Source organism: Corynebacterium silvaticum (genome assembly GCF_004382825.2).
Taxonomy (GTDB): Bacteria; Actinomycetota; Actinomycetes; order Mycobacteriales; family Mycobacteriaceae; genus Corynebacterium; species Corynebacterium silvaticum.
Map to the genome: position 1 here is coordinate 287586 of NZ_SDQO02000002.1, position 55477 is coordinate 343062.

66 protein-coding genes, 4 tRNA genes, 1 other RNA gene and 2 pseudogenes (1 of these 73 running past the window's edge) are annotated in these 55477 nt (G+C 54.1%); 60 read left to right on the forward strand and 13 right to left on the reverse strand.

The window, feature by feature from the left end; all coding sequences use genetic code 11:
- Positions 1-142 precede the first annotated feature (142 nt).
- From ET810_RS05490 to ET810_RS05500, 3 genes are all read left to right on the forward strand, one after another.
- Positions 143-946 carry a VOC family protein gene (locus ET810_RS05490; protein ID WP_087453183.1) on the forward strand — a complete coding sequence of 268 codons (804 nt, stop codon included), beginning with the start codon at positions 143-145 and terminating at the stop codon, positions 944-946.
- 109 nt (positions 947-1055) lie between these two features.
- Positions 1056-1128 (forward strand) — tRNA-Arg (locus ET810_RS05495).
- A gap of 236 nt (positions 1129-1364) precedes the next feature.
- On the forward strand, positions 1365-1739 hold the full coding sequence (locus ET810_RS05500; protein ID WP_225870182.1) for a helix-turn-helix domain-containing protein: 375 nt from the start codon (positions 1365-1367) through the stop codon (positions 1737-1739).
- A gap of 438 nt (positions 1740-2177) precedes the next feature.
- On the opposite strand, the gene ET810_RS05505 is transcribed toward ET810_RS05500, so the two are convergent.
- The 6 genes from ET810_RS05505 to ET810_RS05525 form a co-directional block, all read right to left on the reverse strand.
- Positions 2178-2996 carry a tyrosine-type recombinase/integrase gene (locus ET810_RS05505; protein ID WP_225870181.1) on the reverse strand — a complete coding sequence of 273 codons (819 nt, stop codon included), beginning with the start codon at positions 2994-2996 and terminating at the stop codon, positions 2178-2180.
- On the reverse strand, positions 2993-3403 hold the full coding sequence (locus ET810_RS12570; protein ID WP_225870180.1) for a hypothetical protein: 411 nt from the start codon (positions 3401-3403) through the stop codon (positions 2993-2995). The genes ET810_RS05505 and ET810_RS12570 overlap by 4 nt, the downstream gene beginning before the upstream one ends.
- Positions 3404-3524: 121 nt before the next feature.
- Entirely contained in the window at positions 3525-3755 is a 231-nt protein-coding gene (locus tag ET810_RS05510) for a hypothetical protein (protein WP_087453186.1), read from the reverse strand.
- 2 nt (positions 3756-3757) lie between these two features.
- Complete coding sequence (locus ET810_RS05515) at positions 3758-4027, reverse strand: hypothetical protein (protein ID WP_087453187.1); 270 nt, start codon at positions 4025-4027, stop codon at positions 3758-3760.
- A gap of 94 nt (positions 4028-4121) precedes the next feature.
- On the reverse strand, positions 4122-4529 hold the full coding sequence (locus ET810_RS05520; RefSeq protein ID WP_134316077.1) for an ImmA/IrrE family metallo-endopeptidase: 408 nt from the start codon (positions 4527-4529) through the stop codon (positions 4122-4124).
- Between the two features lie 9 nt (positions 4530-4538).
- Positions 4539-5030 (reverse strand): hypothetical protein, encoded by a 492-nt coding sequence (locus ET810_RS05525; RefSeq protein WP_087453189.1) that lies wholly within the window; start codon positions 5028-5030, stop codon positions 4539-4541.
- A 119-nt stretch (positions 5031-5149) separates the two neighbouring features.
- Between ET810_RS05525 and ET810_RS05530 the strand changes: the two genes are divergently transcribed.
- The 37 genes and pseudogenes from ET810_RS05530 to ET810_RS05685 all read left to right on the forward strand — a co-directional run bounded on the left by ET810_RS05530 (position 5150) and on the right by ET810_RS05685 (position 31086).
- Positions 5150-5389 carry a helix-turn-helix transcriptional regulator gene (locus ET810_RS05530; RefSeq protein ID WP_225870179.1) on the forward strand — a complete coding sequence of 80 codons (240 nt, stop codon included), beginning with the start codon at positions 5150-5152 and terminating at the stop codon, positions 5387-5389.
- A 47-nt stretch (positions 5390-5436) separates the two neighbouring features.
- Positions 5437-5904: a hypothetical protein gene (locus ET810_RS11960; protein ID WP_171483361.1), complete on the forward strand. Its 468-nt coding sequence runs from the start codon at positions 5437-5439 to the stop codon at positions 5902-5904.
- Between the two features lie 69 nt (positions 5905-5973).
- A complete protein-coding gene (locus tag ET810_RS05540; protein WP_134316075.1) occupies positions 5974-6198 on the forward strand; it encodes a hypothetical protein in 225 nt (74 codons plus the stop codon).
- Positions 6199-6247: 49 nt separating this feature from the next.
- Positions 6248-6979 carry a hypothetical protein gene (locus tag ET810_RS05545; protein ID WP_134316074.1) on the forward strand — a complete coding sequence of 244 codons (732 nt, stop codon included), beginning with the start codon at positions 6248-6250 and terminating at the stop codon, positions 6977-6979.
- 76 nt (positions 6980-7055) lie between these two features.
- On the forward strand, positions 7056-7265 hold the full coding sequence (locus ET810_RS05550) for a helix-turn-helix domain-containing protein (RefSeq protein WP_087453193.1): 210 nt from the start codon (positions 7056-7058) through the stop codon (positions 7263-7265).
- Positions 7262-7489 carry a hypothetical protein gene (locus ET810_RS05555; protein ID WP_087453194.1) on the forward strand — a complete coding sequence of 76 codons (228 nt, stop codon included), beginning with the start codon at positions 7262-7264 and terminating at the stop codon, positions 7487-7489. The genes ET810_RS05550 and ET810_RS05555 overlap by 4 nt, the downstream gene beginning before the upstream one ends.
- Before the next feature lie 90 nt (positions 7490-7579).
- Complete coding sequence (locus tag ET810_RS05560) at positions 7580-8518, forward strand: phage antirepressor (RefSeq protein WP_225870178.1); 939 nt, start codon at positions 7580-7582, stop codon at positions 8516-8518.
- 80 nt (positions 8519-8598) lie between these two features.
- On the forward strand, positions 8599-9357 hold the full coding sequence (locus ET810_RS05565; RefSeq protein WP_134316073.1) for a hypothetical protein: 759 nt from the start codon (positions 8599-8601) through the stop codon (positions 9355-9357).
- A gap of 440 nt (positions 9358-9797) precedes the next feature.
- Positions 9798-10829, forward strand: coding sequence for an HNH endonuclease (locus tag ET810_RS05570; RefSeq protein WP_225870177.1), 1032 nt, complete (start codon positions 9798-9800; stop codon positions 10827-10829).
- Complete coding sequence (locus ET810_RS05575) at positions 10826-11317, forward strand: hypothetical protein (RefSeq protein ID WP_225870176.1); 492 nt, start codon at positions 10826-10828, stop codon at positions 11315-11317. The genes ET810_RS05570 and ET810_RS05575 overlap by 4 nt, the downstream gene beginning before the upstream one ends.
- 192 nt (positions 11318-11509) lie before the next feature.
- Positions 11510-11659: a hypothetical protein gene (locus ET810_RS11965; protein WP_166741021.1), complete on the forward strand. Its 150-nt coding sequence runs from the start codon at positions 11510-11512 to the stop codon at positions 11657-11659.
- Positions 11660-11941: 282 nt separating this feature from the next.
- Complete coding sequence (locus ET810_RS05585) at positions 11942-12421, forward strand: hypothetical protein (RefSeq protein WP_134316072.1); 480 nt, start codon at positions 11942-11944, stop codon at positions 12419-12421.
- 208 nt (positions 12422-12629) lie between these two features.
- Positions 12630-13475 (forward strand): terminase, encoded by an 846-nt coding sequence (locus ET810_RS05590; protein ID WP_225870175.1) that lies wholly within the window; start codon positions 12630-12632, stop codon positions 13473-13475.
- Entirely contained in the window at positions 13450-14061 is a 612-nt protein-coding gene (locus ET810_RS05595; protein WP_134316071.1) for a terminase, read from the forward strand. The genes ET810_RS05590 and ET810_RS05595 overlap by 26 nt, the downstream gene beginning before the upstream one ends.
- Entirely contained in the window at positions 14061-15005 is a 945-nt protein-coding gene (locus ET810_RS05600) for a phage portal protein (protein ID WP_225870470.1), read from the forward strand. The genes ET810_RS05595 and ET810_RS05600 overlap by 1 nt, the downstream gene beginning before the upstream one ends.
- Complete coding sequence (locus ET810_RS12575; protein WP_225870471.1) at positions 14957-15388, forward strand: hypothetical protein; 432 nt, start codon at positions 14957-14959, stop codon at positions 15386-15388. The genes ET810_RS05600 and ET810_RS12575 overlap by 49 nt, the downstream gene beginning before the upstream one ends.
- A gap of 138 nt (positions 15389-15526) precedes the next feature.
- Positions 15527-17158: a hypothetical protein gene (locus ET810_RS05605; protein ID WP_134317667.1), complete on the forward strand. Its 1632-nt coding sequence runs from the start codon at positions 15527-15529 to the stop codon at positions 17156-17158.
- On the forward strand, positions 17155-17457 hold the full coding sequence (locus ET810_RS05610) for a hypothetical protein (RefSeq protein WP_134316069.1): 303 nt from the start codon (positions 17155-17157) through the stop codon (positions 17455-17457). Before ET810_RS05605 ends, ET810_RS05610 begins: the two co-directional genes overlap by 4 nt.
- Positions 17458-17533: 76 nt before the next feature.
- Entirely contained in the window at positions 17534-18142 is a 609-nt protein-coding gene (locus ET810_RS05615) for a hypothetical protein (RefSeq protein ID WP_134316068.1), read from the forward strand.
- An 11-nt stretch (positions 18143-18153) separates the two neighbouring features.
- Complete coding sequence (locus ET810_RS05620; RefSeq protein ID WP_087453207.1) at positions 18154-19143, forward strand: major capsid protein; 990 nt, start codon at positions 18154-18156, stop codon at positions 19141-19143.
- An 11-nt stretch (positions 19144-19154) separates the two neighbouring features.
- Entirely contained in the window at positions 19155-19454 is a 300-nt protein-coding gene (locus ET810_RS05625) for a hypothetical protein (protein ID WP_087453208.1), read from the forward strand.
- Positions 19455-19466: 12 nt separating this feature from the next.
- Positions 19467-19877 (forward strand): hypothetical protein, encoded by a 411-nt coding sequence (locus tag ET810_RS05630; RefSeq protein WP_134316067.1) that lies wholly within the window; start codon positions 19467-19469, stop codon positions 19875-19877.
- Complete coding sequence (locus tag ET810_RS05635; RefSeq protein WP_225870174.1) at positions 19874-20242, forward strand: hypothetical protein; 369 nt, start codon at positions 19874-19876, stop codon at positions 20240-20242. The genes ET810_RS05630 and ET810_RS05635 overlap by 4 nt, the downstream gene beginning before the upstream one ends.
- A 41-nt stretch (positions 20243-20283) precedes the next feature.
- The gene (locus ET810_RS05640; protein WP_225870173.1) at positions 20284-20559 is read left to right on the forward strand and encodes a hypothetical protein; all 276 of its coding nucleotides are present in this window, start codon (positions 20284-20286) and stop codon (positions 20557-20559) included.
- A complete protein-coding gene (locus ET810_RS05645; RefSeq protein WP_134316066.1) occupies positions 20556-21011 on the forward strand; it encodes a hypothetical protein in 456 nt (151 codons plus the stop codon). The genes ET810_RS05640 and ET810_RS05645 overlap by 4 nt, the downstream gene beginning before the upstream one ends.
- A gap of 18 nt (positions 21012-21029) precedes the next feature.
- Complete coding sequence (locus ET810_RS12580) at positions 21030-21182, forward strand: hypothetical protein (protein WP_225870172.1); 153 nt, start codon at positions 21030-21032, stop codon at positions 21180-21182.
- 29 nt (positions 21183-21211) lie between these two features.
- Positions 21212-21871, forward strand: coding sequence for a hypothetical protein (locus ET810_RS05650; protein ID WP_225870171.1), 660 nt, complete (start codon positions 21212-21214; stop codon positions 21869-21871).
- Positions 21872-21963: 92 nt separating this feature from the next.
- On the forward strand, positions 21964-22317 hold the full coding sequence (locus ET810_RS05655; protein WP_087453214.1) for a hypothetical protein: 354 nt from the start codon (positions 21964-21966) through the stop codon (positions 22315-22317).
- A 107-nt stretch (positions 22318-22424) separates the two neighbouring features.
- A complete protein-coding gene (locus ET810_RS05660) occupies positions 22425-22766 on the forward strand; it encodes a hypothetical protein (RefSeq protein ID WP_134316132.1) in 342 nt (113 codons plus the stop codon).
- Between the two features lie 28 nt (positions 22767-22794).
- Positions 22795-26647: pseudogene (locus ET810_RS13405) on the forward strand (phage tail tape measure protein); the annotation flags it as partial.
- A 1015-nt stretch (positions 26648-27662) separates the two neighbouring features.
- Complete coding sequence (locus ET810_RS13410; protein WP_166741017.1) at positions 27663-28481, forward strand: hypothetical protein; 819 nt, start codon at positions 27663-27665, stop codon at positions 28479-28481.
- Positions 28469-28858, forward strand: a complete 390-nt coding sequence (locus ET810_RS13415; protein ID WP_166741016.1) for a hypothetical protein — start codon at positions 28469-28471, stop codon at positions 28856-28858. The genes ET810_RS13410 and ET810_RS13415 overlap by 13 nt, the downstream gene beginning before the upstream one ends.
- A 39-nt stretch (positions 28859-28897) precedes the next feature.
- Positions 28898-29731, forward strand: a complete 834-nt coding sequence (locus ET810_RS12590; protein ID WP_241657935.1) for a hypothetical protein — start codon at positions 28898-28900, stop codon at positions 29729-29731.
- Between the two features lie 35 nt (positions 29732-29766).
- On the forward strand, positions 29767-29931 hold the full coding sequence (locus ET810_RS12000; RefSeq protein WP_166741455.1) for a hypothetical protein: 165 nt from the start codon (positions 29767-29769) through the stop codon (positions 29929-29931).
- Positions 29932-29934: 3 nt separating this feature from the next.
- A complete protein-coding gene (locus ET810_RS05675; RefSeq protein WP_142778468.1) occupies positions 29935-30309 on the forward strand; it encodes a hypothetical protein in 375 nt (124 codons plus the stop codon).
- The gene (locus tag ET810_RS05680; RefSeq protein ID WP_134316408.1) at positions 30299-30754 is read left to right on the forward strand and encodes a hypothetical protein; all 456 of its coding nucleotides are present in this window, start codon (positions 30299-30301) and stop codon (positions 30752-30754) included. The genes ET810_RS05675 and ET810_RS05680 overlap by 11 nt, the downstream gene beginning before the upstream one ends.
- Positions 30751-31086: a hypothetical protein gene (locus ET810_RS05685; protein ID WP_134316407.1), complete on the forward strand. Its 336-nt coding sequence runs from the start codon at positions 30751-30753 to the stop codon at positions 31084-31086. The genes ET810_RS05680 and ET810_RS05685 overlap by 4 nt, the downstream gene beginning before the upstream one ends.
- Positions 31087-31145: 59 nt before the next feature.
- Here the strand turns inward: ET810_RS05685 and ET810_RS05690 are convergent, their stop codons facing one another.
- Entirely contained in the window at positions 31146-31700 is a 555-nt protein-coding gene (locus ET810_RS05690) for a hypothetical protein (protein ID WP_134316405.1), read from the reverse strand.
- 465 nt (positions 31701-32165) lie between these two features.
- Between ET810_RS05690 and tox the strand changes: the two are divergent.
- From tox to ET810_RS12010, 3 genes and pseudogenes are all read left to right on the forward strand, one after another.
- Positions 32166-33850 (forward strand): annotated as a pseudogene (gene tox / locus ET810_RS05695) (diphtheria toxin).
- Positions 33851-33866: 16 nt separating this feature from the next.
- A tRNA-Ser gene (locus tag ET810_RS12005) sits at positions 33867-33977 on the forward strand.
- Positions 33978-34146: 169 nt separating this feature from the next.
- On the forward strand, positions 34147-34299 hold the full coding sequence (locus tag ET810_RS12010; protein WP_166741070.1) for a hypothetical protein: 153 nt from the start codon (positions 34147-34149) through the stop codon (positions 34297-34299).
- Between the two features lie 22 nt (positions 34300-34321).
- Here the strand turns inward: ET810_RS12010 and pdxR are convergent, their stop codons facing one another.
- Positions 34322-35707 (reverse strand): MocR-like pyridoxine biosynthesis transcription factor PdxR, encoded by a 1386-nt coding sequence (gene pdxR / locus ET810_RS05700; protein WP_142778469.1) that lies wholly within the window; start codon positions 35705-35707, stop codon positions 34322-34324.
- Positions 35708-35796: 89 nt separating this feature from the next.
- Between pdxR and pdxS the strand changes: the two genes are divergently transcribed.
- The 4 genes from pdxS (at position 35797) to ET810_RS12600 (ending at position 38223) form a co-directional block, all read left to right on the forward strand.
- On the forward strand, positions 35797-36693 hold the full coding sequence (gene pdxS / locus ET810_RS05705) for a pyridoxal 5'-phosphate synthase lyase subunit PdxS (protein ID WP_087453221.1): 897 nt from the start codon (positions 35797-35799) through the stop codon (positions 36691-36693).
- Positions 36687-37253, forward strand: coding sequence for a pyridoxal 5'-phosphate synthase glutaminase subunit PdxT (gene pdxT, locus ET810_RS05710; RefSeq protein WP_087453222.1), 567 nt, complete (start codon positions 36687-36689; stop codon positions 37251-37253). Before pdxS ends, pdxT begins: the two co-directional genes overlap by 7 nt.
- Before the next feature lie 453 nt (positions 37254-37706).
- The gene (locus ET810_RS12595) at positions 37707-38036 is read left to right on the forward strand and encodes a hypothetical protein (protein ID WP_225870248.1); all 330 of its coding nucleotides are present in this window, start codon (positions 37707-37709) and stop codon (positions 38034-38036) included.
- 46 nt (positions 38037-38082) lie between these two features.
- Positions 38083-38223 (forward strand): hypothetical protein, encoded by a 141-nt coding sequence (locus ET810_RS12600; RefSeq protein WP_225870247.1) that lies wholly within the window; start codon positions 38083-38085, stop codon positions 38221-38223.
- Positions 38224-38336: 113 nt separating this feature from the next.
- Here ET810_RS12600 and ET810_RS05720 read toward each other — a convergent pair whose 3' ends face one another.
- Complete coding sequence (locus ET810_RS05720) at positions 38337-39350, reverse strand: prephenate dehydrogenase (RefSeq protein ID WP_087453223.1); 1014 nt, start codon at positions 39348-39350, stop codon at positions 38337-38339.
- A gap of 37 nt (positions 39351-39387) precedes the next feature.
- Here ET810_RS05720 and ET810_RS05725 point away from each other — a divergent pair, with 37 nt between their 5' ends.
- From ET810_RS05725 to ET810_RS05755, 7 genes are all read left to right on the forward strand, one after another.
- The gene (locus tag ET810_RS05725; protein WP_014835782.1) at positions 39388-39840 is read left to right on the forward strand and encodes a tRNA adenosine deaminase-associated protein; all 453 of its coding nucleotides are present in this window, start codon (positions 39388-39390) and stop codon (positions 39838-39840) included.
- Between the two features lie 17 nt (positions 39841-39857).
- Positions 39858-40313 carry a nucleoside deaminase gene (locus ET810_RS05730; RefSeq protein ID WP_087454813.1) on the forward strand — a complete coding sequence of 152 codons (456 nt, stop codon included), beginning with the start codon at positions 39858-39860 and terminating at the stop codon, positions 40311-40313.
- 28 nt (positions 40314-40341) lie between these two features.
- Positions 40342-40432: transfer RNA gene (locus ET810_RS05735), tRNA-Ser, on the forward strand.
- 331 nt (positions 40433-40763) lie between these two features.
- Positions 40764-43151 carry an MMPL family transporter gene (locus ET810_RS05740; protein WP_087453224.1) on the forward strand — a complete coding sequence of 796 codons (2388 nt, stop codon included), beginning with the start codon at positions 40764-40766 and terminating at the stop codon, positions 43149-43151.
- Between the two features lie 48 nt (positions 43152-43199).
- Positions 43200-44441 (forward strand): tRNA guanosine(34) transglycosylase Tgt, encoded by a 1242-nt coding sequence (gene tgt, locus ET810_RS05745; RefSeq protein ID WP_087453225.1) that lies wholly within the window; start codon positions 43200-43202, stop codon positions 44439-44441.
- Positions 44428-45294 (forward strand): tRNA glutamyl-Q(34) synthetase GluQRS, encoded by an 867-nt coding sequence (gene gluQRS / locus ET810_RS05750; RefSeq protein ID WP_087453226.1) that lies wholly within the window; start codon positions 44428-44430, stop codon positions 45292-45294. The genes tgt and gluQRS overlap by 14 nt, the downstream gene beginning before the upstream one ends.
- Positions 45295-45527: 233 nt before the next feature.
- A complete protein-coding gene (locus ET810_RS05755) occupies positions 45528-46916 on the forward strand; it encodes a GntP family permease (RefSeq protein ID WP_134316396.1) in 1389 nt (462 codons plus the stop codon).
- Here the strand turns inward: ET810_RS05755 and ET810_RS05760 are convergent.
- The 4 genes from ET810_RS05760 to ET810_RS05775 form a co-directional block, all read right to left on the reverse strand.
- Positions 46900-47391, reverse strand: a complete 492-nt coding sequence (locus ET810_RS05760) for a gluconokinase (RefSeq protein ID WP_087453228.1) — start codon at positions 47389-47391, stop codon at positions 46900-46902. The two genes, ET810_RS05755 and ET810_RS05760, sit on opposite strands and share 17 nt — an antisense overlap.
- Entirely contained in the window at positions 47388-48362 is a 975-nt protein-coding gene (locus ET810_RS05765; protein WP_166741067.1) for a zinc-binding dehydrogenase, read from the reverse strand. The genes ET810_RS05760 and ET810_RS05765 overlap by 4 nt, the downstream gene beginning before the upstream one ends.
- A gap of 17 nt (positions 48363-48379) precedes the next feature.
- Entirely contained in the window at positions 48380-49129 is a 750-nt protein-coding gene (locus ET810_RS05770) for an SDR family oxidoreductase (protein ID WP_087453229.1), read from the reverse strand.
- A 198-nt stretch (positions 49130-49327) separates the two neighbouring features.
- Positions 49328-49416 (reverse strand) — tRNA-Ser (locus tag ET810_RS05775).
- Between the two features lie 152 nt (positions 49417-49568).
- On the opposite strand from ET810_RS05775, the gene ffs reads away from it, so the two are divergent.
- The 6 genes from ffs to ET810_RS05805 all read left to right on the forward strand — a co-directional run.
- Positions 49569-49665: signal recognition particle sRNA small type (ffs, locus tag ET810_RS05780), an RNA gene on the forward strand.
- A gap of 277 nt (positions 49666-49942) precedes the next feature.
- Positions 49943-51220 carry an aspartate aminotransferase type Ic gene (locus tag ET810_RS05785; RefSeq protein ID WP_087453230.1) on the forward strand — a complete coding sequence of 426 codons (1278 nt, stop codon included), beginning with the start codon at positions 49943-49945 and terminating at the stop codon, positions 51218-51220.
- A gap of 82 nt (positions 51221-51302) precedes the next feature.
- Complete coding sequence (locus tag ET810_RS05790; protein ID WP_087453231.1) at positions 51303-51872, forward strand: suppressor of fused domain protein; 570 nt, start codon at positions 51303-51305, stop codon at positions 51870-51872.
- A 14-nt stretch (positions 51873-51886) separates the two neighbouring features.
- Positions 51887-54583: a DNA polymerase III subunit gamma and tau gene (locus ET810_RS05795; RefSeq protein WP_134316395.1), complete on the forward strand. Its 2697-nt coding sequence runs from the start codon at positions 51887-51889 to the stop codon at positions 54581-54583.
- Positions 54584-54686: 103 nt separating this feature from the next.
- Complete coding sequence (locus ET810_RS05800) at positions 54687-55007, forward strand: YbaB/EbfC family nucleoid-associated protein (RefSeq protein WP_087454815.1); 321 nt, start codon at positions 54687-54689, stop codon at positions 55005-55007.
- A gap of 113 nt (positions 55008-55120) precedes the next feature.
- Positions 55121-55477, forward strand: partial view of a recombination mediator RecR gene (locus tag ET810_RS05805; protein ID WP_013910599.1) — the 5' portion only. Its footprint extends 300 nt past the window's final position; only the first 357 of its 657 coding nucleotides appear in the window; it begins with the start codon at positions 55121-55123; the stop codon falls past the right edge of the window.

Sequence of the window (55477 nt, forward strand, 5' to 3'; positions counted from 1 at the left end):
AATTTTAATCCCCCGCACAACCGCATTGCGGCTCATTGCGGGGGATTAATTCTATCTAGTGGATTTTTTTGTGCAACTTTTCTTGCCCTATGCGCGTAGAGTCGTCCTAACACTTTTACGAGGCCGCTTTTTAGGAGGCACAATGTCCCCCATTCTGCACGGTGATCCTACGTGGATCGACCTTTCCACCCATGACCTTGAAGGATCACGAACCTTCTACAAGGAACTTTTCGGCTGGGAATTCAACAGCCAGGGTGGAGAATATGGTGGCTACAACATCATCCTGTCGGAAGGCGAACCAGTCGGCGGTGCCATGGACTCCCACATGGGTCCTGAAGGTCGTTCCGAGACCCCGATGGCTCCCACCGCATGGACCATATACCTCAAGGTTGATGACATGGACGTCGCCTTGGCTGCTGCGCTGGAAACCGGTGGACAGATCATCCTCCCGTCTATGCAGGTAGGGACCCTAGGATTCATGGCCATTGTGTCCGACCCCGCGGGCGGCGTGGTGGGGCTGTGGCAGGCCTTGGACTTCCCGGGCATCACCCGTGAAGCAGTCAACGGACAACCTGCTTGGTTTGAAGTAATGACCAAGGACTTCGATGCAGCAGCACCGTTCTATGAAAAGGTCACTGGCTGGAAGCTGAGCTATATCGGCGAAGACGGACAACCTACCGATGGCCCAGGCGACGGAATCCGCTACGCCGCCAACGCGCCGGGCGAGGCCGCCACGGCTGGCATGTGCGAGGCAAATTCCTTCCTTCCGGAGGAAGTTCCCAGCCACTGGCGTACGTACTTTACGGTCGCTGACGTTGACGCTACCGTGAACAAGCTCCAGGAGCTGGGCGGCCAGCTTCTCGACGGCCCCGTCGACACCCCTTTCGGCAGGATCGCTACAGTTGCAGACCCGCAGGGCGCAACCTTCCAGCTATCTAACCGTTAATCGGAATTAGGCGACTAATACTCGCTTTAAGCAGGTGTTTTGTTCGATGTATGCCAGTGGAGTATAGTTTAAGTCCGTTGCACGGCATCGCGTCGAGCAATCCACCTAAGCGCCCGTAGCTCAACGGATAGAGCATCTGACTACGGATCAGAAGGTTGGGGGTTCGAATCCCTCCGGGCGCACAAATAAAACCCCAGCTCATGGCATGTTTGAGCTGGGATTTCTTCATGCTGTGTGGATTGTTTGGTTGTTGGTTATTGTTGCAGGTTGTTGCCGTTCGTACCGAACGCATACCGAACATAGGCCGAACATAGGCCGAACAGAAACCGAACAGATAGCGAACAGGAGAACTTAATCAAATTAGTGCGGAGTGCATCTTGATCCCATATACACTGTAGGGAAAGGAGGTGAGTTCGCCATGGGTTACGATATCTCACTTACGGCAACGCTAACCGGTGCAACGGTTGCCCAACTTCAACGTTGGCGTAGGACGGGTCTGCTTGTTCCTGAGGCCTCAGCTTCTAGGCCGGTTGAATATTCTTTCCGTGATTTGGTCGCTTTGCGTACGATCGCCAAGTTACGGGCTCAGACATCGCTTCAGCAGATTCGCAAGGCATTTTCATCGTTGAGCGATTTTGACATGGTGGATCACCCTTCTAAGTATCAATTCGCCACCGATGGCAAGACTGTCAAGGTATGGACCGATGACGGATTCATGAATATGAGTCTGCAAGGGATGCTGTGGAATTTCACACGATGGTTCTGGAGAATGTCGCATGAGGTTCTTCCTTGATGAGTGCATGAATGTCAAAGTTGACGAACCACTAAGACAATGGCTTAAAAGGGACGAGTTTCTGCGATCGGGACCGAGTATCCCGTACGGGCTCTATGACATCTCTCTTATTCAGCGCCTAGAAGAACTGGACGTTGATGCGGTGATTACTAGCGATATCAAACAAATGCGATCCCCGATCGTACGTTGGAACGCGCTCAATGCCGTAGCAGTGGCATTCATTGGATCGGAGTGCCGCAGAGTTACGTTAAAGGGCGTGCTCGCCCTTTTGTCCAGGCCGCAAATCTACTTTCCGTAATTCATCATGTTCGAGCCCAATTGGAAGCAGCACAGATACCGCTTGCAATCGAGCTAAAGAGGGGCGTTAAGGACAGTGGCGAGCCAATAGCAGAAAAGTTCCCAATCTGAATTCGGCGTATTTGTAACATACGAGCTGGGCTACCCAATCACCCTAAAACCAGCGCGTCGACGTTCTGCCTCTGATGCTTCACGCATCGAGGACAGTTCTTCGGCGCGTTTCCTTTCACTTTCCATGTGCGCTTCCATCGCGCCGGGGATGGCGTCGAGTCCTTCTTCCCAGAGGTGTGCGTAGACATCAAGAGTCATAGCGGCACTGGAATGGCCGAGCATGAGCTGAACAGTTTTCACATCGGCACCGGCTGCGATAGCGATAGATGCGGCAGTGTGGCGCAACTCGTAGGTGTCGAGGTCACAAATCCCAGTCCAGATGCACAGGTTTTTCCACACGACCCGCCATCGGGCGGTAGTCCAGACTTTTCCGCGTTCGTCAGGGATCAGCCAATCATCCGGGTCTTTGCCTTGGGCATTGCGGTCTAGGCGTAAGAGGATGTCGCCACCGATGGGAACATCACGGTGGTTTCGTGTTTTTGTTGAGTCTTCGTGTCCTAAGTCGTTGACGTCACGGCGGATCATGAGACGCCCGCCTACTGGGTCTAGGTCTTTGACTTTGAGTCCTTTTGCTTCTCCTGGGCGCAGCCCTGTCATGACGAGGACTCGGAGAAGAAGTCGTGCTTGTTCGGTTGGTGCTTGTCTGATCAGTTCGTCGACTTCTGTGATTTTGAGGTAGCGGCGTTCTGATTTCTTTTGTTTTGGCAGTTCACCGGTTTTGGTGGGGTTTTGGTGGATGACTCCGAGTTCCACTGCGAGGTCGAGAATTCCGTGAATGATGAGGCCTACTTTGCGCATGGCTGATTCGCTGAGTGGTCGCGGTGGTTGGCTGGCTGGGACGCCTTTCATTGTCGAGAGCGTGGGTATCCAGGCGTTGATGACCGAGCGTTGAATGTGTGCACAGGGGGTTTGTCCCCATTGTGGTCGGATGTGGACATTCCAGTAGCTGAGGTAGTCGCGTTTGGTTTTGTCGGAGACGTTTCCTTTAGCGGCGAGCCAAGGATCCCATAGGTCGGAGAGTGTGACGTCTGCTTTGTCTTTGGTGATCCAGGTGCCGTCTGCTTTCCGACTTCGGCGCGTGCTGCCCAGAGTTCTGCCTCGTCGCGGGTGGCAAAGCTCTTCGTTGCTTCGCGCCCGTTCTCAATCCAGACAGCCTGCCAGCGCTTGCCGACGCCCCATCGTTCTGAGTGGATGCGTTTAGTCCGGGATTCAGTGTTGGGGTTTCTTTTTGTCCAGAGGTCGCGGACGGTGGCCATGGGGTAGACTTCTTCCTTGTCGGGGACGAACTATTTAGAGTTTCCGAATAGTTCAATCCCTGCGTCAGCTCCCTTTCACGTCCTTCCGCCAAGATGACCGTGGAAGGGAGTCTTTGTTACTTCATATGGTTTCTGTTGGTACTGGGGAGCCTGGACGATTGGTGTGCCAAGATTTGATTTCTTCGGCGTCCCATAGCCTGGTTTTCCCCAGGATGGTGGCCACGTAGTTGGGGGTGCGTTCGTTGGCTGAGTAGTTACGCCATGTGGCGGGTGTTACGCCGATGTAGTCGGCGCATTCTGGGCCGGTCCATAGTTCGCGGCCAGTATCTTTGTCGATGATGCCGGGGTTCATGATTATGCCTTATCTGTGCGGATGTGGCGGGCGATAGCTGAGCAGGTGACGATAGCGCCGATTATGAGAGTCCACGTCCAGCCTGTTGCAAGGTAGGCGAGTGTTGTGACGAGGATGTATATTGCGGCGTTGTTGAGTGGGGTGTTCATTGTTTTCTCCGGTTTGTTAGTGTTAGGGGGTAGCCCCCGGTTCCGGATAGTTGGGATATCTGGAACCGGTTGGGCTATTTCTTTTTTCGTTTCTCCTTCTTGATGATGATGTACCATTTCCATGTTGTCACCTCCTTCCTGTTCACACACCCATTATAACACTACATAGCGTTACGTTTCAAGTGGTAAAATAACGACCATTACAAACAAAGGCACCTCAACACGCCCTCTTCTCCTGCTGAATTCTTCCCTGCACATACATCCGCATCCACAAAGTAAGCAGATGAGGCGTAACACCCAACTCCGCAGCCATCGCCGCAGCCGACCCCTCACACTCCCAACCAACAGCCTCCACATCACCAACATCCAAAAGCTGCCGCGCAGCCCACTCATCAGCCTGCCGCTCCGCGCCGGGAGTTGAGCACCCGTGCCCGTAGTGAGCATGTCCTAGTTCGTGGGCGATGGCACAGTGGCGGGTGACTGGGTCGAGGCCGGTTTTGATGAAGATGGTTCGTGTCGGTGGGTGAAAGCAAGCGTTGAGGGTGCATCCCAGATTGCTCGTCTCGATCACTGTGATGCCCATGTTGTGGGCGAGTGTTTCGAGGGCTGCTTCCACAGGGCTCATGAAGTGCTCCTAGGTGTAGTTCTCTTCGAGTGGGTCGGTGGCCTTTTGTGCTGCAATTGGCTCTGTTCCGGCGTTGATGCCGTCGAGGATGGCATCGTAATCGGGCTCAGTGACATGCGGGGGTGCAGTGGGGGAGTTATTGCCGCGTTTTGCGTTGCGACGGGTGTCCAACTCGCTGATTGGTTTCTCTGCCCAGTCAGCTTGCCCGGCTTTCATTCGTCGGAGAATCTCAGCGACAAGATCTTCATCACTAGCGTCCATGATTCCGCTCGACGTTGAAAATGCCTTGAGATCGAACTCAGTCAGAACATCGAGCGCGAGCAGCGCCGGGACGACGCTTACCTGGTATGCGCGTGCGATCTTTACTGCCGTCTCAACGGTAACCGTGCCATCGCGGCGTTGACGGCTGAGTGTTGATTGGCCGATGTGCGCCAGCTTGCCGATCTCTCTATCTGAGGCATTGCCAACGGTCTTTCGAATCCAGAGTTCGATACGTTCCATGAGCTAATAGTGGCACACCCGTGTAGTAAAAACAACACATTGCGAAACATTGGCGCTTGACAGTGTGAGCTAAAAATACTTCACTGTGAGTTGTAAGAACTTCACTAGAGGGGATGAACATGGCAAATGTAAAGATCAAAATCCGTGATGGTCTCATCGACCGCCTCCGAAACATGAGCGGAATCACCAGCGACGAAGCCTTCGCCCGAACCATCGGAACCAGCCGAAGCACACTCGTCGACGTCAAAACCGGCGAACGCGAACCATCCCTCGCATTCGCAATCGGAATCGCCCAAGCCTTCGGCCTAGGCCTCTCCGAAATCGTCACCTGGGAAACCGCAGAAACCACAGCAGCCTAAACGCGCCGGGAACCGTAGGCGTCGGAAAGCAAAGAAAGGAACTACTCATGGCTTGGGTAAGAACCAACAAAGAGCTGCATGGACGTAGAAAAATAATCGATCTAACCGGAGTGATGCCGAAGCAACGGCGTCCGCGCCAAATTGAGGCACGCCAAGAGCTTGAGCGAGCAATCGCACGATTAAAACAAGAAGAAACTGGATTCGGCGTTTATGACGCAGCGGGCGTGCCAGAGGAATGGTTACCGCTGATTACGGTACGGCTCAAAGAAGTCTTTTGTGCTTTGCTCCGTTTCCAGCGCGAGGTCAACGCCGTCGTAGCAAGCGACCCAGACTTCGCCGCCGTCCGCCAGCTCGAAAACCTCAAAGGGGTCGAACTGCTCCAGCAACGCACCGCCGGGGAAATCTTGGAGACTGCCTTGGCTTTGTCCGAATGGGCGCCGGTCGAGTCGGTCGCAGTAGTGCGCAGAATGATTCAAACGCTCGGTGATACGGAAGTGGACAGAAGCAATATCTGAGGTTGCCAGCGTGTAGCGCTGACCACCGTAAACAAGAACAACTTTGGACACATAGCATAGGAGTTTTTCATGCGTTTGATGACGTTGAAGATGATCGGTGCTCCCCGATCAGAAGTTGGGATCATCCCACTCGAAAAAACAGGGCTCTCGATCATCACCGTGAAGGTCAAGGACCCGATAACCATAGAGGCGATCCCCGTCAAAGATGCTCATGAGCTGATGGAACTGATACTGCGTAAGACGCTCAGGAATCTCGGGATCTTGCGGGTCGGCGAATACGGTTTGCGCGCTTAACCAAGAAAAAATGGCTTAATCCACAAATTCAAAAAAGGGATGATAGCTCATGCCGTGGAAACGGATAAAAAATGCCATCTCAGGAAACGAAACCGAGGGCATGCTAGACGATAAGAGCAAACTCGATGACACCGTCCTTGTTCTCGCGACAGCTCAATGTGTGCTCAATGATGCGACCCATCTTGCAGCCAGCAGGCGTTTGCCAATTCGCCACAATAGTGACATTACACTTGATAGCCTTACGCCCTGCAGGGAAGAAATCCTCGGTGCTAGAGGACTCAAAAAGAGGCGTATGTGCTCTCGCATCGGTGACCAGTTGCGGGAAAACGCTCTGCGCGTCGAACGTGATCTGCTCACACGGGGAAACACAATGCGTATTCCTTCGAGCACAGTAACTGGAACCTACCAGTTCACCCGAACACTGCATGTATACGAACATGGTGAGGTTGTAAGCATCGTGGGAACCCTTATGGGTGATGCAACAGATCCCATCATCTTTAACCCTGAAGCTCCATTCGTATTCGAAATCTTCACTGTTGATCCTCAGCGCTCGCTTACTGATCAAGTTCGCATCCTCAGCCAATTGGTTTGCCTGTATAGCGATGCGATTTGCTTCGGCGGCTTCACCGATCGCCCGCTTGGCGATGCTATTGGACTTCTTCGCAGCGCGATAAGCCAGCTGCGCAATGAATATGCCGCCACATCCGCTTATGACACCAGAGATACCAAAACAATTGACCACCAATCCATACCGGGAAGGGTAATTGGGGTTTTGACATGACCGGCATGAGGGAAAAGAAAACCGGCCTGCTGTAACAGGCCGGTCATGGAGACTCAAAAAGGAAAGGGGAATTTCCGTGACCAACGTTAGCACACTAGATCGCTGGTTGTCACCAAACCAGGCTGCAGAAATCATCCCATATTCACCGTGGCAGATCAGGAAGTTTTGCCGTGAAGGACTTCTACCGTCATCGAAAAAGCCAGGTTCGAAAAACAACCGCATCATGATCAAACACTCCGCCATCATCGCTTTTGCCCAAACAGCGCAAGAAAGAAGAAACCAATGATTATCACGCTAACTGTTGCACTGGTCGTGACCATGATGCTAACTGTATGGCTTGCTTTACAACTGGCAAACCTTGCAGAAACGGTGATTGAGCTCGTGGACGCATCCAATGACATGGACGTCGAAATCCAGACGCTAACCATGCACATTGATGACATCTATAACGAGATGACAATTCCTCGGCCAGACTACAGGGCCGACATCATCGAATCTAGCTCCCGTTAAAAGTGGAGTTGAAGAATGAATATCCAGCCTTATACCTTCCAAGGTCACACAGTCCGGATCATCATTGATGATCAAGGTGACCCACAATGAGTGGCCAGTGATGTAGCTAAAGTCCTTGGCTACCGGGACGCTGCGAATATGACGCGTCGCTTGGACGCGGATGAAAAAGGTACTCGTTCAGTGAGTACGTCGCAGGTCAGCGGCGATTCTTCAGCAAGGGCAATGACCGTTATTACTGAGGCGGGTCTGTACTCCGCGATTTTCGCAAGCCGCCTTGATCAAGCAAAAGAATTCAAAAAGTGGGTGACTGCCGAAGTTCTTCCCTCGATCCGGAAATACGGGGCATATATGACCCCTGCCACGATTGAACAGGTCATCACAGACCCGGACACAATCATTTACCTAGCGTCCAAGCTTAAAGAGGAGCAGGAAAGAACCCGTCAGCTAGAAGCGCCTGCAGCTGCATGGAATCAGCTCGCAGAAGCTGAAGGAGACTACTCGGTGGCCCAGGCTGCAAAAGTCCTTTCGAGGGATCCAGCAATCTCTATTGGCCGTGATCGCCTTTTCGCTCACATGGAAAAACTTGGCTGGATTTTCAGGCCCCGTGGAGCACGAAGGCGTCACTGGGAAGCATCCCAGGCAAAAGCAATCGATACTCACCGCTTGGTGCACAAGCTTGGAAAGCCTTTTCGCAATCCACATACAGGATCAATGGAAGTACCCTCCCCAACGATCCGCGTGACACCAAAAGGTTTAAAAGATTTGCACAAGACTTTAGGCGGCGGGCACCCAGAAATAGGAAAAAAAGATATGACACACGCACATCAAGAATCCGGGATCGATATTCACCTCGCGACCTGCCGGGAGGATCTTCTCGCTGCAGCGCCACGCTTTTTCCGGAAACTCACCCCTGCCGAAGCAGACGACATGACCAGCGAAGTGATCAGACTTTTGAAAAGAAACGGCTGGAACCGCCTCACAATGCCGGTTTCTGCCTTCCTGACCATCGCAAATTATTACGCACGGTAACGGGAGAAACCTATGAAGGAAAACCCAAATCTGGAAATACCAGGACAAATGGAACTTCTAGAAAAAATCGAGAAAAGACAATGAACCAGACGAAAAGTAAACCACAGGAACAAACACTTATTGTTTGCCCCACGGGCATGCTCAATCGTGCATTAAAAGCAGCAAAAACGATTGCAGGAAATAAAGACCCCTATGACGTGATTCAACTGCGCCCCTATGGTGAAGATGGCCTTGCAGTGTGCGCAGTCAACGACACAACAACATTTGTCGCGAGCATCGAAACAGGGATCTATCGCATGGGGTCTGAAGAAGATGAGGTCATCGAATTCCCGAAAACGGTGCTACCTGCCTTCATTATGGCAACATCAGGAATCACAAAAGACAGTGATGTGGAACTTCTCACCGGCCTGCATGTGGCAGAAAACCAGATCACGATCACTGACGAAACCGGTATCGGTCTTGATATCGCTTTGGTCAAAGTGAAAAGACATCAAGAACCAGCAAACATCGGTGACCCCAGGGCAACTATCACACGAGTGATAAACCAGCTTAAACAAACCTCTGACCCTGGCCCTGTTCGCCCACTTCCACGCCAGATCATGGCGGTGGCAAAAGCCGCATCATCGATGGGAAGCCGCCCTGAACTCTATCAGTGCTCCTATGTTCATAACCACACTGCAGCTGTAAGAATCGTCGCTGTAACACCAATCTGGGCTATGAGTGTCTTGGATAGACCTGGTGCATCGCAACAAGACGATGAGATAGAACCTGAATCAGATCTCCCCGAAAAAACAACACTGCGTGTTGTTGAAACAAACCCCACAAAAGGCATCTCATGAACAACAACGAAGCCCTGTGCCACCGTAGCCGTATGAAAGGGGAGACCTCTCTCTGGGATACCCGTCTGCCTGGGGAATCAACGCAAGAAATGATTGCACGCAATCTACGGGCAAAACTCATCTGCCACCAATGCCCACTGTTAGAGCCTTGCGAAAAATATTTATCCGAGTGTGAACAACAAGACTTACCTATCACAGGTGTTATAGCAGGTCGTTATTCAGATGTGAGAACACGACATATGGCTAACGATCTTATGACTCTCCAACGAACCTGTAGGGCGTGCTTGGCAGAGTTGATCCCACAATCAGGAAAAACTCACTACGTATCACCTCAAGCGCGTGCGCATAAAGGTGAAGGATTATGTGAACAATGCTTCCCAACATTCTCACGAACAGCACGCAAAACCGCATGATGACCACCCAACAGCAAGGAAACAACAATGGCATGGAGCAGATTCGGCGACAACATCGCCACACACCCGCTCATGGCCAGACTCCTCACCTCATGCGACTTCGACCACCAACTCAAAAACGAAGCCTTCGGACTCCTCGTCCAACTCACCTCCGCCAGCGCAGCCCACCTCACCGACTACATCGTCGAATACGGACACATGGCACAAGTTGCGCCGGGTCGTGAAAAAGTCATTATCGAGGTTCTTTCTTCCGCTGGTTTGCTTTTTAGGGAGAAAGACGCAGATGGGCGAAAAGTTTTGCGGATCGTTGATGATGTTGAATTTCTCCATAACAGGAGCAAAGAAGAGGTCGAAATCGACCGTCGTCGTGCAGCCGATAAGAGAAATCCAGAACTTATACCGGCAGTACGTCACCGCGATGGTGACCAGTGTCGCTGGTGCGGCCGTACAGTGAATTGGAAGGATCGAAAAAGCTGGCGGGCAGCAACAATCGATTCGCTCAATGCGCACAAGGAATCAACAGTGGAAACGCTTGTGGTTGCTTGCAAAAAATGTAATTCAAAACGCGGCGCAGGAGAAGAGCTTGAACTTCTTCCTGCTCCTGAAAAAGGAAAGGCCTACTACTCACGCCACACAGTTGATTTCATCAACGGCTCACACTGGGCTCAAGAGAACGGAATCCAGATCTACACAGCCCAAACCGAACTTCCCATCGATACCTCGGCAGCGCCGTCAAGGCAGCAGCAGGAGAGTAAGGCAGCAGCGCCCGTGGTGGCAGCAGCGCCGACTCTTCGAGCAGCGCCGGACGCTGACGCGCCGACCCGAAACCATGTTTATAACGATTTGGTAAAACCTACGACGGATCAAGCACAAATCACAGATCGGTGGGGTGACGGATCTAGATCTCTCGGGACGGGACGGGCAGAGACAGGCAGGGACGGCAAGGAAGCGCCGCAGGCGCAGAGGCCGTCGTGGTGGAAGGGAAGAAAAGAATGGATGATTGGCGCCTGCATGATTTTGGGAAAGCTTTGTATCTTTGTGAAAAGCTTGGTCCTTTGATTGATGACATTATGGTTCCTACTCAAGGGCAGAAGGCAGGTGGCGGTAGTGGCTCTCATCGAGGTTCATCACGTCCGCCTTTGAGAGTTCCTATTCTTGATCTCAAGATGGAAACGGAGCATCTTCTTGCATTTTGGGCAAGGATCCTTGCGCGTGAAACTGGCCAGGGGCTTGTACTGTGTCCTCAGCGGATTGCTGGGATTGCTGCGTGGATGCAGGCACGTCTCCATGTGCTTGCAGATGCTCCAGCTGCCACTGTGGCTGCAGAAGAGATCATTGCTCAAGCACAGTTGCTTGATTCGATCTTTGCTGATGACACTCCGGTGGAAGGTTCGTGTAGAGAGATTGCTGCGGCTTGCAGGCAGCGTGGTCATGATCTTTCAAAGAGCACTATTTACCGGTGGGTGCATGATGGGCTTATTCCTTCCACAGTGCGTGACGGTGTTGTCATCGTGGCTTTGAGTGATGTTATGAACAGGCTGCAATGACACTTGTAGACTCGTGGGACACCTATGTAGTAAGCTAGCGCTCGTATCACCTGGGTCCAACCGCAATCATGTGGCTGGGCCTTTTGTCATGCTCAGGAGGTGTCATGGCGAGAGCAGGCTCAATTTGCTGCGAAGCAGGATGCCCAGAGCCGGCTAAATACCGAGGACGATGCAGTGAGCATGCTCGTGCCCATGAAACACACGAGCGGAAAACTGTGGCAACGAAGATTGATGGACAACGAACAGCAGTCATTAGACGAGCAGCCGTGGATAGATGGCGGGAAATCTATGGAGATTGGTGCCCAGGCTACAAGTGCTACGGACATAAAGCCCATGATTTGACCGCGCAGCATACACAGGCTCTAGCGCTCGGAGGCGGCTCGGAGCAGCATCTGACGGTGCTGTGCCGGCGGTGTAACTCCCGTCACGCAGTGGACGTGCGGCGGGCGCTGGCATCCACTTACAGTAGGCCCCAGGGGAGGGGCCCTCGACGGCTTTGAACCCCAGCCGTGGGGGAGATCTCTCAGAGGTGCGAAGGGTTCAAAAAGTTCACTGACCAGCCGTTTTTTTTGAACCCGACATGTTGGAATTGTGCCCAATGGGCGTGAGAAAGGAGGCGAAATTATGCCACGAGGTGGGGCGAGAAGCCGGTCTGGCCCAGCACCAGACCCAACATCGGGGCGATCAGACCGCCGAAAGCTCGACGAAAAACTACAAGTGCTGCCCGCAAGTGGATGGCAAGGAGATGCACCACCATGGTCATTGCCACAGAAGGGGACAAAGAAGCGTGAGCGTGATGTATGGAAGCACATCTGGACTTACCCCCAAGCAGCAGCCTGGATTAACGAGCCGTGGCGCTGGCTGGAGCTCGCGCAGTACGTACGGAAATTAGTGGTCACAGAAGACCCTGAAACACCTGCATCTACGATGACAGTAGTTTTGCGCATGGCTGAGTCCCTCGGTCTTTCTCCTGCAGGACTCCGAGCAAATGACTGGGTGATCTCCGCATCCGAGACGGAAGGAGACGCGGCGCTGACAACCACCCCGCCACGGTCTCCGCAGCCTATCCGTCGGCTCCGCGCAGTAAATGGAGACACAGAATAACGACTGGCTCATCACCTTCCTGACACTCGGCGACCTCTAGGACGCATGGGTACAAGCACACTGCCTCATCCCAGACGGATACAAACGCGGGCAAGCTCTTCAATGGAGTGATTGGCAATTTTGGTGTGCGGCTCAGTTCGGCCGCATCCGCGCCGGGCTGGAATGGAATGGCGAGCCTTTAGGCAATCAAGCGTTCCAATATCGCCGAATGCAGGTGATTGCTCCACAAAAGACGGGCAAGGGGCCGTGGGCGGCCACGATGACGCTTATACAGGCCGTGGGGACATCGGAATTTGATGGCTGGGCAGAAGAAGGTGAGGCGTATCGGTGCGCTGACTGGGGCTGCGATTGTGGTTTTGAGTTTCCCTACCAGAAGGGAGAGCCGAAAGGCCGCCCACACCCATCACCGCTGATTCAGCTCACAGCGACATCAGAAGACCAAGTAGATAACACGATGCGCCCATTGAAGTCGATGATCAAGATGGGGCCGTTGCATCATCTTCTAGCCACCCGAGGGGAATTCATTCGCATTCTCGGAGGGCTCGGAGGCGATGATGCTGATCGAATCGACGCCGTGACAGCTTCTGCTGACTCCAGGGTCGGTAACCCCGTCAGTTTCGTGCTTCAAGACGAGACCGGTTTGTGGAACAAGCGGAACAAGATGGAAAAAGTAGCTGACGCGCAACGCCGTGGCCTTGCAGGTATGGCTGGGCGTTCAATCGAAACCACAAATGCTTACGACTCGGCGGAACGCTCAGTTGCGCAAACGACGTTTGAATCGACGGCGCTAGATGTGTTTTGCTTTTACATCCCGCCGCCAAAAGGGCTGTTGTGGAAACGCCCTAAAGACCGCCGCCGAATCCTCGAAGCCGTCTATAAGGGCTCTCCATGGGTCAATATTGACTCGGTGCTAGCAGAAGCAAATGAGATTTCAGAGCGCGATCCAGAGCAAGCAGAGCGATTCTTCGGGAATCGGATTACATATTCATCAGGCACATGGTTGCCGACGAATCTTTGGGAGGATTGCTTTGCACTGGATCGAGAACCCGCCTGATGGTGAATCAATCTGTGTCGGATTCGACGGCTCTGAAAACAACGATTTCACGGCTTTGCGCGCTGAAACGCGTGGTGGATTCACTTTCACGCCGCGCTATGGGCCGGATCGTAGGCCTACTATCTGGAATCCTGCAGAGTGGGGCGGAAAAACTCCACGGTCGGAGGTCATGGCCGCTGTCGATGAGATCCGAAACCGGTATCAGATTCAGCGGTTTTACGCGGATCCGCAAGATTGGAGATCTGAAATCGGGGAGTGGGCGCTGCAAATCGGCCAAGAACGTGTTTTTGAATGGCCAACCAACGCGATCAAGAGAATGTATGCGGCAATTTCTCGTTTTGAAATTGATTTAGCCAATGGGCGAATCACGCATGATGGATGCCCACTGACGGCGCTTGCAATGGCAAATGCGAAAAAAGTTGCAAAAATTGGGCAGCAGTACGTTCTCGGAAAGCCTTCAGAACATCAAAAAATAGATGCAGCAATGGCGACGATCCTCGCTCATGAAGCAGCGATGGATGCTCATGCAAAGCAATGGGATTCAGAGACCACCCGCGTTGTCGTCTTAGGAAGGAGGAGAAGATAATGGATCTCACGAAGCCGGAAGAAGAGCTCGTGAAGAAGCTGTTTATGAAGATTCAAAAGCAGCGTAACCAGGACAAAATCAATGAGCGCTATTACAAAGGCTTGCAGCAGATCGGCAATCTGGGAATCTCCGTTCCTCCAGATGTACAGCCTTTCGCCTTTCCGCTCAATTGGTGCAGGACCTATGTTGATGTTCTTGAAGAGCGGCAAGACGTCCGTTTGCTAATCCGTTCTGGTGAGATCACCGAAGACAAGGAGCTGCGCCTTGATTGGGAAGCAAATGATCTTGATGTGCAAAGCCACCTCGTGCACAAGGACCTAACGATTTACGGTCGTGCTTTCATCTCGGTGGCTGCTGATCCAGACGGTGGGCGTCCTCGAATCAGAGCAGAATCTCCCAAAGATATGGCGGCAATCGTTGATCCGCTTACAAGATCGATGACGGCGGCGCTGCGGATTTATCGCGATTCCATCGGAATTGCAGAGCACATGACGCTGTATTTGCCGGATTCCACAGTGATCATGAGCAAAAAACTGGGGATGTGGAAAGCAAAGACGCAGATTGAGCACAATCTTGGGCGCGTCCCGATCGTCATGATGATTAACCGCCAACAGTCGGGATCCTTCGAGGGGGAAACACAGCTCTCGGATCTCAAGCCAATCGTTGATATGGCTGGGCGTGTAATGCTGCAGCTGCAGCTCGCGATGGAGACCACGTCCATGCCACAGAAAATCGCTCTTGGCGTCAGCGAAGAAGATTTCGTCGACGAAAACGGGGAACGACTCGATCCGTGGGACACATACTTGGGGGGGCTGTCTGGGCGCTGTCCAACAAAGGCGCCAAAGTGGAGCAGCTCGCAGGTGCAAGCCTGTCAGGCTTCCATGACACCATCAAGATGCTTGCCGAGCAGGCCTCAACGATTACGGGGCTTCCAGTCCGGATGATGGGGCAAAACACCGCTAATCCGGCAGCTGAGGGTGCTATCAGGGCTGACGAGTCACGCCTTGTCAAGCAGGTCGAAAGAATCAACTCCGTTGCAGGAGCGGGCTGGGCATGGGCGCTTGGAATTGCCGAGCGTATCCGCACCAGAGAATGGTCAGCTGATGGCAAGATCCAGATTTTGTGGCGTAATCCTGGGACGCCAACGGAAGCTCAGCAAGCAGGTGCGATGCAGAAACTGACTGGCGGTAGGCCAACGTTATCGGTGCGTGGAGCCATGAATGAAATGGGCTGGCCGCAAGCGAGGATCGACCGCGAAATCGAATGGCTCAGCCAAGAAGAAGCCGGAACACTTCTGCAGAAACTGGAACGTGACGCAGAAACGTGACAGTAAGGGGGTGGGGAAATGCACGACAATCAGTTCAGCCGTTTACCACCAGAACTACGCGCCGCAGCTGGCACACGCTCAGAAATCATAAGGGACACAGTCAGATGGGTATCAGCGGTCTGGAATAAAAACAGACCAATGGATCCATCAACCTGGTTCGAGATCTACGCCGAAGAATTCACCAAGAGAGTCGCAGAAGCGCAGCTCGAAGCAGCAAGCATCGCCATCGGCTCCGTCGACACAGCACTAGCACTCCAAGGCTATGACGGCACCCCGCTAGGACACGCCTCACCAGAAGCCTTCACCGGAATCACCGGCTCTGGGCAGCCAATCATGGGCCTCGCCTACGCACAAGGACTGCGTGTCACAGAAGCAATCGACAACGGCGCGACCGATATAGAAAGGGCAAAAATATGGAAATACAGCGGGCAAGTCCTCCAAATGGCAACGCAAACGGCAATCTCAGACGCATCGAGAATCGCTAAACTCACCAACCTCATCGCCCGCCCACGAACCACATGGGTGAGAATCGCTAAACTCACCAACCTCATCGCCCGCCCACGAACCACATGGGTGAGAATCGTCCGCCCACCGTGCTGCGCTCGCTGCGCAATCCTTGCAGGAAAACGCGGAGGAGCAGGACTTGGATTCCAACGGCACCCAGGCTGTGACTGCGACGCAATCCCTGTATCCGAAGAAACATCGGACATGCACAAGCTGTGGATATTTGATGTGGATAAATATTTCGCACAACTATCCGAAAAAGACCAAAACAAAATCTTCACCATCGCAGGCGCCCAAGCAATCCGCGACGGAGCAGACCCATCACAGGTCATCAATGCGCGACGGGGAATGAAGGTTGCTGCAGATCGTTTTGGCACTCGCGCTGTTATGACTTCGGAGGGAACGACGAAGCGCGGTTGGGCTTCGATGTATCTGCGTCAGCAGTATGACTCGAAGATGTCGAAGCGGGGGCGGTATATGCATACTGGACGGCAGCGATTGATGCCGGAAGAGATTTACCACCTTGCAGGTGGTGACCGCGACATAGCTGTGTCATTGCTGCATAAAAACGGGTTCTTACTGGATGCATCGCCCACATTGGATTCTAAGCTCAACTTTTTTACGCGGGACAAAGCCGTAAAAGAAGCTACAGAGCGAGCTCGTGTGAAGCTGAAAGCGCGGCATGAAAAAGAGTTAAAGCGTGTAAAGGTCGAGGCTGGTAGCGGTGATCCGCCAAGCTGGTCGAAGATAGGTGGTGGTGATGATGAGATTCGGCGTCGGTATTTCCAGGATTTGCGTACAGCGGATAAGCGCGTGCCAATTGAACGCATCATCACTGGAAGGGTAAAGAAGAAATTTATCCAAGGTGCTCATGATCATTCCAGGCGCTCATGGGTTGTTGAGCAAGTCGAGAATGGAGTCTCCATACCAAACTGTGAGAAAACTTTCTTTCCATTGTTGAAAGGAAGAACAAAAGCTTTAGAAGCATGGTTAGGAGACGAAAAATCCGGATTGATCAGTGAAATTCTTGCAGATCCTGATCGGATAGATATTTCAAAAAATGGTTTATGGACACTAAAAAAATCGGTTATAAGTCCTGATGAGCATTCTTTGGACGTTACTGTTTATACAGGGCCAACGAAGGGACGCGACAGCAGGACTTTTAAGGTGAATACTGCTTTTCCAGTCGGGGGACAAGGTGTTACGGTGATCCGTCAAGATGGTATCGTCAATGTAGTTAAAAGGAAAGGAGGAATAGAGACATGAACACGTACCAGAAAATAAAAGAAAAAACCGGTGGGAAGATCTATCTCGGAGTAGGGCTAAAACCGGGTAACCAAGATGAGATCGCTATTGAAACATGCTATGTAGAAGAACTCATTAAATATGGTTATCTTGACGTAGAGTTGAAGAAAGAATTTCTGGATTTATGGCTCAGTGATGATATGTACGATGACTTGGATGATCTTGATCCAATAGAGCTGAAAACGTACCATAACCTGCTAAAATATGCGGACATGGAGCCTCGTGTAGATATATCCACATTCCTCCATAAAGCCGCATAATTCAACAATTTCACTAACCCATTACCGATCGCGGTAATGGGTTTTTCTATACCCAAAATCAGAAGGATTGTAAGCAATGCCCAAGAAAAAAGCTCCATGGGTCCGAGCGATCATCAACGACTCCGACACCGCTCATAGTGGATCTAGTGCGGGAGTAGATGACCAAAGCAGCCCTAAAACTACTCCGCAAGACGGGAAAGCCGAAGGAGATAAGGCTGCCGTAGGTCATGTCGGTGATGAAGATCCGGAGGCCCGTGGATCAAAGAATATGGTGCTCAAGGATCTTGCTCGTGAGCGTGATAAACGCCAAGAAGCAGAACAGCAGCGCGACGAATTCAAAGCAAAGCTCGATGAGATCGAGCGGTCAAAAATGAGCGATCACGAAAAAACAGTAGCGGATCGTGATCAGGCATTAGCAAGAATTGCGGAGCTGGAAAAACAAATCGCTGATGGGGAAGCTGCATCCAAACGGCGTGAGGCCGTGGCAGGGGCATTGGCTGCAACCAAACTACCCGCCGAGATGGCGGAAAGACTGCGGGGAGAAACCGCAGAAGACGCAAAAGCACTTGCAAAGACAATCGGCTTCGACCGCTCTGCATTAGACCCTTCACAAGGTCAGAACGCAGCTGGCAAGTCGCAAACAAACTCACTCTCAAGCGCTTTGCGTGCCCACTTTAACGCCTAAAGGAGGAATAAATGGCTATAAACCTAGAGCAAGCAAAGCTCAATACCCTAGAAGATTATGAGCCAACAGTCATCGATGAGTTCCGCAAGGAATCGGTGATTCTGGATAGCTTGGCATTCGATACGGCAGTGAATCCAGCGGGAGGTGGAGCCACATTGTCGTACGGCTATCGCCGCCTAGCTACGCAGCGTGATGCAGCATTCCGCGAAATCGGAGCGGAGTACACCGATAGAGAAGTCACCACAAAGAAAATCAGTGTCGAGCTGAAACCGCTCGGTGGTTCCTTCAAAGTCGATCGTGTGCTCGCACACCTTGGCCCAGCAGCATCTGATGAGATTGCTCTACAGATGTCACAGCTGATCAAAGCGACTACTACAAAGTTCTGTGATGCTGTGATCAACGGAGACACAGCAAAGGACGCAAACGGTTTTGATGGCCTTGATAAGGCGCTGAAAGATTCTTCTACCGAATTGAACAAGGAAGAAGAAGGAACCGAGCGCGATTGGTCCAAGTTCACATCTGCAGATGAAGCGATGTCGGTGCTCGATGATCTCGACGAACTTTTGGATGTGCTTGACGGCCCGCCAACCATGCTCTTCGGTAACAAACGTGCGCTAGCAAAGGTTCGCGCAGCAGCGCGCCGAGCAAATATGTATTCACGCGAACCTGTTGATGGTCTGTTGGGATCCAATGGTCATCAGATCACGCGTGAACAGATCGGAAATGTGATTATCGTTGATCCTGGCACAAAAGCCGGTAGCAATGATCCGATCATTCCTGTGACTCTTGGTAAGACGAGCCTGTATGCGGTCAGGTTTGGCCTTGATGGCTTCCATGGTGTCACAACGACGGATGGTCGCATGATCAAGACTTGGCTTCCGGATTTCTCTACCGCTGGTGCCGTCAAGCGTGGCGAGGTCGAGCTCGGTCCGATTGCGGTTGCGCTGAAGTCCACTAAGGCTGCTGCCGTCATGCGCAACGTCAAGATCGCTGATAGCTAGGAGGGGCAGAGATGGCGATTGTAAAAACACCAGTGCCTGGATATACGGGTTCTGTTGGTGATGATTATTTCGTTGACGGAGTCTGTCAGGTGTCAGATAACAAGCTCGCGTATTACAGGCGGCATGGGTACACCATCGAGGTCGAAGAGCTAGCAGATCAGGAAGCCTCCGAAACCAGTGCGTCAGGAATACCGGGTGCAAAAGCAAAGAAAGCTGAGTTGATTGCTTACGCCCAAACGCTCGGTATCGATACTGAAGGGCTTGACGTTGCAGGTCTTCGCGAAGTAATTGAGGCCCACGTAGAAGATTAGGAGGTAGCTCTCATGGCAATCTTCCTGAAATCTCTCATTGCAGAAATCTGGCCTGACCTAGACGGTTCTCGCGAATCCTACGCTGAGAGGCTAGTCGGTCGCGCTGAGGCCATCATCATACAGCGTTTTCCCACACTGGAGAAAAGAACCCGCGATGGATCAATTTCAGCCAGTGTGGTCGCAGGCGTTGTTGAAGACATGGTCACTAGGGCCCTTGATAAAACTGGCCGTGGCGGTATGGATAAGCTCGCGTACCCAGAAGTTCAGATGGAATGGTCTTCTGATGGCGGCCTCGGGTCTGGAAATCTCCTCTGGCTTACAACGGATGAAATTGTTTTGCTCTCTCCACCGCAGCCACGCGGGGTCTTCAGCATTAGAAAAGCTCCCACGCCAACTTTTTCGGAAGGGAGCAATCGGTGGTGAGCGCAACAGTCCTTTTCCAAACGGGTTTCACTCTCCGAAAAGTGGTAGAAGGCCGTGAAGACCCAATCACTGGAGAACCTGGCAGTCCTACCATTACTGAGATTGTTGGACGTGGGTTAGTCCAAGAGCCGCTATGGTCAAGCGAAAAAGAAGTGGGCCCAACGTCCGTGAAGGACGAACGCCTGATCATGTTCTGCCCTGTGTCAATGGGGGTTTCTGATGTGGTGGTGACTGCTGCTGACGAGGTCGAAGATCCACGTGGGCAGGTCTGGCAGTGCATCACTGATGGGCATGAGCGTGGTATACCGGGCCAAGCGCCTGAGTACGTCGCGGTACGGGTTCGCCGGGCCAAGGGGAAGAGATGAAAGCGCGGCTAACGATATTCAAGACCCAGATCCGGCAGCAGGTGAGGTTGCAATCTAGGTCAGGGAGAAGAAAAATCGCCCGTCAAATCGCCGACGCCGCCCGCGCTGACGCACCTTATCGAACCGGCGCTTATGCAACGGGGATTGAAGTCAAAGAATCCGGAACTCAAATCATGGTTGTCGATAACGATGATACGGCGATTCACAAAGAGTATGGCACGAATAAAACACCTGCTCATGCATCACTTACCAATGCGGCGATGGGTTACGGCAAGTACTCAGGAATGCGACCAAGGAAAGGCAAGGGTAGGCGATGAGAACACCCATGCCCTATGTGCCGGGTGAGATCCGAAAGTTTTTGCTTCAACATGAAGCGTTCACCGAGCTTTTGCACGGTGGGAAGGTCACGACACGTGAGGTGCCAGACCCTCTAATAAAGCCGCATGTAACAGTAGCTACGGTGGGCCATGTTGGTGATGACCCGATGCTACGACGGCTCATGATCCAGGTCACCCCGTGGGTGCCGGGGCGTGATGCTTCCGGCCTTGATGAGGACCCAGATGTTACCGCGTGGAACCTTGCCGCGACGGCAGGGGAGCTTATTGGACGTGCGAAAAACATCGTTATTGATGATGAGCACGCATGGTCTTCCACGTGGGTTGATGGGCCGATCCAGCTGTATGACACCGAGCGCAGCGCAGACAAAGTTCTGTACTATGCGCCGGTTCGTTTTCAGGTTCACCTGCGCCGACGTGCGCAGATTATCTAACATTTTTAAGGAGTTTTTATGTCTCAATACGCAAATCCGGAAAAAGCCTATGTGTGGCTTGACGGCGATGCATTCCGAGGGACCGCTGGCGTAGATATCCTAGCGATCTTTTCGCTGAAGCACTTGAGGGATTTCTGCCATATGGCGGTGTCGAAGTTGGCTTTGAGCTGACGTCCGAGCAAGCGGTCAATAAGCTGCAGGTGTTTAATTATCGCAAGGCGGCCTACAAGGTGGCTCGTGACCCGCTAACCGAGGGCTGCAAGTTCCGTGCAGTCGATAACTCTGAGGCAACTGTTCGCACGCGTGCCCAGGGTGGGAAAGTCAAAAAGATTGGTGAGCACTACACCATCGAAAAGGGTATTGGTGAGGAATTCTCCTTGCTGATCCGCCTCGATGATGGTGAGGATCAAATGGCCATTTGGTGTGAGCGATGCACCCTTTCTGGCCCTGCGACTCGCGCTGCGATTGATGGCAAGAGCCTTGATGGCTATGAATTCTCCGTGGAATTCCTTGTCCCTGCCGTCGAAATTCTTCCTGAGCTTCCAGAAGGAATGAACGTCGATGACGATAACGATCAGTATGAAGAAGATGGGGCCAGCGAAAAAACCGTGACACTTCCCTCCGGAGCATCCGGAGGCACCTTCACCCTTTCCATTGATGGTCAGAAATCCGCTGATATTGCGCAGAATTCCAACGGTACTGCTGTCCAGCTGATTTTGCGCAAAGTCAAGGGCGGGGAGAAAGCCTCGGTCACAGGCCGCGCAGGAGGCCCCTTCACCGTGAAGGGTGTGACCGGTGTACTGACCGCAGACGGCGCTAACCTTACTGGTTCCAGTTCGCAAGAGGTCACCGTCGCATAACCAGCGCCGGCATTGAGGAAAAGCGGATCGCCTCTTCTTTGAAGAAAAGGATCCGCCCTTTTTTATTCCATCACCAAGAAGGGAAACCCCTTATGTCTGAAAAAATCGATATTTTTGAAAAAGCATGCTCCGTTGACGCCGGCGAGCCGCAAGAGATCACGCTTCGAGGAAATGATCTCACCATCCGCCGGAATTTCACCGCAGATGAAGTCCACAAGATCATCCGCCTATACGGCCCAGAAGTCGCCGAGCAGCCACTACAAAATGTCCTCCGTGAGCTCATCGACATAATTTCCATATCGGACGAGAAAGCGAAGGCAGCTTTCGTGGATGATTTGATGCAGCTTTCATTCCCGGAATTTCACAAAGTGCAGATCATGCTCACACAGATCGCAGGCATCCGTGGCGAAGATGGAAATTTTTTGACGGGGTCGAAAGACTCCTAACCTACCTAGAAGACCCACAAGAACACGCTCGCTGCCTAGTGGGCTTTCAGCGCTTTTACGGCATCGACTGGAGACAGCAGCGCCAAACCCGCTGGTGGGTCGACCTTATGATCTTGGTCGAAAAACTTGATGATTTCGAGTGGACAAAAACCGATGAGAACATCGCCCATCTCGTCGATCGTGAAGATTTTTGGCTGAATGCCGAGTATTCCTCGTGGATCACCGACGCTGATGATCCGGAGATTCAGAGTGCTCGTGAGCACCGCAAGCAATCCGGAATGAAACCCCCTCCCAAGCCTATCTTGTGGCCAATCGCGGAACGACCACAGCGCGCAGCAGCAAAGCTCTCAGCCCGTGTCCTGGGCCAATATCAGGAACATGAACAGGCACAGAAAAAGCGGCAGAAACGAAAGTCATTAAAGGCTTTCCGCGCAGCGCTTGGGCGGTAACACCTACACCTTGTGAAAGGGGCATGCTATGGCTGGCGGCAAAATTGATATTCTCGTCGAACCGGACGTCAAGGGCTTTGGTCCAAAGATGGAGGCAGGGCTGCGCCCTGCGCTCGGCGTTGCCGGCAAGCTCGGTGGCGCATTAGGGCTTGCTTTTGCAGGTGCTGGTATAACAGGACTCGGCAAGGAAATCATCGACGTAGGCAATACCTACCGCACGGAGATGAATTCTTTGCAGGCGGTCACGCAGGCGTCCGGTGCGGCAATGGAAGCTGCTGATGCTGCGACGATTCAGTCTCAGGCACTGCAAGCTTTTGGGTTGAGTGCTGACTATGCGGCTACGGCTGCTGATGTGCTCTCAGGTGCTGCAAATGCGTCAAGCGCAGACATCACTGGTATTGCTCAAGGCCTGCAGCAAGCTGGCACGGTCTCGCACCAATTCGGCGTCTCGATGGAAGACACCGCGGCCACGCTGGCCATGTTCGCCAACGCTGGCATCCAGGGAAGCGATGCCGGCACGCTCATGAAGTCTGCGTTGCTCGCGCTGACGGACACCGGAAAGCCGGCACAAGCTGCAATCAAAGAACTTGGACTCACGGTCTATGACTCTCGCGGAAAATTCGTGGGCATGTCTGATCTGTTCGATCAGCTCAATATCGCTGCGGCACGGATGACCGATGAGCAATACCAGGCCGCTACGGCGACGCTTTTTGGAAGCGACGCGATGCGTCTTGCCGGTATTGCCGCTCAGCAGGGTTCGGAAGGGTTTAATCGTACCCGTAGTGCTGTCACTCGTGCAGGGCAAGCAGCAGAACTGGCTGCAGCGCAGACCCAAGGGCTACCTGGTGCTATTGAGATGGTGGGTAATGCCTGGGAGGAAACAGCCCTTGGTATTTACACCTCGGTGGAAGGGCCTCTTGCCAATGGGTTGAAAGGGCTTGCTGAAGGGATCACAGGCCTTGCCCCGTCCATTGCCGATGTGTCTGCAGCTGCCGTCGGGACCTTCGCCGATCTTGCAGGATCAGCAGCAGCCTTGGGCAATACTTTTTCCCAGCTGCCACCGGAGGTACAGCACCTTGGGTTCGCACTGGCTGGGCTAGCTATCGCTAAGCACACCGGGGCGCTTGGTGCGCTCTCGAAAAAAACGTTTGAGACGAAGCAAGGTTTCGCTGCCTTTGGTGACGAGATGCGCATTCAGAAGGCTTTAGCTGAAAAGCATGGGGTGACCCTTGGGCGCATGTCCTCTGCCATGGCAGTTATCGAAAGCCGGGTTCCAGCCATCGGCAAAATGGGGGACGCCTATCGCGGTGCATCCTCGAATTTGAAAGCTGTTGCAGCAGCACACTATGAGGCTGCTGCTGCGAAAGCACAGTGGATTGCGGAAAAAGACCTCTTTACGGCAGTTGATCGTTTGGGCGCGTCGATGGGGCATCAGGCTGCAGCTAGGGCGGCATCGTTTGCAGGGACCATGAAAGGCACAGTTGCCCTTGCGATCTCTGGTGTGAAATCAGCAGCCGGTGGCCTGATCAACATGCTTGGCGGCCCTTGGGGCGCGGCGATGCTTGCAGCTGGCTGGACAGTCGGCGAAGTTACCAACGAGCTAAGAAAAGCCCGCCAGCAGCACAAGCTGTTGGAGCAGGCTGCGACGAACACGAAGAAGGCCTATCGTGAGATGGCTCAGGCTTTCACCTCAGGTGATCTTCAAGGCGCTTTTTCTGTGATGAACTCCCAGATCGAGGGGTTTGTTACCCGCCAGGAAGAACTTGCAGCTACCAAGCCTGGCAAACTCGGGAAGCTTTTTTCTGCTGCATGGGGAGATTTTGCTGGCCTTTTTGACGGCAAGGCGTTCGCGGGATCAAAAAAGGTCATTGCAACAAGCAAGGTCGCTGAGCACGCTGAAAAAACAGCTGAGGCGTTCAAAAAAGTGGGTGCATCTGCTGATGAGATGACTCATGCGATAACCGGCAGTGATGAAAAATTTTCAGCGTTGATTGCTCGTTTTGACCACACCGATGAAGGCGGGCGGGCTGCTGTTGCCCAATTAACACGCCAACGCACCGAGTGGCAAAAAATCAGCGAGGAAACCAAAAAACTAGCTCCTGGTGTGGTGCACTGGAGGTCTCTGAGGCGTTCGCCAAGATCGCTGATTCCTCTTCGTCTGCAACAGACAAAGTCAAAGCGCTCAACACCGTGCTTGATCACATGTTTGGGCAAGAGCAATCAAAAGATGATGCTGCAGCAGCTTTGGCAGAGCATATCGATAAAGTCAGTGAGGCTGCCGCCCAGGCGGTGAATAAAGCTGATGGTTTTGGTACATCACTGCTTAATGCCACAGGCAGTCTTGATCTGACCAAGAAGAACGCGCGAGGTGTGCGTCAGGAGCTCATCGGTTTTAGGGATGAGTTGGCTCAGGTTGTTGCCACGGGTGGGGATATGGCCCAGGCGTGGTCTCACACGCAAGGCGCCTTGGGTCAGCTGGCGGAAAAATATGGTTTAACCTCCCAGCAGGTGCAGGAGTTAGCCGCCTCCATGGGTCTTGTCCCCTCGACGATTGAAACGGCAATCAGTGTTAACGCTGATCCAGCGAAAGCTGATCTTGCCACTGTGTGGTCACACGCTGATACACTGCGCGACAAGTTTGGCCAGCCTGTGGAGCTCAAGGTTGCTGATGTTGAAAAAACCTCCAATGACCTCACCGCACTGGGCCTCAAAGTCGATGTGATTAACGCCCACACCGGGCAGATCAAGATCACTGCTGACACCGAGCAAGCACTGAACAACCTTGATATGGTGAGGTGATGCAGTCAACTGCCAAGGTTGATGATCTGCGCGCTGGGGTGACCATCAATATCCACGATACGAAGTTTCGTCTTGGTGTTCGTGACTGTGAGGTGTTGTTAAAGCAGCTTGATGGGGCTGATATCTCTGCTGAGGCTCGTTTGAATATTGAGCAGCTTCTAGCAGGCAAAGAGACCTCTCTTGCTGAGCTAGAGGCACTGTCTGCCCAGGTTGCTGACCCGAAAACCAAGCTTGTTTTGGATCAGTTGATCGCGGATAAGAAAACTGCGCTGGACAACCTTAATGAGGTGGCCAAGCAGAAAACCGAGCCGACGATCAGCGCGGATAACAAACCGTTGCAGGAATCTGTGAAAGAGTCCAAAAACTGGTTGGGCAGTATCAAAGACAAGGTAGTCACGATCCACGCAAAAAGAGTGATGTCGTGGCTTGGCGGCAACGCTGAGGGGGGTCTTGCTGGTTTCGCTACCGGTGGTAGGTTGCCTGTGTATGGTCCTGGGACGGATCGTGTTGACGGGATTTTGGGTGTCGGTTCCGATGGGATGCCTGTTGCACGTGTTGATGCTGGCGAATGGGTTATCAACCGCAAGTCCTCGGAGCGATACCACGATATTCTCGCCCAGATTAATGCTGGCACATACCCGGCATATGCTGCGGGCGGGTTGATTAAGTCTGCTGCTGAGATCAAAAAAGCCATCCAGTTTATGCATGGCACCCCGTACCTTATGGGTGGGTGGTCTCCGGCTGCGACGGATTGTTCCGGTGCTGTTTCTGGCACGATCAATGTTGCGTTGGGTGCACCGTTTTTTGATTCCCGTATGTCCACGGTCACGGAAGGCACCTGGCTTGATGCTCGTGGTGCTTTGCCTGGCCGTGGTAGCACTGGTGATATCAGTGTCGGTTGGTGGGATTAAGGCGGTGGTGCTAATGGGCACACGGCCATGTCATTGCAGGATGGCACGTTTATCGAGTCCGGCGGTAACACTGGTAGCGGTTTCACCATTGGTGGCAAGGCCGGCCCGTTGGATGGTCGTGGGTTTACCCAGTGGCGGCATTTCCCAGGTGGTGGTGAGGTTAGTAGCCAAGCCCGCCGAGAATCAGAGCGCGATAGTTCTACTGGTGCAAGCCATCGAGGTGATGCACACTTCGGAACCGCTACTGAGCTTCATGACATCGCCAAGCGTCACGTGGGGCTATATGACCAGGGTGGCTTCCTCCCGCATGGTGGGTTGGCGATGAATCTTTCAGGCCGGCCTGAACCGGTGCTTACCGCAGATCAGTGGAACAAGATCGGCAAGCTTGTTGACGCGATGAATACGGTTGTCCATCAACTCCACACAGGCACTGGCCCTGCTGCTTTCCTTTCCCATGCCCAGATCGTTATCGATGCTGAGAAAGGGTTGGAACAAACTCGGAAAAATATTGCAGCTGAAACCGCTGAGCTTCAACGCAAAGAGGAAGCCGCAGCCCAGGCACGTCAAGGGCTGTCTAAGGCCGAGCGTGATGCAACCTACCGGATTGCTGACCGTGAAGCGGCCCTCACAAAAGCCCGCAAGGGCGATAAAAAGGGCCGCGTGAACGCTGAGGCGGTTGCTAAAGCTGAGCGTGACCTGGCGAAAGCTCGTGAAGATGCACCGGATAAAGCGAAAGCTGCGGCGGATAAAATCAGCGCACTTGATGTTGAGATTAATGAGCTGCGAGAAAAATCTGCCACTGTAGCCAAGCGGCTTGAGGCCGCTGAGCGCACGGTTGTCGCAGCACGTTTGAAGGCGGCATCAGAGATGGCGTTGGGTGTTGGCGAGGCCTTGCAGGCTGGCCTTGGGCATGTCCAGTCGTATTTTTCTGCAATGGGTGATCTCGCCGAGATGGTAGGGTAGATAACACCCGCCAGGAGATCGCAAAGCTTTCCTCCCAGCAGATCACCAACCGTCTGCAGCTGTGGAAATCGTTGCACGATGTCCAGGTGAAAGAATGGGATGTACATAAAGCCCGTGTTGCAGGTGCTGTGTCTGTGGCCCAGGCTGAAGCAGCGCTGGAGAAAGCACGCCTACAGCAGGCCAAGAGCTGGGGGCGACCTCGATTGAGGCGATGCGCGGTGCGATGGATAGGTTCAGACGCACCGGTATTTTCTCTATCGAGCAGGTTACGTCATCTGTGGTGGAAAATTCCGCTGCGGTGCGTGCAGCCCACTGGCAGGTAGAAGCAGCGAAAACCCAGGCTGAGATTAACCACCTGGAAGCAACCCATGCCCAGGCGGCAGCACAGCTACAGGTAGCCGAGGCGACCCTTGCCCAGAATGCTGCTGCTGAAATGCTCAGGCTGAACACGGCAGCACTAACAGAGCACGCGAAAAACCTTTACGGCCTGACCGCAAATCAGGCACGTGGTGCAGCTGCAGGCTTTGGCGGCATCGGGAAAATCACCGGCGGTCTTGGCAAGATTTTAGGTGGTTTGTTAAGCGCTGCTGCAGGGTTTGCTGTTGGTGGCCCAGTCGGTGCTCTTGCTGGTGCTGGGATGGCTTTAGGTGGGATCACTGATCTTGTTCGTGGTGGTGTGGATGTTCACAACAACCGCAAAGAGATCAAGGACGGCTGGAAGGGTCTATCACACGGTGGTAAAGCCGGGCTGATCCTTGGTGGTCTTGGTGGCGCAGGCCTTGCCATTGGCGGTGGTGCATTAGCTCACCAGTTTGGGCCGGAGGCTGCTCAAGGTGGTGCGCGTCTTGCTCAGCAGTGGATGGATGCCACGATTGGGTCGATGGCCTATGACGTGGAGTCCAAGATTGCTGCGATGAAGCGCCGTCATGAGGATCAGCGCAGTGCGTTGACCTCTGCAACGGATGTGGAAAAGCTCAAACTTGATGCTCAGAGGTTTGCTCAGCAGTCAAGTCACAGCACGCAGCCCAGGTGGAGGCGTTAAAAGCGAAGCTTGAGTATGAAACATTACACAAGCAGCTTGCCGAGGCTTCCACAAAGAAGGAAGCAGAAGCTTTGGCTAGGGCTGCTGAGGTGGCAGCGCAGCGTCGTGAAGCGATGCTTGTTTTGTCCCAGCGTCACGTCGCCCAGCAGGTGGAGATGAATCGGCAGCTGGCGTTGATTGTGGAAGCCCAGCGCACAGCAGTCGCAAAAGCTGGGATCAGCCTTAAACCGGTGCAGTTTGTTTTGCCAGAAGGTGAGGCATTTACCCGGGGACAAACACAGGCGATCCTCGATGAGGTCCGTAGTGAATATGAGCGGCGTATCGCGGCGTTAACCCAGGTTGATGCGAATCGTTTTGTTGATTCCAAGATTAGATAGGAGGGAAACCCTGTGGATGGGATGACCAAAATCTCGTATATGACCCCACATGGGAAGGCCATTGATCTTTCCGCCAGTGATTGGGATACGGGCTTGCGCTACGGCGGGCTTTCTGGGTTGAAAGCCAAGGCGGATACCACCACAATCCAGGCAATTGGACAACCAGGCCAGGTGGTGGAATCGGTGCGTTTCCCTGCGATGGAGGGCACACTCACCGTGGCTCTTTCAGGAAAAGGCGGCCCCGTTGATCAAGTGTATCGGCGGTTGTGTGCGGCGTTTTCCCACACACTGCCTGGAACCTTGCGCATTCACACCCCGTGCCATGGGATGGTGTCTGCACAGGTGCGACTTGCTGGGTTTATCACCCCTCCCAAAGCAGATTTAGATTTACTGGGGGAGGAGAATGTTGATGCTGTGGAGATCCCCTTGATCTGTGACCAAGGTGTGTGGTGGACCCAGCAGGTCACAGGTGTTGGGGCTTATCCGGATTACCGGTTGAAAGATGTGATCTGGGATGAGATCACTAATAGCATTCGTGCAGGTCATGGGGTGGTGGCCAATATTGTGGCCCCGCCAAGCAATTATCCGCGTGCTGTTGCCCCGTCAACGATGTCACCGCGTTATGGCGGTGGGGTGGTGTATCACTACATCGCAGTGATGGGGTACTCGGATGAAGGCATGCGCAAGCTGTGGATCGCTGATTCTGGGTTCTACCCTTATGGCTATTGGATTGGGTTTGACCAGTTCTGCACGCTGATTGTGCCCAAAGGCTATGCGTATTCCACGGCGGCTCAGAAAACACATGAGAGGAAGGAGGCCCCTGTGGGGGCTTTAACGGAAAAGTATTTAAGGATTTCATCACTGGGTTTTTAACCCCGGTTGTTGATGCGGTATTCCGCATAGAAACCATGGTGAAAGATATTCACACCCAGCTTCGTGGCCCTGAGTTGAAGGGATGGCCGCAACTGGGGCGTAACATCCACGGCGATAATTTAACCCCGGTTGATGGGATTGCTGCTTTGCGTGCCGATGTTGCCAAGATTTTGAGCCTTATGGACAAGGAAGGGAAATAATTCATGAATACACTAAATCCTGCTGGTTGGGTACGGCTTGTGATGTATGTTTTATCCGCGCTTGTGAGTGTGGCAGCAGTTGTGGCCACCACCTTGGGCTATGAGCAGATAGCGTCCCTTTTGGGCGTTGTGGCTGGTGCAGGAGCAGCCGTGGCCGGTGGTACGGCAGTGGTGAATCTACCGAAAGCACCTGATCAACAAACCGCAGGTCTTGATCTGGCAGCGTTGTTGCCTGCGGTGTTAAGTATTGCTGATGCAGCAAAGGTGTATAGCAAGGCTGTATCGTATGAGCCACGCCATAGCAGTGGGGAGCCTGCGGGTTTGCCGATATACTCAGGCCAGAGTACCGCTGAGGTGGGTGTAGCCCATGCCGATTGAGCGACTGCCTGCAAAAATGAGACCTGTAGCCCGCCGTGTGCGGGCTTTTGTGATGACTGATTCCACCGCGTTGCTGATTTTGGCTGTGGTGCAAATCGCCGTGGGAGCCTATTATGTGCCCGGGATTTTGGGTGATCCTTTGCAGTGGCAGCGTCCTAGTGAGTTGGTGATGCCACTTATGATATGGGCGTGGGTGCACATCATCGTGGGTGTGGTTGCTGCGATCATACGGAAATGGCATCTGGATACGGTGGTGTTAGCGGTGTCTACGGCGTTGAATTTGTCGTGGGCATCAAGTCTTATGGTGGCATCCATTGAGACTGGTGAGGCTGTGTTGTGGCTGGTAGCTGTGCTTATTTTCGCGTTGACGGTGTCGTTGATGTGGGCTGTGTGGCGTGGGAAGCGTGGGGATATTCCGTTCGTTAAAGAAGGGGGGAAGCAGTGAGCGTTGTAGCTGCGATACTGAGCGGCATCGGCGCCCTTATAACCGCACTGGGTGGTGTGTGGATCGGTGTGGTAAAAGCCCGGTCGGATACGCAGGCTGTGAAAGGCTCACGCATGGACGCGTTGGAGGCACGCATTGATAAAATGCAGGCCGATTTAGACGATGAGCGGGCTAAGCGGCGTGGTGTGGAGGTGGATAATCACCGGCTGCGTATGGCATTGGTAACGGCGGTGAAGCATTTAGAGCAGTTGATCCGGTGGGCTGGTGGTGCGAAGCCACCTAGGCCTGATGATATTGATTTAGATGAGATTAAAGGCTTGTTGAAGGCGTAAAAAATTTAGTCCCCTTTGGTTTAGGTGATACACCTAGGCTGAAGGGGGCTATCTTTGTTTTACTTATCTTCTGAAGGCCCTTTATTGGAGGCGAAAACACTGGCCAGTGCGATCAGGTCAAACGCGGCGATAAGGGTGGCGCTGATAGCATGCCCACGGAATGCAAGGAAAGCGCAAAAGGTAAGAACCGCGATGATCGCAATAAGCCCAAACCGCTGGCCTCTTTTGGCGATTGAGCTTGGCTCGGTATATGGGAGCGTCCTCGCCTTATAATCGGCATCAACCTGCTTATTGATGGCTTTTACATATGCCCGGTAAAGCTCGGGGGTGTCCTGTTTCATACGGGTCATCTCATCCAGATCGGGCGTGAGCAGTGGTAGATGCAGGTGATTTTCCTGCAGGTACGCGGTTACCTGCGCGAGGAGGATGGGGTTGTCTCTGAGTTCATCTGCGCTGAAGCTCGGAGGAATTGGCTGTTGAGGTTGGTACGTGGGGCTGGTGGGGGTAGGAGTTTTTGGGCTTGTTGGTAGGTGCTCTTGCCCCTCAGGTCCATGATGCTGCCGATCCCCATGAGAAGTGCCCGGCGTTTGATGCTGATTATCGTCATGATTCATTACCTTTGCCGTTTCTATTCTTTAATGCATGTGGGTGACCACGGTGCCCATAATGTAAGGCACGCAGGCCGTTTGAGTCAATGCGTTAGTGTTGATTTAGGTGAGATCAAAGGCTTGTTAAAAGCATAAAAAATTTAGTCCCCTTTGGTTTAGGTGTATCACCTAGGCCAAGGGGGCCATTTTTGTGTGTGGCACACCTGATCCGGGTCCGGTCTACGCTGGGGGTAACCGGCGTTGCGTATCCAGTGGCTACACTCAGGTTGTAATGATTGGGATGATGTCCCTGATCTGAGAGCGATTAAAAAACTCATTGAGGAATAAGTCCCGATTGGTTTTTGCTAGTGAAGCTTAGCTAGCTTTCCCCATGTAACCAATCTATCAAAAAATGTTATTGATTTCGGACCACCCCTCTAATTAGGATAGATTTATCTAATTATTTTATGAGTCCTGGTAAGGGGATACGTTGTGAACAGAAAACTGTTTGCGTCAATCTTAATAGGGGCGCTGCTGGGGGGATAGGGACCCCACTTTCAGCTCATGCAAGCGCTGATGATGTTGTTGATTCTTCTAAATCTTTTGTGATGGAAAACTTTTCTTCGTACCACGGGACTAAACCTGGGTATGTAGATTCCATTCAAAAAGGTATACAAAAGCCAAAATCTGGTACGCAAGGAAATTATGACGATGATTGGAAAGGGTTTTATAGTACCGACAATAAATACGACGCTGCGGGATACTCTGTAGATAATGAAAACCCGCTCTCTGGAAAAGCTGGAGGCGTGGTCAAAGTGACGTATCCAGGACTGACGAAGATTCTCGCGCTAAAAGTGGATAATGCCGAAACTATTAAGAAAGAGTTAGGTCTAAGTCTCACTGAACCACTGATGGAGCAAGTCGGATCGGAAGAGTTTATCAAAAGGTTTGGTGATGGTGCTTCACGTGTAGTACTCAGCCTTCCCTTTGCTGAGGGGAGTTCTAGCGTTGAATATATTAATAACTGGGAACAGGCGAAAGCGTTAAGCGTAGAACTTGAGATTAATTTTGAAACCCGTGGAAAACGTGGCCAAGATGCGATGTATGAGTATATGGCTCAATCGTGTGCGGGAAATCGTGTCAGGCGATCAGTAGGTAATTCATCGTCATGCATAAATCTTGATTGGGATGCTATAAGGGATAAAACTAAGACAAAGATAGAGTCTTTAAAAGAGCATGGTCCTATCAAAAATAAAATGAGCGAAAGTCCCAATAAAGCGGTATCTGAGGAAAAAGCTAAACAATATCTAGAAGAATTTCATCAAACGGCATTAGAACATCCTGAATTGTCAGAACTTAAAACCGTTACTGGGACCAATTCTGTATTCGCTGGGGCTAACTATGCGGCGTGGGCAGTAAACGTTGCGCAAGTTATCGATAGCGAAACAGCTGATAATTTGGAAAAGACAACTGCTGCTCTTTCGATACTTCCTGGTATCGGTAGCGTAATGGGTATTGCGGACGGTGCCGTTCACCACAATACTGAAGAGATAGTGGCACAATCAATAGCTTTATCGTCTTTAATGGTTGCTCAAGCTATACCATTGGTAGGAGAGCTAGTTGATATTGGTTTCGCTGCATATAATTTTGTAGAGAGTATTATCAATTTATTTCAAGTAGTTCATAATTCGTATAATCGTCCCGCGTATTCTCCGGGGCATAAAACGCAACCATTTCTTCATGACGGGTATGCTGTCAGTTGGAACACTGTTGAAGATTCGATAATCCAAACTGGTTTTCAAGGGGAGAGTGGGCACGACATAAAAATTACTGCTGAAAATACCCCGCTTCCAATCGCGGGTGTCCTACTACCGACTATTCCTGGAAAGCTGGACGTTAATAAGTCCAAGACTCATATTTCCGTAAATGGTCGGAAAATAAGGATGCGATGCAGAGCTATAGACGGTGATGTAACCTTTTGTCGCCCTAAATCTCCTGTTTATGTTGGTAATGGTGTGCATGCGAATCTTCACGTGGCATTTCATAGAAGCAGCTCGGAGAAAATTCATTCTAATGAAATTTCGTCGGATTCCATAGGCGTTCTTGGATACCAGAAAATAGTAGATCACACCAAGGTTAATTCTAAGCTATCGCTATTTTTTGAAATCAAAAGCTGAAAGGTAGTGGGGTCGTGTGCCGGTAAGCCGAACGGTTCCGGAATGGCGCTATAGTATGCACAGTTAGAGCAGAATTCTTATCTGACTACGGATCAGAAGGTTGGGGGTTCGAATCCCTCCGGGCGCACGGTTAAAACCCCGGCTCACAGTATGTATGGGCTGGGGTTTCTTTGTGTCGCGATTAATGAGACATTGGGATGTGGTGATGTTCTGACTCGACCGATGAAGTGGAGATGCAGCATGCTCAATACGTTTTCCGAAAGCTTCCCAAAGCCATATTTTTCTCGTTGATTTCAGTGATCGTTTCGAACTGGCCTCCGAAAGAAATATTTTCTAGCGGGGAGCGAGTATTAGCTGTAGCCATGATATTTGTGGCATCCACGATTGTGCTGGCGGCGTTGTTTGCAGCTGTAGAGTCGCTGCTGAAGAAAAATAAGCAGACCACTTAGGCTCGCGAGACTGCCACTTTATCTACGCCACAACTGCAGCTAGTGCATCGAGGGCTTTTATCAGAGTCTGATCGTCATGGGATCCGAAGCCAAAGACGACGCCATTGTCGCCGGCGGCAGTGCTTTCATCGGTTCCTCCCCAATAGCTGGAGAGGCCAACGATATGAATGCCACGGTCAGCGCAATCCGCTATGACCTCTGCCTCGGGGCGCTGGCAGGAGAGAACCGCATGGAGGCCACCATCAATGGGGCGTAATTCTGCGGAGTTGAGGTGGCCAAGTTTTGCGGACACCATTTCGCGTCGGCGCCGGTAGATGCGTCTAAGTCGTTGGGTGCGGCGTCGTAACGCTCCTGTGGCAAGGTAACGCGCAATCGCATCCTGGGTAATCGCGCTCACTGGCTGACCGAGCGCGGCACGTAAGTCGCGCAAAGTGTTCGCGATATGAGGTGGGGCGACCAGATAGCCGGTGGCCACCTGCGGGGCGATGACCGAGGAAAATGTGCCCAAAAGGACAGCGCGCTCGGGGTTGATGGCAGTGAGCGCTGGCAGAGGCATGCCGACGTATCGAAGCTCGGAATCAAAATCGTCTTCGATGATAAGGGAATCCGTGTCGCTGGCCCACGCGGAGAGCGCTGTGCGTCGTGCCGCAGAGAGCGAGCCGCCATGGGGGTACTGGTGACTCGGGGTAACCAGCACCGCGTCGAGGCCATCGTGGAGGGAGTCGGGGTTGAGCCCCTCGGTGTCGGTGGGAAGGTCGCTTGTATGGTGCCCCAGCGCATGGGGGATGCGCCGGAGGCTGGGATATCCGGGTGATTCCACACCGATAGTCAGGCGGCGCTGGGAAGACGTGAGCAGAAGACTGAGTCCCTCGCGAGCCCCGGCCGTGACCACAATCTGCTCGGGATCTGCGATGAGGCCGCGCATATGGCGCAGGTGTTCGGCGATTTCCATGCGGAGCTGGGGAAGTCCAAGGGGGTCAGTTACCGCCGGCGGAGTTGAGCATGCGGCACGCCAGGCGGCGCGCCAGGAGGAATCGGCAAGCGTGGCAGTGTCGGGGATGCCGGGTTCCAGATTGAGAAGCGGAGGAGGGGAGGGGTGCCTGGGGGTGTGACTGATTGGGGGTGGTGGGGATTGTAAGGCCGTGAGCTGAGGGTTAATCGTGGTTCCTGATCCATGCGACGCAAGGAGGTATCCCTCGGCGGTGAGTTGTTCGTAGGCGGCCACGACTGTTCCCCGGGAGACCCCTAGCTGGGCGGCCAGCGTGCGTGAGCTGGGAATATGGTCACCGGGCGCGATGATTCTTTGGGACACCAAAGAGCGGATATGCGAGGTGATTTGAACTGGGAGCGGTTGCGATGACGACGGGTCCACGGCGATAGAGACCTGGGTGACTAATTCGGATCGCATGTGCTTATTTTCTTCCGAAAAGTGGTCTAGTGCAACATGTATTATTTGGATCTAGCAGTAGACCACTTTTGTGGGCTTGGATGGAACCCATGACTGAAACACCAACTTCTACAGCCACTAACCGCGTCAAACGCGGTCTCGCAGATATGCTCAAAGGCGGCGTGATCATGGACGTGGTTACGCCCGAGCAAGCCCGCATTGCAGAGGACGCTGGGGCGTCGGCAGTGATGGCGCTCGAACGCGTTCCGGCGGATATCCGGTCGCAAGGCGGGGTTGCCCGGATGAGCGACCCCGATTTGATCGAGGGAATCGTCAACGCAGTCTCCATCCCAGTCATGGCAAAAGCCCGTATCGGACATTTTGTAGAGGCTCAGATTCTTGAGTCCCTGGGAGTCGATTTCATCGATGAATCCGAGGTCCTTAGCCCCGCCGACTACACCAATCACATCGACAAATGGAATTTCACAGTGCCGTTTGTGTGCGGCGCTACCAACCTTGGGGAGGCGCTGCGCCGAGTCACCGAGGGCGCTGCGATGATTCGCTCCAAAGGCGAGGCCGGTACCGGTGATGTTTCCGAGGCCGTCAAACACCTGCGGACCATTCGCGGCGATATTAATCGTTTGCGCAGCATGGATGCCGATGAACTCTATGTGGCAGCTAAGGAGCTTCAGGCGCCCTATGAGCTGGTAAAAGAAGTCGCTGAAACAGGTAAGCTTCCCGTCGTCATGTTCGTGGCCGGGGGCGTGGCAACGCCTGCCGACGCAGCACTCGTCATGCAGATGGGTGCCGAAGGCGTGTTCGTGGGATCCGGAATCTTCAAATCCGGCAACCCCGCCGCGCGCGCCGCAGCCATCGTTAAAGCAACCACGCTATACGACGACCCAGCGGCCCTCGCTGAAGTCTCGCGTGGATTGGGCGAAGCCATGGTAGGCATCAACGTAGCGGACGTTCCCGCACCTCACCGGCTTGCAGAACGCGGATGGTAATCGGAGTTCTGGCGCTTCAAGGCGGTTTTGCTGAGCATATCGAGGTTTTATCCCAACTCGGAGAAGAGACGCGTCGCGTGCGCGTCCCCCGAGACCTCGAAGGGATTGAAGGGCTAGTGATACCCGGTGGCGAGTCCTCGGTGATCGACAAACTAGCCCGCTCCTTGGGCTTGGCGGCACCGCTTTCCCAAGCTATACAGGAGGGACTGCCAGTTTTTGCTACCTGTGCGGGATTGATCTACCTAGGGCAGGTGGACAATCCTGCCCCTGGGCAGCGCAGTCTTGGATGCTTGGATGCGGTTGTGCGCAGGAACGCTTTTGGCCGGCAGACCGACTCCTTTGACACCCAAGTACGCGTATTTGATCAGGTAGAAGCCGATGTGTCCTTTATCCGTGCGCCGGAGATCATCTCGTGGGGCCCGGCCGTTGAAGTGACTGCGCAGGTGGCAGGGCGCGTAGTGGGAGTAAAGCAGGGATTGATACATGCATATGCTTTTCACCCGGAGTCGGCAGGTGAGACTCGGTTGCATGAGGCGTGGCTGAGTGAGATAAGAAGCTGACGGGTTGAGTTCCGACCGGAACTCCTGCCGGAATTGTCGTTTTTGAGAACGCTAGAGCTTGTAGTGAGAGTGAATCCACAGGAGGCGCTTTCTACCGTTCTCAAAAACGACAACCTAGGCTATTCTCGTGCCTCATGGGGGTTTATCGGGGGAATGAATCTGCTCGTGTTCTTCAATACCGAGTAGCAAAAAATAAGTTACATAAAATCGGAGCTGGAATTTACTGGGAGGGCGTACGAGCTGCTGAGAGAACTCACGTGGCAGGGCATGATGATTACCGGCCCCACGCAATTGCACGTATATAAAGAGCAGCCCGTGACGTTTCCACTGCACGTAGCCACAACTAGAGGCGTAAAAAGCACCAGATTTGTTAGGTTTCATCGGGTAAGAAACACTGACAGCTGTGGCTATCTGGGGCTGCGTTTGCACTCGGCAGTTTTCGCAGTCGCGTATATGGACGATGAAGCAGCGATCGAATTATTGGAAGAAGCCTACAAAGGAAAAAATGGCCTTGAGAGGCTTGAAAGTACTACGCGGAAACTTCCTAATCGAACAAGAAGACTCATTGCCCAAGCGGCGATAGGCACTGATTCTCCCGCTGAAAAGAACCTCATCTATGCGCTGCGTGGCGCAGGATTACAGTGCACCAATAATGTGCTGATTGGGGATTATCGATGGGACATCAAAGTAGGAAATGTACTCATCGAGGTATGGCTATGCACACCATGGACTTATGGCGGAAAACCGTACACGATCCCGAATCGATCGTTGGAAAGCCAATGACGCTGTATTGAGGGGCTTTATCGTACTTCGGTATTCGGCTCAATGCGTGTTTGATCATGAGCGAATTATCGTTGAGCAGATCAAAACTGCAGCGGAGTGCGCGCCGAAAACCCTGCCAGAAATTAATGAAGAGCCGATGTGGCGGCGCGGTTTCTGGAAGTGGGGGTCGTACTGGGATCTGGATTAAGCCCACGGGATAGCGTGATTGTCGTTTTTGAGAACGCTAGAAATTGGATCCTGGTGTTGTGCAAACATCACAGGCGCTACCGTTCTCAAAAACGACATTTTTCTCCTTCGCGTCTAAAACACTTCGATCCGCGCGCCTAAGCCTTCTGCCTGGATCAGCTGGCTCACCCAATCGCGTACGCCTGGTTGTAGTCGGAATACGGGGCGGTGAGAAATTCTGGTCGGCCCGGCACTTTCTGGCGCATTCGCACCGGAACGGGCTTCAAAGCGGATGCGTGAGCGGTAGCCTGCGTCCACGAGTTCTTCGAGGCTGGGGCGCTTTTCCGCGAGATGCGCGCGGGCGTCGTTAAGCAGCACGAGGGCCTCATCGAGCGCAGTTAACAGGGCCTCCGAATTGGTTTCGCACATGGCTCGCACCAATGAGGGGGCAGAACCTGCTACTCGTGTGGAATCGTGGAAGCTTCCCGCTGCCAGGGATAACGCGAGGGCGCCGCCGTTGTCGCCGACGATTGCGAGGGTTTCCGCAAAGACATGTGGCAGGTGCGAGATGCGCGCGACAGCTGCATCGTGGCTGCTCACACGCGATGGAATAACCTCAGCTCCTACGCTGGACGCCATATTGACCACGTCGGTCCACAATTGGATCCACTCCGGGTCCGCGCCGTCACATGCATGATCAAAAGTAACAACCCACGGTGCGCGGCGGAATAGCTCGGGGTAGGAGGCTTCCCAGCCGCTGTTGGCGGTTCCGGCCATGGGATGCCCACCCACATATTTGTGCGCGAGCCCGCGTGCGCACACCAGCTCGTAGACCTCGCCCTTGACGCTCACCACGTCAGTGAATCCACAGCTAGGCGCGTGCTCCTGAATGACTTCCAGAAGGGAATCAATTGCCGGCATGGGGGTGGCAAGGACGATCAACGCGTTTTCGCGTTCTGCACGCTGGAGAGTTTCTATGAGATCGGAGTGGACGTCGAAGCCCTCTTTCTCGGCGGCACGGGCGGCGGAGGGGGATCGGTTGAAACCGAAGGCTGGCAGGCCAGTGTCTTTAAGCGCACGAAGTAAAGAGCCTCCGATGAGTCCGAGGCCTAGAATGCAGACGGGGCGAGAAACTTCATTGATGGTCACCTGACAAGTGTGGCATACCCGACTACGGTTATGCGGTATGAAGTCAGATTTCGCTGTGACGGTTGCGCGCGTAGACGCCGCCTGGCAGGTCCGCGTCTTTAAGGACGATTTTTCTTCCCTGCAGACCTCCATTAACGCTGTGCGTTCTTTACGTGCGGAGGGCGCTGCGTTTGCCATGCTCAGCGTGGATGATGATTATTTTGTGCTGGTGCGTCCCACCCCTCAGGGCGTGCGTTTGTTGATCTCTGATGCGACGGCTGCCGTGGAAGATGATTTTGCGTCGGAGATCTTGGATGAGCTGGATGCAGATCTCCCGGATGCGGACGACGCCCCCTATGCTGAGGGTGATTTTGATATTCTTGCGGACCTTGGCGTGGGCGAACAGATTATGTCTGTGATCACAGATGAGACGGATTGGTGGGCTTCGGAGCAGCTTCAGCGAATCGCGGAGGAGCTGGGCTGCGACGAGGAACTCGACGACGCACTGTGAGCCTGCCCGCGCACCGCATGCTTATCGACGCCCAATCCCTCATGCGCCAAGCCATCATCCAGGCGCAGGCCACACCCCCGGGAGACATCCCCGTGGGTGCCGTGATCTTTGGCCCTGACGGTGAGGTGCTGGGGCGGGGCGTGAATCGTCGGGAAGCGGATAAGGATCCATTGGGGCATGCGGAGATCATGGCGATTCGCGAGGCGGTCGCCAACCATGGAGATGGCTGGCGACTCACCGATTGCACCCTTGCTGTCACGTTGGAACCGTGCACGATGTGCGCGGGTGCATTGGTAGGGGCGCGCATTGGTCGAATTTTCTTTGGTGCCTATGAGCCCAAGACTGGTGCTTGTGGCTCAGCCTTTGACGTGGTGAGAGATCCCGCTGCGCTGCACGTGCCGGAGGTGCGTGGCGGAATTCTTCAGGATGAATGCGCCGCCTTGATGACCCATTTTTTTGAGGGTTTGCGTTAGACCTAAGCGGTTGGCTACTGTAAATCGCGGTAGCGTGTCCGAGCGGCCGAAGGTGCTCGCCTCGAAAGCGAGTGTTGGGTAACCCCCAACCGCGGGTTCAAATCCCGCCGCTACCGCCAAAACCCTAGCTCATTGAGCTGGGGTTTTCTTTTTTGTAAGCGTCAGGGCGTCTTTCAGAGCAGCTTCTAGGGGAGAGCAGCACAAAATTGTCGTTTTTGAGAACGCTAGAAATCGCGACCTGGTAGTTTGTGCGCCGTACACTCGCTACCGCTCTCAAAAGCGACACATAGCGCGCCTATGGGTCCGTTGGACCCTATGAAAACTCGTTGCTGTGTTCGGAAAAGACGCATGCTTATGCTCTGAGCGGCGGAAGCACCGGTACAGTTGAGTGATAAAGAAGCTTTCACGGGGGTCGTTTCGTGTGGGCGTGTGCTGGTTAGGAGTTCGTCGGTGGCAAAACTGCTCTATCGAATTGGCAAGTGGTCGTTTCGGGCTAAGTGGTTGGTTATTTCAGTCTGGCTCGTTTTACTTGCTGCCGTGGGTGGTTCAGCGGTGGCGTTTCAAGCGGGATTCAACGACCTGTTTACGATCAATAACACGCCAGCCAAAAAGGCGACGGAGCTTTACCTTAAGAACTTTCCCGAGTTAAAAAATCCCCTGCAGGGTACCGGGGTAAACATCGTGTTTAAGGCGCCGGAAGGTGAGCGCCTTGAGGATCCCCAGAATAAGAAAGCCATTGATGATGTGCTGGCGCACCTCAATGAGAATCTTCAGGGGATTGTGGATACACAACGGTACGGCAACCCCGTGACTCTGAACCCCCTGCTGCAGCAGGGCGTGATCGACCAAATGGTGGCTAATGGAGTCCCTGAGGAGACCGCTCGTAAAGATGCTGAGAACTTAAGCCTGGTCTCCGCGGATGGGGCAGTGGGATACACAACCTTCTCATTGGATGTTCCGCTGCCGGCAAACGTGACCAAGGAACAGCGTGCTGCGATCAATGCGGCGCTTGACGTGGGACGTTCGGAGGGCCTCACGGTAGAAGCGGGTGGGGCGGGATTCGGCGACCCGATCGTCATCAGTTCCACCTCGGAGGTCGTCGGTGTGGCCGTAGCCGCCATTATTCTGATGGTCACTTTCGGGGCTCTTGTAGCTGCGGGTTTGCCGCTTCTTACCGCCATTATTGGTGTGGGCATTGGATCTTTGTCCATTACGTTGGCCACCGCGTGGGTGTCGCTTAACAATGTGACGCCGGTCTTGGCTGTGATGATTGGTCTGGCTGTGGGAATCGATTATTCCCTGTTTATTATCTTCCGCTATCGGCGTGAACTACTGACCCGAACGCGTGAGGAAGCCGCAGGAATGGCGGTGGGAACCGCCGGCTCAGCTGTAGTTTTCGCCGGTCTCACGGTGATCATTGCGCTAGTGGCTTTGGCCGTGGCTAATATTCCATTCCTTGCCTATATGGGATTTGCTGCAGCGTTTACAGTGTTGATCTCTGTCCTTATTGCACTTACCCTTGTGCCGGCCTTATTGGGGGCATTGGGCGACAAGGTATTTAAAGGCAAAATCCGCTGGCGTAAAAAAACACGCGTCGCCCCACAACGGACTATGGGCCGACGCTGGGTGGAATTTGTGCACAAAGTGCCTGGCGTAGTGATCGCCGTGACCGTGATTGGTCTAGGTGCGTTGACGCTGCCTGCTCTTCAGCTGCATTTGTCCTTGCCTTCGGATACTCAGTCTGAGCTTGACACCACGCAGCGTAAGCAAGCCGACATTATGGCTGAGGCGTTTGGCCCAGGCATTAACTCGCCATTCCTTGTGGTGGTGGATGCGCATCAGGCAAATCCGGAGTCGGTGGCGTTGGATCCTCTGATCCGGGCGCAGAATCCTACGGATGAGGAGTCTCGTCGTAAAGCAGCGGCGAACGCTAGTTACCAGTACATAGTGCAGAAGTATTCGGTCAATGCGAATGTAAAGCATGTTCAAATTGTGGGGATATCGCAGGACGGTTTGGCCGCTCAGTTACTCCTGACGCCTAAGACCTCGCCGGAGGATAATGCGACTAAAGAGCTCATAAACTCGCTGCTTATTCAGCAAAAGGAGGTTGAGTCGGCGACGGGGGTCGAGTCGGGTATCACGGGTCTGGTCCCTGTTCAGCAGGATGTGACTAACAGGCTCTCCGGCGTGATGCCGCTGTATCTAGCCATTGTGGTGGGATTGGCGATTGTCCTTCTGATGGTGATTTTCCGTAGCTTTTGGGTGCCTATGGTCGCGGGGCTGGGATTTTTGTTGTCTGTGGGCGCGGCATTTGGTGTCACGGTCATGTTCTGGCAGCAAGGACTGTGGGGTTTCGTCTCAACTCCGGGACCGATCATCGCGTTTATGCCGATCTTCCTCATCGGCGTGTGCTTTGGTCTGGCCATGGATTACCAGGTGTTCCTTGTCTCGGCGATGCGTGAGCATTACACCCATAGCGGAGGAACGGCCAGCCCACAGAGCAGATACAACGCGGTGGAAGAGTCGATCGTGGAAGGTTTTGCCTCTAGCGCTCGGGTGGTCACAGCTGCGGCGCTCATCATGATTGCTGTTTTTGCTGCTTTTATTGGCCAACCTCTGCCGTTTATTAAGATTTTCGGGTTCGCGCTGGGCGCAGGTGTGCTTTTCGACGCCTTCCTCATCCGCATGGCCTTTGTTCCCGCGGCTATGTTCCTGATGGGGCATCGCACATGGCACATTCCTCGGTGGTTGGACAAGATACTGCCACGCCTTGATGTTGAGGGTGCGGCTTTGGAGCGGGAGCATTCTGCACGGCAGGCAGCAGACAAGGGCGTCTAGGAGGCGCGAGTCTTAGTTTGCGCGGTGGGTTAGCTAAACTAGCAGGCTATGGACACAACCTTTGAGCTGAAAACTGAACTGTATGATGAGCCGGGCCGGCATGGCCGCACTGGTGTTATCCATACACCGCACGGCGATATTGCTACGCCCGCGTTCATCCCAGTGGCTACAAAGGCAACGGTCAAGACACTGACGCCGCCGCAGATTCGTTCGACCAGCGCCCAGGCGATCCTGTCCAACGCTTATCATCTTTATCTGCAGCCGGGGCACGACGTGGTGGATGAGGCCGGCGGCGTTGCTGCGTTTGAAAACTGGCATGGTCCCACCTACACAGACTCGGGTGGATTCCAAGTGATGAGTTTGGGCGTGGGCTTTAAAAAGGTCTTGGCCATGGATATTAAGGGCTACGAAGAAGCCGACATCCGGGCGAAGAAGCGCGAGCGCATGGCCAAGGTGGACGAGGATGGTGTGGACTTCCGCAGCGTGCTCAACGGGTCTCGTCATCGTTTTACCCCTGAAGTTTCCATGCAGATTCAGCATGGGCTTGGGGCAGACATCATGTTTGCCTTTGACGAGCTCACAACCTTGATCGATACGCGTGATTACCAGGTAAGTTCGGTCGCCCGTACGCACCGGTGGGCGGAGCGTTGCTTGGTCGAACATGATCGTCTGACCAACGAGCGCGTGGGTAAGCCGTTGCAGTCGCTCTGGGGTGTAGTCCAGGGTGCTCAGTACGAGGATTTGCGCAAACAGGCTATTCGCGGGTTGCTGGAATTGAGCGATAAGGCAGAATCTGAGGGGCGTCGCGGGTTTGGCGGATTTGGTATCGGTGGCGCGCTGGAGAAGGAAAACTTAGGCACCATCGTCGGCTGGGTCTGCGACGAGATTCCTAAGGAAAAGCCTCGCCACCTCCTTGGGATCAGCGAACCGGACGACCTGTTTACGGCTATTGAGGCCGGGGCGGACACCTTTGACTGCGTGGCACCCACGCGCTTGGGGCGTCGTGGTGGCGTATATACCCTGGATGGGCGCATGAATTTGACCAATGCTAAGTTCAAGCGCGACTTCACTCCGATTGATGCAGAGTTCGGTGGTCCTACCGTGGAATACACTCGCGCATACATCAACCATTTGCTGAAAGCGAAGGAATTCCTCGCGGGAACGCTGTGCACGATGCACAATGTGGCCTTTATGGTGCAGCTTGTGGATAATATTCGCGCATCCATTGATAACGGCACCTACGAGGAGTACAAAGCGGAGTTCATGGGTCGCTACTATGCCCGCGGGTAGGTATGCCCCGAGTCCCAGCGGTGATCTGCACTTTGGTAATCTGCGCACCGCTGTGTTGGCGTGGCTTTTCGCGCGTTCCACAGGCAGGCGATTCCTGATTCGTGTCGAGGACGTGGATACGCAACGCTCCTCATTGGAGTCTGCTCAGCGGCAGCTTGAGGATCTTGCAGCTCTTGGCCTCGACTGGGATGAAGAACCCACCTACCAGCACGATCATTATGATCGTTACCTCGCGGCCCTGGAGCAGCTTCCTCATTATGAGTGCTATTGCTCGCGCAAGGACATTCAAGAAGTGTCCCGTGCTCCGCATAGTATCCCTGGTCAGTACCCCGGTACCTGCCGGAATCTTGCACCTGAGGTGCGGGAGCGGCGTCGGCAAGAGCTTGCTGCGCAGGGCTGTGTACCTGCATTACGTTTGCGTGCCGACGCCACCACCTGGCGCATCCACGACTACTATGCCGGCGAGATCGTAGGGGATGTGGATGACATGATCCTGCGCCGCGGCGGCCAGCAACCGGATTGGGCTTATAACCTCGCGGTGGTGGTTGATGATGCTGCGCAGGGCGTTGACCAGGTAGTGCGTGGTGACGACCTTCTCTCTTCTGCGCCTCGACAGGCGTATCTGGGGCACCTGCTCGGGCATCCAAGCCCCGAATACATCCATGTTTCCCTTGTGCTCAATGAGCAAGGGAAGCGCCTGGCCAAGCGAGATGGGGCGGTGACATTTCGCGAGATGACTGTCGTCCTGCCGCGCATTGCCGACTCCCTGGGGCTCAAAGGACAGACTCTAGCGGAGCTCTTGGCTCACTTTGATCCCAATGCATTACCCCGCGAGCCCTACATTTTTAGGTGAGTTTTAGGAAACACCCCCATTTTTGTTGCATGATCCGACCTCAAGCCTGCATTTCCATAGACAAAACGCCTCATTGCGTGCGATATGAGGGTCTATGTCTATGGAAATGCAGGCTTGAAGAGTCGGGGGTAGTTGAGAAACAAAAGTCTGTACTCGCGTACCCCTATTGTTCGAAATAGCGGAGAGGGCATACATTTAGGTGGTCTTTTTACCTTCCCTCAAGGAGAAAACCAATGGAAGATTGGGTTCCTACACTGAGCGCTGGCCCTTTGCTGGGGATTGCGGCTGCCGCAATTGCGCTCATCTTGATCCTGGTCATTGTGTTTAAACTGCATGCGTTTCTCACGCTGATCGTTGTTTCTGCCCTTACCGCGCTTGTTGCGGGTATCCCGTTGGACGGAATCGTGTCCACGATGACTAAAGGGTTTGGAAGCACGCTGGCTTCCGCCGCGCTGCTTGTTGGTTTGGGCGCGATGCTTGGGCGGCTCGTTGAGACCTCGGGTGGTGCAAAGAGTCTGGCAGAGACGCTGGTTGCTCGTTTTGGTGAGCAGCGCGCCCCCTTTGCGCTGGGCGTGGCCTCGTTGGTGATGGGTTTCCCCATCTTCTTCGACGCCGGCTTGATCGTGATGCTTCCGGTCATCTTTGCAGTGGCTCGTCGCCTGAATGGCCCCGTGCTGGCTTATGGTATTCCTGCAGCTGGTGCGTTCTCAGTGATGCATATTTACCTGCCCCCGCACCCGGGTCCCATCTCCGCATCTGAGTTCTATAGTGCGGACATTGGGCTTGTGATGCTGCTTGGCCTGCTGGTGGCTATCCCCACGTGGCTGGTTTCTGGTCTGTGGTGGGGCAAGAAAATGGGTGCTAAATACCCATTACCGGTGCCGGATATTCTGGCTGGCGGCCCGCAGGCTGCTGATCCTAAGAACCCGGCATCGCCCAAGTTAGTGGTGGCGTTGTTGCTCCTGCCGATGCTGCTGATTTTTGGCAACACCGGGATGAGCATGGCGGTTTCTGCAGGTTGGGTGGAGAAAACCTCGGCAGCAGTGCGTACGCTGCAGTTCTTGGGAAATACGCCGATTGCATTGCTGATTTCCACGCTGATCGCGCTGTACTTCTTGGGTATTCGTCGCGGTGAGCCGAAAGAGCAGCTTGAGAAGCTTCTCGACGGCGCCCTCGGCCCCATCTGCTCCGTCGTGTTGATTACTGGCGCAGGCGGAATGTTCGGTGGGGTGCTGCGCACCTCCGGAATCGGCAGCGCATTGGCTGATTCGATGTCTGACCTGGGCTTTCCGGTGATCGTGGGATGCTGGTTGGTCGCCGCTATTCTGCGTTTGGCACAGGGCTCGGCAACCGTCGCGTTGACTACTGCGGCAGCCCTGATGGGCCCCGCAGTAGCAGCTGGTGGATTCAATGAATTCCAGATCGCCCTGATGGTGTTGGCCTCGGCCGCAGGCTCAGTCTTTGCCGGTCACGTTAATGACTCAGGCTTCTGGTTAGTGGGACGCCTCATGGGTATGGACGTCTCCACGACCTTGCGAACCTGGACGATGAACCAGGCGCTAGTGGGCGCCGTTGGCTTTGCCATCGTTCTGGGATTCTACGGAGTTAGCCTCGCGTTTTAACCCATTCGCTTGCGCTATCAGCAATCTGATTCGGGGATTCGGTCACGTCAAAGACGCGGCCGACTTCGTCGTTTTCTAAAGGCTCAAGCGTGGCAAACTGGGAATCCAAGAGGGAAGAGGGCATGAAGTGCCCTTGTCGATGATTCATGCGGGCAAGCAGCACCTCTCGCGAACCGTGTACATGCACAAAAACGGCAGTGGGGCAGTGCTCGCGAAGCAGATCGCGATAACTGCGCTTAAGCGCGCTGCACCCGATGACTCCACCCTTGGGCTGGTGGGCGAGCCATTCCCCGACTTGTGCTAGCCAGGGCCAGCGGTCGGCGTCGTTAAGCGGAGTGCCCTGTGCCATCTTGTCGATATTTTCTTGAGGGTGGAGATCATCACCATCAAAATAGGGGACTCCTAGTTTTTGGGCCAGTATCGTGCCCACCGTGGTTTTTCCGGAGCCGGAAACACCCATCACTATGATCCTCATGAAACCTTCACCACAACCTTTCCAGAGACCTGCGAGTCGGCGGCGACATGAAACGCCGTGACCACATCTGCGAGGGGGAACTCGTGAGTAATCACGCTGTCAAACATAGGGTCTTTGAGCATTTCAACTGCCTGATCTACCTCGTCAAGGAAACGGAAAGTGCCTCGTAGAAGCACTTCTTTAGACACCAGCGAGGCCATATTTATGCCAACCGGCTGATTAGGCAGCATACCTACCTGGACCACAACCCCTCGGCGTCGCACCACTCGAAGCGCATCAGTGGTGGCTGCCGGAACGCCGGCGCATTCCAAAACTACATCAAAAGACTCATCGCTCAACGTCGTGCGCGTAGTGTTCACACACGTCAAAGACTCGTGAGCGCGCTCGAGCGGACCATCCACCACATCCGAAATCGTGACCGCCGCAGCGCCCTTGCTCACCGCCGCCAGGGCAGCTAACTGACCAATCGGTCCGGCGCCGGAAACCAGAACATGCTTACCTTCCACTCCTCCTGCCACAGTGATGGCGTGGAGACCCACGCTGAGAGGCTCGGCAAGCGACGCCCGCTTCAGAGGGACGCCCTCAGGCAAACGACGAATCTGATCCTCCCGCACCAGCAACTGTTCCTGCATCGCGCCTTGAGTATGCGGCCATGTAGAGGCACTGCCCAAATACGCCCCATGAGGCCACAAATGTGGGTGATCCTCTATGCCTTCCAGGCATGTGCCAAAAGTGGCAGGGTGGATAGTGACCGGAGTCCCGTCTGGCAGAGTGCCCGACATTTCATGGCCAGGAACTAGCGGCTGCTTAACCTCAAAAGCGCCTACCGCACCATCCTGGTAATAATGCAGATCAGAGCCGCAAATTCCCACATAAGAGACCGTGACCAGAACCTCGCCGGGAGCAGGAGAGGGGCAGGGGAGAGTCGTGGCTTCCAACTGGTGAGCGCCGCGGATAATGGCTGCTTGCATACGTTCTTGTGCCATCATTAGACCACCGCCGTCATTCCGCCGTCGACGGCAAGATTCTGCCCAGTGACAAAGGAGGAAGCGTCGCTAGCCAGGAACAACAAGGGGCCGACCAGCTCTTGGGGATTGCCCCAACGCCCTGCAGGGGTGCGCTTACAGACCCAGTCCGTGAACTCTGTATCGGCGACTAACGCTGCGTTCATGTCAGTATCAAAGTACCCAGGAGAGAGCGTATTCACCTGAATATTGTGGGGAGAAAGCTCTGCAGCTAGTCCTTGAGCGAACATTGCTACGCCGCCCTTGGTGGCACAATAAGGTGCGATGGTAGCGCGTCCCAGACGGGATTGGACAGAACCGATCATGATGATTTTGCCGTGACCAGCAGACTTCATCGCTGCAGCAATTGGCTTGGTCACGTGGAACACCCCTGAAAGATTCACGCCGATGATGTCATCCCAGTCAGAGTCCTCGAACTGCTCAATAGGGTTACGACGCTGAATTCCGGCGTTATTCACCAAAATATCCGGGGTGCCGTACTCTTGCAGCATTTCTGAGATTGCGGCATTGGTAGCTTGAGCGTCTGTCAGCGGGCAACCGATTGCGCCATAAGCTCCTAATTCCTCGGCCACCGCGGCTGCGCGCTGCTTGTCGGAGCCATGCACAATCACATGTGCGCCCGCGCTGATGAGGCCCGCAGCGAGTGTGTGGCCGAGACCGCGCGTCGAGCCTGTGACCAGCGCTAATTTTCCTGTGACATCGAATGTGGTCATTGACTGAGTATAAAACGGACTAGCTGCTTGAGGTGGCAGTGGTGTGGCTGACTGCGAAAAGCAACGAGCGTTGCATATATCACCTATAACGATGCGTTTTATGTTGAAGGTTTCGTGCCTGCCCTGAATCTCAGAAATGGCCCCCGATTTCCATGCCTATTCAAAAGCAAAACCCCAGTTCATTGAACTGGGGTTTTATGGCGGAGGATGTGGGATTTGAACCCACGAGGGTCGTGAAACCCGCACGCGTTCCAGGCGTGTGACATAGGCCGCTAGTCGAATCCTCCAGTGTATGCACGGTTAATCCGTGTTACTCCGGAAATGATACACAGTCGAGTGAAGAACTAACAAATCGCATGATAAAGCCATATGTGTGCTTGCCAATCTTGCCGAGTAGGGGTTTCTTTGCGCGGTGGTCTATGTATGGGCTATGCTATGTGACAAGACTTCGCATGGCGTTTATCCCGTGAACTCCCCCAGGGCAGGAATGCAGCAAGGGTCAGCGGGCTCTGGCGGGTGTGCGGAGTCCCCTTTTTGTATCTTCAGCCTTTATCACTCAAACCACATCTTTTGGGTGAAAGCTCGTGCACTGCAGAGGCAGCGCGTGTATGATGCATCAACGCGTCCCAAACATGTCCCCGGGCATATACAGAAAGTAGGGGGAGCGCGGGAGGTGAAAGTTCGCCTCACAAAAGGATGCCCAAATGCATGGGGATGTCTATATCTTTTAAGCAGTGCGGGATAGCCAATTGGTGACCGGTTCCCACACCCCAAATGTTGTGCACCTAGCTCCCACCGAGGAAAGGGAAATCCATGTCTTTGCTTGATTTCGATGCTGAACGCCTTGCACAGTTCCATGAGGATATTAGCGCTAAGTACGAGGCCCTGAAGGCGGAGAATCTGAAGCTGGACCTCACTCGTGGAAAGCCTTCTTCGGAACAACTGGACTTCTCCAATGCGTTGTTGTCGCTTCCGGGTGAGAACTTCCGCGCTCAAGACGGCACTGATTGCCGTAACTATGGTGGCGCAAAGGGAATCGCAGATATCCGGGATCTCTGGGCTGAGGTTCTGGGCCTTCCTGCTGAGAATCTCATTGCAGGTGACGGTTCCAGCCTGAACATCATGTTCGACCTGATTTCTTATGCCTATGCCTTTGGCACCAACGATTCGGAGCGCCCGTGGAAGGATGAAGAGACCGTTAAGTGGCTGTGTCCTGTGCCCGGCTATGACCGTCACTTCACCATCACTGAGCATTTTGGTTGTGAAATGATCAGTGTGCCTATGACTGACCAAGGACCAGATCTTGATGTGGTGCGTGAACTGGTTAAAGATCCGCAGGTTAAGGGCATGTGGACAGTACCTGTTTTTGCTAACCCCACGGGAATCACATTTAGCGAGGAGACCTGCCGTGCATTGGCAGAGCTGGAGACGGCAGCACCTGATTTCCGCATTGTCTGGGACAACGCTTACGCAGTGCACACGTTGACTGATGAATTCCCGGTGGTACATAACGTGCTGGAGTTCGCTGAACGCGCTGGCAACCCGAATCGCTTCTGGTTTATGAGCTCTACTTCAAAGATCACTCATGCGGGTTCTGGCGTAGCTTTCTTTGCCTCTTCCAAGGAGAATCTGGACTGGTATGGCGCGCATGCGGATGTGCGGGGTATTGGCCCGAACAAGATTAATCAGCTGGCCCACGTGCAATTCTTTGGAGACGCCGAGGGCGTGCGTGTTCACATGCGCAAGCATGCGGGTTCGCTTGCTCCGAAATTTGCGCGAGTCTTAGAGATCCTCGATTCACGCTTGGCGGAATACCAGGTTGCCGAGTGGACTAAGCCAGTAGGCGGCTACTTCATTTCTATTGATGTGGTTGAAGGGACTGCCTCTCGAGTGGTGGAACTGGCTAAACAGGCCGGTATTGCTTTGACGGGTGCTGGGTCTTCCTTCCCATTGCACCGCGATCCGCAGAACCGGAATATTCGGTTGGCACCGTCGCTTCCTCCAGTCGCTGAGCTGGAAGTGGCTATGGATGGCTTTGCTACCTGCGTTTTGCTCGCAGCCGTGGAGAAGGTCTTAGCAGAGCGCGCCTAGGGATGTATCCTCACATAGGGGTAGGTGAGATTCCTACCCCCGTGTTGTGGATGACAAAACCCGAGGGGATGTGGGCTAGGCAGTGATCTTGGAAGAGACGGCTGTGTGGATTGACGGGATTATCCCGGGTGAAATGACGATCCATCTGCCTGAAACCTCTTATGGCGAGGCTTTTCATATAGGAACTGTAGACCTGGGAGACCAGCAGGTTTTGGCCACCACGCTCGACTTCAACGGGGTGGATACTGGTCTTACCCTGGGGGATGGCAGCGACCAGGTAGATGTGCGTAGCGAGATCTTTACTGTCGGGCAGTTCCCAACAGAGGTGGGGGTTCAGGTGCTGCGTCGATTAGCTGTCTTTTTGGATAACGTTGGCGGCTCTATCCCCGCGCAACCGGACCAGCTTGTGCCAGCTTTGGGTAGCATGACGGACGCTCTAGATAGGTGCACGGTTAAACATGGTTTATTCGTGGCCCCGTATGTGTGGGGAGGGCAGGTACCGCAGTATTCGGAGCCATCGCAGCTAACGGCGTTGCTGCAGCTTATTATGCTCACGCAGAATGAATTCGATTACGCTACAACCTACGGGATCCATGAGTTGCAGAAAGCGCTAGGCAATGAGGGCGTGGATCTGTCGGACTGGACACGGTAGGTAGGCATAGGACAGTGGCTTTATATCGCAAGTATCGCCCCGCTTCATTCGCTGAGGTGGTGGGGCAGGAGCAGGTAACTCAGCCGTTGTCTGTGGCTTTGGACAGTGGACGTATCAATCACGCCTACTTGTTCTCTGGCCCGCGCGGTTGCGGCAAGACCTCCTCGGCGCGCATCATGGCGCGTTCGTTGAATTGCGTTGAAGGTCCTACCTCAACTCCGTGTGGCAAGTGCAACTCGTGCATTTCTTTGGCACCTAATGGCCCGGGAAACCTTGATGTCACTGAGCTTGATGCCGCGAGTAACAACAGCGTCGATGATATGAGGGAGCTACGCGACCGGGCCATGTATGCGCCGGCGGAGTCGCGGTACCGGATCTTTATCATCGACGAGGCTCATATGGTGACCACTCAGGGTGCTAACGCTCTGCTCAAAATCGTGGAGGAGCCACCGGAGCACCTGATTTTTATCTTTGCCACCACGGAGCCTGAGAAGGTTATTGGCACGATCCGTTCGCGGACGCATCATTATCCGTTCCGGCTGCTCACCCCGCAGTCGATGCGGGGTCTGCTGGAAACCACGGTTGCTAGCGAAGGCGCGCTAGTTGAGGATTCTGTGTATCCCATGGTGATCCGCGCCGGTGGCGGTTCCCCTCGCGATACCCTGTCTGTTTTGGATCAGCTGCTCGCGGGAACCGGCCCCCAGGGGCTGAGCTATGAGACTGCGCGGTTGCTGCTGGGTGCCACCGATGATGCGCTTATCGACGCCGCCATCACGGCACTGAGCTCACAAGACAAAGCCGCGCTGTTTACCACCATTGACTCTGCCGTCGAGGCGGGACTTGATCCACGACGCTTTGCCACAGATCTCCTTGACCGCCTGCGCGACCTCATGGTCCTGCAGGCCGTGCCGGACGCTTTTGAACTAGGGCTTGTCGACGCCCCCACCGACCGCGCGGACGTGATGCGCGCCCAAGCCGCAGACTTTCATCAGGGCGAAGTCGCCCACCTGGCCGCATTGGTCAATGACGGGCTTCGCGGTTTGAAAGGGGCGACGTCTCCGCGCCTGCTGCTGGAAATTCTTTGCGCAAAGATGCTGCTGCCTAGCACCCCGGCCACTGTGGCTCTTACGCCCCCTCCCGGTAATGCACAGCCCGCTGGTCTTCCGACGGGTGGACAGTCTTCAGAGGCTTCTGCTGCCATTCCGGCTAAGTATGAGCGCAAGTCTGTCCGCATGGCTCGTGAGGCTGCTCAACGCAAAGCTGCGCAGGAAGAAGCAGCTCAGCGCGAGGCTGTGCAGCAGGAGATGCCTCAGCCTAAGCCAGTAGCGCAAGCGGAGAAGCAGGCCTCGGTTCCGGAACCAGAGCCACGGAAAGAACACGCGGCGGAGAAGCCTGAGACACCTAGCGCGGCAAAAGCTACGCCGGTGCCTGAGCTACCAACACCTACGGTAGCTCCCTCGGATGACGTGGAAACGGCTGCGGAGGGGGCGTCGATAAGTAATGACGATGCCTTTGTCGCGGACGTGCGCGCGCGATGGTCAACGTTGCGGAAGATGGTGCATAAGAAGAGCGCTGTCGCCGGTATCTTGCTCGCTGAGTCCTGCGTTCTGGGAATGCGCGAGGGGACGCTGGTGTTGGGGCATAACACCGGGCCGCTTGCGCAGGGGTTGAATCTTGCTAAAAACAATGACGTTATCGTGGAGGTTATTCGCGCTGAGCTAGGGCGGGACGTCATTGTCGACTGCATCGTGGGAACGGATCCTGCCGCGGCGGGTTTTAGCGAGCCTCAAGCAGAGAAGGCTTGGAGCCCGGAACCAGAAGTCTCTGAACCAGAGACTTCCGAGCCTGCGCCCGCGCCTGCTGCCACGCCCGTTGCTGCGGAACCCATCGCTGCTGAGCAGGAGAAACAGCCAGACGTAGCGCAGCAGGCCCCTCAGCCACGTGTTGCTGAGAAACCCCCTGCGCCGGCTGAGCCTGCTTCTTCTACGTGGGGAGAACCCGCACCGATTGGTGGAGACACCCAGTGCGCACCACGAACAGAACCCCCGACGCAGGTGGCTCAAACCACTGGGTGGGGAGAGCCTGCGCCACTCGGCGGCCAGCCTGACGCGGTGAATGACTCACCGGCCAAGTCGGAGCAATCTGAACAACCGCCGCAGGGTACATCGCAGCAGCCTGCACGCAAGGTTGAGCAGCGAGAGGTTGTTCCCACTGTGCCTACGCCCGTGCCTGCGACACCGCCAGTCCAAACGTCGCCGGTTCAGAAACCACCAGCCCAGAAGCCACCGGTTCAGAAACCCAAGTCGCGGTGGCAGGAGGCCGTGGCGCGTAGTGCTCAAGCTGCGGAAGAGCGGGCAAAGCGACCAGAGTTTTCCGATGGCGTGCCACTGCCGCCAGAACCTGATGATTTTGGCGCTCCCGACTCGGATGACTGGACCCCGCCGGAGGAACCCTATAGGTATGCCGCTGACGAAGGTTTTCCAGAACCCACCGGGGGCGCACCTCAGCCCTCGCAGGAGGAATCAAAGTATCAACGGCACCGTTCCTCGGAACCAACGACTGCGGTAGAAACGTCTAATGTTCCAGACCATGACGAGGAAGAGGAGATGGTTCGCGAGGCCGCGAGCGGCTCGGTAACGCGTGATCACCGCGATGCTTTAACCGTTGCGATGGATCTACTCGCAGAGCAGTTGGGCGCGCGCCAGCTTTAGGCTTCCCCGTATGAGCTTCACAGACGTGAAGTAGGTACACTGGCCCATTGACCGATCGCCTTCCGTTATGGGAGGCGGCAAACAAACGCGAAAGGCAGTTTTCATGACTCAGCCGGACATGTCCCAGCTCTTGGCACAGGCGCAGCAGATGCAAGCTCAGTTGCAGGAGGCGCAGCGCGAGATCCTCGCTAGCACCGTTACCGGTACAGCAGGCAACGGGCTTGTTTCCATTGACATTCAGGGCAATGGAATGGTGAGCAGCGTTACCATTGATCCTAAGGTTGTGGATCCGGAGGACGTGGATACCCTTCAGGACTTGATTGTTGGTGCGTTTGCTGAGGCTCACCAGAAGCTTGGCGAGCTTGCCGATCAGAAGATGGGACCGTTGTCCCAGGGCTTTGACGGCCTTGGCGGTATGTTCTAAGCGAATTGGCTTTTTAAGTACCAGCTCGTCCGAGTTTCGTTGGCCGGGCTGGTCTTCTTTATGTGCCATAGTTTTATGGTTAAACAATCGGAACGACAAAAGGTAGGCAGCTGTTGTTCGAAGGACCGCTTCAGGACCTTATCGATGAGCTTTCACGGCTCCCCGGCGTAGGCCCTAAATCTGCGCAGCGCATCGCTTTTCACTTGCTCCACGTGGAGCCCGCTGACATTGCAAGGCTTCAGGACGCTCTCGGAGCCGTCCGCGACGGCGTAACCTTTTGTCGTATTTGTTGCAATATCTCGCGAGAGTCGGTGTGCCGTATCTGCGCGGATTCTGGCCGGGATCGCGGAATGATCTGTGTGGTGGAGGAGCCCAAAGACATTCAGGTCATTGAGCGGACAGGTGAATATAATGGCCGCTACCATGTGCTGGGCGGGGCATTAGACCCACTGGCCAATATTGGCCCCCGT

Excerpts from the sequence above, each read along its gene's own strand:
- ET810_RS05500 (WP_225870182.1), top strand. The coding sequence starts at position 1,365 with ATGGGTTACGATATCTCACTTACGGCAACGCTAACCGGTGCAACGGTT.
- ET810_RS05630 (WP_134316067.1), top strand. The coding sequence starts at position 19,467 with ATGGCAATCTTCCTGAAATCTCTCATTGCAGAAATCTGGCCTGACCTA.
- ET810_RS05585 (WP_134316072.1), top strand. The coding sequence starts at position 11,942 with ATGCCACGAGGTGGGGCGAGAAGCCGGTCTGGCCCAGCACCAGACCCA.
- ET810_RS05610 (WP_134316069.1), top strand. The coding sequence starts at position 17,155 with ATGAACACGTACCAGAAAATAAAAGAAAAAACCGGTGGGAAGATCTAT.
- ET810_RS05690 (WP_134316405.1), bottom strand. The coding sequence starts at position 31,700 with ATGAATCATGACGATAATCAGCATCAAACGCCGGGCACTTCTCATGGG.
- ET810_RS05730 (WP_087454813.1), top strand. The coding sequence starts at position 39,858 with ATGCTTATCGACGCCCAATCCCTCATGCGCCAAGCCATCATCCAGGCG.
- ET810_RS12595 (WP_225870248.1), top strand. The coding sequence starts at position 37,707 with ATGGACGATGAAGCAGCGATCGAATTATTGGAAGAAGCCTACAAAGGA.
- ET810_RS12580 (WP_225870172.1), top strand. The coding sequence starts at position 21,030 with ATGTCTCAATACGCAAATCCGGAAAAAGCCTATGTGTGGCTTGACGGC.
- ET810_RS13410 (WP_166741017.1), top strand. The coding sequence starts at position 27,663 with ATGGATAGGTTCAGACGCACCGGTATTTTCTCTATCGAGCAGGTTACG.
- ET810_RS05525 (WP_087453189.1), bottom strand. The coding sequence starts at position 5,030 with ATGGAACGTATCGAACTCTGGATTCGAAAGACCGTTGGCAATGCCTCA.
- ET810_RS12570 (WP_225870180.1), bottom strand. The coding sequence starts at position 3,403 with ATGGCCACCGTCCGCGACCTCTGGACAAAAAGAAACCCCAACACTGAA.
- ET810_RS05765 (WP_166741067.1), bottom strand. The coding sequence starts at position 48,362 with ATGCAAGCAGCCATTATCCGCGGCGCTCACCAGTTGGAAGCCACGACT.
- ET810_RS05660 (WP_134316132.1), top strand. The coding sequence starts at position 22,425 with ATGATCTTGGTCGAAAAACTTGATGATTTCGAGTGGACAAAAACCGAT.
- ET810_RS05545 (WP_134316074.1), top strand. The coding sequence starts at position 6,248 with ATGCCGTGGAAACGGATAAAAAATGCCATCTCAGGAAACGAAACCGAG.
- pdxT (WP_087453222.1), top strand. The coding sequence starts at position 36,687 with ATGGTAATCGGAGTTCTGGCGCTTCAAGGCGGTTTTGCTGAGCATATC.
- ET810_RS05590 (WP_225870175.1), top strand. The coding sequence starts at position 12,630 with ATGCAGGTGATTGCTCCACAAAAGACGGGCAAGGGGCCGTGGGCGGCC.
- pdxS (WP_087453221.1), top strand. The coding sequence starts at position 35,797 with ATGACTGAAACACCAACTTCTACAGCCACTAACCGCGTCAAACGCGGT.
- ET810_RS05755 (WP_134316396.1), top strand. The coding sequence starts at position 45,528 with ATGGAAGATTGGGTTCCTACACTGAGCGCTGGCCCTTTGCTGGGGATT.
- ET810_RS05675 (WP_142778468.1), top strand. The coding sequence starts at position 29,935 with ATGAATACACTAAATCCTGCTGGTTGGGTACGGCTTGTGATGTATGTT.
- ET810_RS05625 (WP_087453208.1), top strand. The coding sequence starts at position 19,155 with ATGGCGATTGTAAAAACACCAGTGCCTGGATATACGGGTTCTGTTGGT.
- ET810_RS05725 (WP_014835782.1), top strand. The coding sequence starts at position 39,388 with ATGAAGTCAGATTTCGCTGTGACGGTTGCGCGCGTAGACGCCGCCTGG.
- ET810_RS05530 (WP_225870179.1), top strand. The coding sequence starts at position 5,150 with ATGGCAAATGTAAAGATCAAAATCCGTGATGGTCTCATCGACCGCCTC.
- ET810_RS05680 (WP_134316408.1), top strand. The coding sequence starts at position 30,299 with ATGCCGATTGAGCGACTGCCTGCAAAAATGAGACCTGTAGCCCGCCGT.
- pdxR (WP_142778469.1), bottom strand. The coding sequence starts at position 35,707 with ATGCGATCCGAATTAGTCACCCAGGTCTCTATCGCCGTGGACCCGTCG.
- ET810_RS12000 (WP_166741455.1), top strand. The coding sequence starts at position 29,767 with ATGGTGAAAGATATTCACACCCAGCTTCGTGGCCCTGAGTTGAAGGGA.
- ET810_RS05565 (WP_134316073.1), top strand. The coding sequence starts at position 8,599 with ATGAACCAGACGAAAAGTAAACCACAGGAACAAACACTTATTGTTTGC.
- ET810_RS05655 (WP_087453214.1), top strand. The coding sequence starts at position 21,964 with ATGTCTGAAAAAATCGATATTTTTGAAAAAGCATGCTCCGTTGACGCC.
- ET810_RS05785 (WP_087453230.1), top strand. The coding sequence starts at position 49,943 with ATGTCTTTGCTTGATTTCGATGCTGAACGCCTTGCACAGTTCCATGAG.
- ET810_RS12575 (WP_225870471.1), top strand. The coding sequence starts at position 14,957 with ATGCTTGCCGAGCAGGCCTCAACGATTACGGGGCTTCCAGTCCGGATG.
- ET810_RS05540 (WP_134316075.1), top strand. The coding sequence starts at position 5,974 with ATGCGTTTGATGACGTTGAAGATGATCGGTGCTCCCCGATCAGAAGTT.
- ET810_RS12590 (WP_241657935.1), top strand. The coding sequence starts at position 28,898 with ATGACCCCACATGGGAAGGCCATTGATCTTTCCGCCAGTGATTGGGAT.
- gluQRS (WP_087453226.1), top strand. The coding sequence starts at position 44,428 with ATGCCCGCGGGTAGGTATGCCCCGAGTCCCAGCGGTGATCTGCACTTT.
- ET810_RS05505 (WP_225870181.1), bottom strand. The coding sequence starts at position 2,996 with ATGAAAGGCGTCCCAGCCAGCCAACCACCGCGACCACTCAGCGAATCA.
- ET810_RS05570 (WP_225870177.1), top strand. The coding sequence starts at position 9,798 with ATGGCATGGAGCAGATTCGGCGACAACATCGCCACACACCCGCTCATG.
- ET810_RS11965 (WP_166741021.1), top strand. The coding sequence starts at position 11,510 with ATGAAACACACGAGCGGAAAACTGTGGCAACGAAGATTGATGGACAAC.
- ET810_RS05800 (WP_087454815.1), top strand. The coding sequence starts at position 54,687 with ATGACTCAGCCGGACATGTCCCAGCTCTTGGCACAGGCGCAGCAGATG.
- ET810_RS11960 (WP_171483361.1), top strand. The coding sequence starts at position 5,437 with ATGGCTTGGGTAAGAACCAACAAAGAGCTGCATGGACGTAGAAAAATA.
- ET810_RS05620 (WP_087453207.1), top strand. The coding sequence starts at position 18,154 with ATGGCTATAAACCTAGAGCAAGCAAAGCTCAATACCCTAGAAGATTAT.
- ET810_RS05555 (WP_087453194.1), top strand. The coding sequence starts at position 7,262 with ATGATTATCACGCTAACTGTTGCACTGGTCGTGACCATGATGCTAACT.
- ET810_RS05490 (WP_087453183.1), top strand. The coding sequence starts at position 143 with ATGTCCCCCATTCTGCACGGTGATCCTACGTGGATCGACCTTTCCACC.
- ET810_RS05515 (WP_087453187.1), bottom strand. The coding sequence starts at position 4,027 with ATGGAAATGGTACATCATCATCAAGAAGGAGAAACGAAAAAAGAAATA.
- ET810_RS05760 (WP_087453228.1), bottom strand. The coding sequence starts at position 47,391 with ATGAGGATCATAGTGATGGGTGTTTCCGGCTCCGGAAAAACCACGGTG.
- ET810_RS05510 (WP_087453186.1), bottom strand. The coding sequence starts at position 3,755 with ATGAACCCCGGCATCATCGACAAAGATACTGGCCGCGAACTATGGACC.
- ET810_RS05645 (WP_134316066.1), top strand. The coding sequence starts at position 20,556 with ATGAGAACACCCATGCCCTATGTGCCGGGTGAGATCCGAAAGTTTTTG.
- ET810_RS05600 (WP_225870470.1), top strand. The coding sequence starts at position 14,061 with ATGGATCTCACGAAGCCGGAAGAAGAGCTCGTGAAGAAGCTGTTTATG.
- ET810_RS05605 (WP_134317667.1), top strand. The coding sequence starts at position 15,527 with ATGGATCCATCAACCTGGTTCGAGATCTACGCCGAAGAATTCACCAAG.
- ET810_RS05615 (WP_134316068.1), top strand. The coding sequence starts at position 17,534 with ATGCCCAAGAAAAAAGCTCCATGGGTCCGAGCGATCATCAACGACTCC.
- ET810_RS05520 (WP_134316077.1), bottom strand. The coding sequence starts at position 4,529 with ATGAGCCCTGTGGAAGCAGCCCTCGAAACACTCGCCCACAACATGGGC.
- ET810_RS05770 (WP_087453229.1), bottom strand. The coding sequence starts at position 49,129 with ATGACCACATTCGATGTCACAGGAAAATTAGCGCTGGTCACAGGCTCG.
- tgt (WP_087453225.1), top strand. The coding sequence starts at position 43,200 with ATGGACACAACCTTTGAGCTGAAAACTGAACTGTATGATGAGCCGGGC.